The 57,391-nt window shown below is 68.3% G+C and carries 53 protein-coding genes (1 of these 53 cut by a window edge); 21 read left to right on the forward strand and 32 right to left on the reverse strand.

The annotated features are described in order from the left end of the window. Positions 1-124: 124 nt before the first annotated feature. Positions 125-1,669: a glycosyltransferase family 39 protein gene (locus ACQP1O_RS25870; protein ID WP_433567791.1), complete on the reverse strand. Its 1,545-nt coding sequence runs from the start codon at positions 1,667-1,669 to the stop codon at positions 125-127. A 153-nt stretch (positions 1,670-1,822) separates the two neighbouring features. Between ACQP1O_RS25870 and ACQP1O_RS25875 the strand changes: the two genes are divergently transcribed. Next, positions 1,823-2,326 carry a nitroreductase family deazaflavin-dependent oxidoreductase gene (locus ACQP1O_RS25875; RefSeq protein WP_433561051.1) on the forward strand — a complete coding sequence of 168 codons (504 nt, stop codon included), beginning with the start codon at positions 1,823-1,825 and terminating at the stop codon, positions 2,324-2,326. 37 nt (positions 2,327-2,363) lie between these two features. On the opposite strand, the gene ACQP1O_RS25880 is transcribed toward ACQP1O_RS25875, so the two are convergent. After that, entirely contained in the window at positions 2,364-2,744 is a 381-nt protein-coding gene (locus ACQP1O_RS25880; protein ID WP_433561052.1) for a nitroreductase family deazaflavin-dependent oxidoreductase, read from the reverse strand. Positions 2,745-2,875: 131 nt separating this feature from the next. On the opposite strand from ACQP1O_RS25880, the gene ACQP1O_RS25885 reads away from it, so the two are divergent. Then, positions 2,876-3,394, forward strand: coding sequence for an NUDIX hydrolase (locus ACQP1O_RS25885; RefSeq protein WP_433561053.1), 519 nt, complete (start codon positions 2,876-2,878; stop codon positions 3,392-3,394). A gap of 353 nt (positions 3,395-3,747) precedes the next feature. Here ACQP1O_RS25885 and ACQP1O_RS25890 read toward each other — a convergent pair whose 3' ends face one another. The 7 genes from ACQP1O_RS25890 to ACQP1O_RS25920 are packed head-to-tail and all read right to left on the reverse strand — an operon-like array spanning position 3,748 to position 10,827. Next, positions 3,748-4,893, reverse strand: a complete 1,146-nt coding sequence (locus ACQP1O_RS25890) for an ABC transporter substrate-binding protein (protein ID WP_433561054.1) — start codon at positions 4,891-4,893, stop codon at positions 3,748-3,750. Continuing rightward, positions 4,890-5,654 carry an ABC transporter permease gene (locus ACQP1O_RS25895; protein WP_433561055.1) on the reverse strand — a complete coding sequence of 255 codons (765 nt, stop codon included), beginning with the start codon at positions 5,652-5,654 and terminating at the stop codon, positions 4,890-4,892. The genes ACQP1O_RS25890 and ACQP1O_RS25895 overlap by 4 nt, the downstream gene beginning before the upstream one ends. A 5-nt stretch (positions 5,655-5,659) precedes the next feature. Continuing rightward, positions 5,660-6,517 carry an ABC transporter ATP-binding protein gene (locus ACQP1O_RS25900; RefSeq protein WP_433561056.1) on the reverse strand — a complete coding sequence of 286 codons (858 nt, stop codon included), beginning with the start codon at positions 6,515-6,517 and terminating at the stop codon, positions 5,660-5,662. A gap of 37 nt (positions 6,518-6,554) precedes the next feature. Beyond that, the gene (locus tag ACQP1O_RS25905; protein WP_433561057.1) at positions 6,555-7,508 is read right to left on the reverse strand and encodes an ABC transporter permease; all 954 of its coding nucleotides are present in this window, start codon (positions 7,506-7,508) and stop codon (positions 6,555-6,557) included. Further along, the gene (locus ACQP1O_RS25910; protein WP_433561058.1) at positions 7,505-8,542 is read right to left on the reverse strand and encodes a TIGR03842 family LLM class F420-dependent oxidoreductase; all 1,038 of its coding nucleotides are present in this window, start codon (positions 8,540-8,542) and stop codon (positions 7,505-7,507) included. Before ACQP1O_RS25910 ends, ACQP1O_RS25905 begins: the two co-directional genes overlap by 4 nt. Before the next feature lie 30 nt (positions 8,543-8,572). Next, on the reverse strand, positions 8,573-9,994 hold the full coding sequence (gene hydA / locus ACQP1O_RS25915) for a dihydropyrimidinase (protein WP_433561059.1): 1,422 nt from the start codon (positions 9,992-9,994) through the stop codon (positions 8,573-8,575). After that, positions 9,991-10,827: a nitrilase-related carbon-nitrogen hydrolase gene (locus ACQP1O_RS25920; protein WP_433561060.1), complete on the reverse strand. Its 837-nt coding sequence runs from the start codon at positions 10,825-10,827 to the stop codon at positions 9,991-9,993. The genes hydA and ACQP1O_RS25920 overlap by 4 nt, the downstream gene beginning before the upstream one ends. Positions 10,828-10,951: 124 nt before the next feature. Here ACQP1O_RS25920 and ACQP1O_RS25925 point away from each other — a divergent pair, with 124 nt between their 5' ends. From ACQP1O_RS25925 to ACQP1O_RS25935, 3 genes are all read left to right on the forward strand, one after another. After that, positions 10,952-12,364 carry a PLP-dependent aminotransferase family protein gene (locus ACQP1O_RS25925; protein WP_433561061.1) on the forward strand — a complete coding sequence of 471 codons (1,413 nt, stop codon included), beginning with the start codon at positions 10,952-10,954 and terminating at the stop codon, positions 12,362-12,364. A gap of 90 nt (positions 12,365-12,454) precedes the next feature. Then, positions 12,455-12,895, forward strand: coding sequence for a nuclear transport factor 2 family protein (locus tag ACQP1O_RS25930; RefSeq protein ID WP_433561062.1), 441 nt, complete (start codon positions 12,455-12,457; stop codon positions 12,893-12,895). 118 nt (positions 12,896-13,013) lie between these two features. Beyond that, positions 13,014-13,424, forward strand: a complete 411-nt coding sequence (locus ACQP1O_RS25935; protein WP_433561063.1) for a hypothetical protein — start codon at positions 13,014-13,016, stop codon at positions 13,422-13,424. 69 nt (positions 13,425-13,493) lie between these two features. Here the strand turns inward: ACQP1O_RS25935 and arc are convergent, their stop codons facing one another. Continuing rightward, entirely contained in the window at positions 13,494-15,254 is a 1,761-nt protein-coding gene (gene arc / locus ACQP1O_RS25940) for a proteasome ATPase (protein ID WP_433561064.1), read from the reverse strand. A gap of 243 nt (positions 15,255-15,497) precedes the next feature. Between arc and ACQP1O_RS25945 the strand changes: the two genes are divergently transcribed. After that, on the forward strand, positions 15,498-15,944 hold the full coding sequence (locus tag ACQP1O_RS25945; protein ID WP_433561065.1) for a hypothetical protein: 447 nt from the start codon (positions 15,498-15,500) through the stop codon (positions 15,942-15,944). A 35-nt stretch (positions 15,945-15,979) separates the two neighbouring features. Continuing rightward, on the forward strand, positions 15,980-16,405 hold the full coding sequence (locus ACQP1O_RS25950; RefSeq protein ID WP_433561066.1) for a hypothetical protein: 426 nt from the start codon (positions 15,980-15,982) through the stop codon (positions 16,403-16,405). Between the two features lie 128 nt (positions 16,406-16,533). On the opposite strand, the gene ACQP1O_RS25955 is transcribed toward ACQP1O_RS25950, so the two are convergent. Beyond that, positions 16,534-17,367 (reverse strand): tRNA (adenine-N1)-methyltransferase, encoded by an 834-nt coding sequence (locus ACQP1O_RS25955; RefSeq protein WP_354832098.1) that lies wholly within the window; start codon positions 17,365-17,367, stop codon positions 16,534-16,536. Between the two features lie 103 nt (positions 17,368-17,470). On the opposite strand from ACQP1O_RS25955, the gene ACQP1O_RS25960 reads away from it, so the two are divergent. Continuing rightward, on the forward strand, positions 17,471-18,328 hold the full coding sequence (locus ACQP1O_RS25960; RefSeq protein ID WP_433561067.1) for a RecB family exonuclease: 858 nt from the start codon (positions 17,471-17,473) through the stop codon (positions 18,326-18,328). A gap of 11 nt (positions 18,329-18,339) precedes the next feature. Here ACQP1O_RS25960 and hisG read toward each other — a convergent pair whose 3' ends face one another. From hisG to ACQP1O_RS25990, 6 genes are all read right to left on the reverse strand, one after another. Continuing rightward, entirely contained in the window at positions 18,340-19,191 is an 852-nt protein-coding gene (gene hisG / locus ACQP1O_RS25965) for an ATP phosphoribosyltransferase (RefSeq protein WP_433561068.1), read from the reverse strand. Between the two features lie 107 nt (positions 19,192-19,298). Continuing rightward, a complete protein-coding gene (locus tag ACQP1O_RS25970) occupies positions 19,299-19,562 on the reverse strand; it encodes a phosphoribosyl-ATP diphosphatase (protein WP_033085388.1) in 264 nt (87 codons plus the stop codon). Between the two features lie 43 nt (positions 19,563-19,605). Further along, on the reverse strand, positions 19,606-21,408 hold the full coding sequence (locus ACQP1O_RS25975; RefSeq protein WP_433561069.1) for a choline/carnitine O-acyltransferase: 1,803 nt from the start codon (positions 21,406-21,408) through the stop codon (positions 19,606-19,608). A gap of 190 nt (positions 21,409-21,598) precedes the next feature. After that, complete coding sequence (locus ACQP1O_RS25980; protein WP_433561070.1) at positions 21,599-22,960, reverse strand: NAD(P)/FAD-dependent oxidoreductase; 1,362 nt, start codon at positions 22,958-22,960, stop codon at positions 21,599-21,601. Positions 22,961-23,028: 68 nt separating this feature from the next. Beyond that, positions 23,029-23,859, reverse strand: coding sequence for a class I SAM-dependent methyltransferase (locus ACQP1O_RS25985; protein ID WP_433561071.1), 831 nt, complete (start codon positions 23,857-23,859; stop codon positions 23,029-23,031). A 14-nt stretch (positions 23,860-23,873) separates the two neighbouring features. Then, positions 23,874-24,773 carry a HalD/BesD family halogenase gene (locus ACQP1O_RS25990; protein ID WP_433561072.1) on the reverse strand — a complete coding sequence of 300 codons (900 nt, stop codon included), beginning with the start codon at positions 24,771-24,773 and terminating at the stop codon, positions 23,874-23,876. A gap of 303 nt (positions 24,774-25,076) precedes the next feature. Here ACQP1O_RS25990 and ACQP1O_RS25995 point away from each other — a divergent pair, with 303 nt between their 5' ends. Further along, entirely contained in the window at positions 25,077-25,991 is a 915-nt protein-coding gene (locus ACQP1O_RS25995) for a toprim domain-containing protein (RefSeq protein ID WP_433561073.1), read from the forward strand. On the opposite strand, the gene ACQP1O_RS26000 is transcribed toward ACQP1O_RS25995, so the two are convergent. Then, a complete protein-coding gene (locus ACQP1O_RS26000; protein WP_433561074.1) occupies positions 25,976-26,968 on the reverse strand; it encodes a helix-turn-helix transcriptional regulator in 993 nt (330 codons plus the stop codon). The genes ACQP1O_RS25995 and ACQP1O_RS26000 overlap by 16 nt on opposite strands. A 117-nt stretch (positions 26,969-27,085) precedes the next feature. On the opposite strand from ACQP1O_RS26000, the gene ACQP1O_RS26005 reads away from it, so the two are divergent. Continuing rightward, the gene (locus ACQP1O_RS26005; RefSeq protein ID WP_433561075.1) at positions 27,086-28,210 is read left to right on the forward strand and encodes an epoxide hydrolase family protein; all 1,125 of its coding nucleotides are present in this window, start codon (positions 27,086-27,088) and stop codon (positions 28,208-28,210) included. A 47-nt stretch (positions 28,211-28,257) separates the two neighbouring features. On the opposite strand, the gene ACQP1O_RS26010 is transcribed toward ACQP1O_RS26005, so the two are convergent. From ACQP1O_RS26010 to metH, 4 genes are all read right to left on the reverse strand, one after another. Further along, entirely contained in the window at positions 28,258-28,629 is a 372-nt protein-coding gene (locus tag ACQP1O_RS26010) for an MmcQ/YjbR family DNA-binding protein (RefSeq protein WP_433561076.1), read from the reverse strand. Positions 28,630-28,703: 74 nt separating this feature from the next. Then, on the reverse strand, positions 28,704-29,399 hold the full coding sequence (locus ACQP1O_RS26015; RefSeq protein ID WP_433561077.1) for an HAD family hydrolase: 696 nt from the start codon (positions 29,397-29,399) through the stop codon (positions 28,704-28,706). Between the two features lie 57 nt (positions 29,400-29,456). Then, positions 29,457-31,166 carry a serine/threonine-protein kinase gene (locus tag ACQP1O_RS26020; protein ID WP_433561078.1) on the reverse strand — a complete coding sequence of 570 codons (1,710 nt, stop codon included), beginning with the start codon at positions 31,164-31,166 and terminating at the stop codon, positions 29,457-29,459. An 80-nt stretch (positions 31,167-31,246) separates the two neighbouring features. Beyond that, a complete protein-coding gene (gene metH / locus ACQP1O_RS26025) occupies positions 31,247-34,825 on the reverse strand; it encodes a methionine synthase (RefSeq protein ID WP_433561079.1) in 3,579 nt (1,192 codons plus the stop codon). 116 nt (positions 34,826-34,941) lie between these two features. Between metH and ACQP1O_RS26030 the strand changes: the two genes are divergently transcribed. Next, positions 34,942-35,835, forward strand: coding sequence for a PAC2 family protein (locus tag ACQP1O_RS26030; RefSeq protein ID WP_433561080.1), 894 nt, complete (start codon positions 34,942-34,944; stop codon positions 35,833-35,835). 57 nt (positions 35,836-35,892) lie between these two features. On the opposite strand, the gene ACQP1O_RS26035 is transcribed toward ACQP1O_RS26030, so the two are convergent. Next, entirely contained in the window at positions 35,893-36,198 is a 306-nt protein-coding gene (locus ACQP1O_RS26035; protein ID WP_379385993.1) for a hypothetical protein, read from the reverse strand. Between the two features lie 245 nt (positions 36,199-36,443). Here ACQP1O_RS26035 and ACQP1O_RS26040 point away from each other — a divergent pair, with 245 nt between their 5' ends. After that, positions 36,444-37,583: an XRE family transcriptional regulator gene (locus ACQP1O_RS26040; RefSeq protein ID WP_433561081.1), complete on the forward strand. Its 1,140-nt coding sequence runs from the start codon at positions 36,444-36,446 to the stop codon at positions 37,581-37,583. A gap of 62 nt (positions 37,584-37,645) precedes the next feature. Then, complete coding sequence (locus ACQP1O_RS26045) at positions 37,646-38,446, forward strand: DUF2127 domain-containing protein (RefSeq protein ID WP_433561082.1); 801 nt, start codon at positions 37,646-37,648, stop codon at positions 38,444-38,446. A 193-nt stretch (positions 38,447-38,639) separates the two neighbouring features. Here ACQP1O_RS26045 and ACQP1O_RS26050 read toward each other — a convergent pair whose 3' ends face one another. Beyond that, complete coding sequence (locus ACQP1O_RS26050) at positions 38,640-40,715, reverse strand: alkyl/aryl-sulfatase (RefSeq protein ID WP_433561083.1); 2,076 nt, start codon at positions 40,713-40,715, stop codon at positions 38,640-38,642. 204 nt (positions 40,716-40,919) lie between these two features. Here ACQP1O_RS26050 and ACQP1O_RS26055 point away from each other — a divergent pair, with 204 nt between their 5' ends. Continuing rightward, the gene (locus ACQP1O_RS26055; protein WP_433561084.1) at positions 40,920-41,513 is read left to right on the forward strand and encodes a TetR/AcrR family transcriptional regulator; all 594 of its coding nucleotides are present in this window, start codon (positions 40,920-40,922) and stop codon (positions 41,511-41,513) included. 58 nt (positions 41,514-41,571) lie between these two features. On the opposite strand, the gene ACQP1O_RS26060 is transcribed toward ACQP1O_RS26055, so the two are convergent. From ACQP1O_RS26060 to ACQP1O_RS26085, 6 genes are all read right to left on the reverse strand, one after another. Beyond that, a complete protein-coding gene (locus ACQP1O_RS26060; RefSeq protein ID WP_433561085.1) occupies positions 41,572-42,354 on the reverse strand; it encodes a cyclase family protein in 783 nt (260 codons plus the stop codon). A 54-nt stretch (positions 42,355-42,408) separates the two neighbouring features. Further along, positions 42,409-43,167 carry a slipin family protein gene (locus ACQP1O_RS26065; RefSeq protein WP_433567792.1) on the reverse strand — a complete coding sequence of 253 codons (759 nt, stop codon included), beginning with the start codon at positions 43,165-43,167 and terminating at the stop codon, positions 42,409-42,411. A gap of 2 nt (positions 43,168-43,169) precedes the next feature. Then, on the reverse strand, positions 43,170-43,724 hold the full coding sequence (locus ACQP1O_RS26070) for a hypothetical protein (RefSeq protein WP_433561086.1): 555 nt from the start codon (positions 43,722-43,724) through the stop codon (positions 43,170-43,172). Positions 43,725-43,726: 2 nt separating this feature from the next. Beyond that, positions 43,727-45,955, reverse strand: coding sequence for a nitric-oxide reductase large subunit (locus ACQP1O_RS26075; RefSeq protein WP_433567793.1), 2,229 nt, complete (start codon positions 45,953-45,955; stop codon positions 43,727-43,729). 248 nt (positions 45,956-46,203) lie between these two features. Further along, positions 46,204-46,611: a DUF202 domain-containing protein gene (locus ACQP1O_RS26080; protein WP_433561087.1), complete on the reverse strand. Its 408-nt coding sequence runs from the start codon at positions 46,609-46,611 to the stop codon at positions 46,204-46,206. Then, positions 46,608-46,976 (reverse strand): YidH family protein, encoded by a 369-nt coding sequence (locus ACQP1O_RS26085; protein WP_433561088.1) that lies wholly within the window; start codon positions 46,974-46,976, stop codon positions 46,608-46,610. The genes ACQP1O_RS26080 and ACQP1O_RS26085 overlap by 4 nt, the downstream gene beginning before the upstream one ends. 332 nt (positions 46,977-47,308) lie before the next feature. Between ACQP1O_RS26085 and ACQP1O_RS26090 the strand changes: the two genes are divergently transcribed. From ACQP1O_RS26090 to ACQP1O_RS26100, 3 genes are read left to right on the forward strand one after another with little or no spacing between them, the layout of a single operon-like run. Continuing rightward, complete coding sequence (locus ACQP1O_RS26090) at positions 47,309-47,584, forward strand: hypothetical protein (RefSeq protein ID WP_433561089.1); 276 nt, start codon at positions 47,309-47,311, stop codon at positions 47,582-47,584. Next, on the forward strand, positions 47,581-48,585 hold the full coding sequence (locus ACQP1O_RS26095; protein ID WP_433561090.1) for a phosphotransferase family protein: 1,005 nt from the start codon (positions 47,581-47,583) through the stop codon (positions 48,583-48,585). The genes ACQP1O_RS26090 and ACQP1O_RS26095 overlap by 4 nt, the downstream gene beginning before the upstream one ends. A 5-nt stretch (positions 48,586-48,590) precedes the next feature. Further along, the gene (locus ACQP1O_RS26100; RefSeq protein WP_433561091.1) at positions 48,591-49,853 is read left to right on the forward strand and encodes an acyl-CoA dehydrogenase family protein; all 1,263 of its coding nucleotides are present in this window, start codon (positions 48,591-48,593) and stop codon (positions 49,851-49,853) included. A gap of 1 nt (position 49,854) precedes the next feature. Here ACQP1O_RS26100 and ACQP1O_RS26105 read toward each other — a convergent pair whose 3' ends face one another. Further along, a complete protein-coding gene (locus ACQP1O_RS26105; RefSeq protein ID WP_433561092.1) occupies positions 49,855-50,496 on the reverse strand; it encodes a response regulator in 642 nt (213 codons plus the stop codon). Continuing rightward, positions 50,493-51,668, reverse strand: coding sequence for a sensor histidine kinase (locus tag ACQP1O_RS26110; protein ID WP_433561093.1), 1,176 nt, complete (start codon positions 51,666-51,668; stop codon positions 50,493-50,495). Before ACQP1O_RS26110 ends, ACQP1O_RS26105 begins: the two co-directional genes overlap by 4 nt. A 213-nt stretch (positions 51,669-51,881) precedes the next feature. Between ACQP1O_RS26110 and ACQP1O_RS26115 the strand changes: the two genes are divergently transcribed. The 4 genes from ACQP1O_RS26115 to ACQP1O_RS26130 form a co-directional block, all read left to right on the forward strand. Next, positions 51,882-52,448, forward strand: a complete 567-nt coding sequence (locus ACQP1O_RS26115) for a GlcG/HbpS family heme-binding protein (protein ID WP_433561094.1) — start codon at positions 51,882-51,884, stop codon at positions 52,446-52,448. 179 nt (positions 52,449-52,627) lie between these two features. Beyond that, complete coding sequence (locus tag ACQP1O_RS26120; RefSeq protein WP_433567794.1) at positions 52,628-54,178, forward strand: TIGR02677 family protein; 1,551 nt, start codon at positions 52,628-52,630, stop codon at positions 54,176-54,178. Then, the gene (locus ACQP1O_RS26125) at positions 54,178-55,596 is read left to right on the forward strand and encodes a TIGR02678 family protein (protein ID WP_433561095.1); all 1,419 of its coding nucleotides are present in this window, start codon (positions 54,178-54,180) and stop codon (positions 55,594-55,596) included. The genes ACQP1O_RS26120 and ACQP1O_RS26125 overlap by 1 nt, the downstream gene beginning before the upstream one ends. Then, positions 55,596-57,391: the beginning of an SbcC/MukB-like Walker B domain-containing protein gene (locus tag ACQP1O_RS26130; protein WP_433561096.1), read on the forward strand. The gene runs 2,602 nt beyond the window's last position; 1,796 of the gene's 4,398 nt are visible here — the first part of the coding sequence; it begins with the start codon at positions 55,596-55,598; the stop codon falls past the right edge of the window. Before ACQP1O_RS26125 ends, ACQP1O_RS26130 begins: the two co-directional genes overlap by 1 nt.

A 57,391-nucleotide genomic window follows, 5' to 3' on the forward strand; every position in this document is an offset into this window, starting at 1 on the left:
CCCGTGACACGCTGACGGACTCGAGGTTCCGGAGGTCCGCCACCGCTACCGGAATCGGCGGCCGCGGTGGCGCGCTTCCAGCTCGGCGAGGGGCCCGCGCCCACGGTCGTCCCGCTGCGCGCCGCTACAGATGCATCCAGTTCGGCCACACCCGTGACCACGGCTGCTTCGGGCCCGAGCACTTCCAGATGGTGACGTCCTGGGTATTGCCCTTGAAGCCCAGCCGGGTGTCCACCTTGCCGACGGGTTCGACGTGCTCGAACTGGCTGCGCAGCACCGCCTCGGAGCTGCCGACGGCCAGCACCGCGGTGGCGTTGTCGGGCGGGGCGCCGAAGTAGCCGAAGCCGCGGCTGGGGCTGTACAGCGGCGGTAGCCGGTCGCGGCCGAGCTCGTCGAGAGCGCTCGCCTGCCAGTAGGTATCGGTGATGATGACCGCGTGCGCGCGCTCGGCCGGGGTGAGCGCCCGGTAGGCGCGGATTACCTCCTCGGTGAGCTCGTGCCAGCCGAAGGAGCCGTATACGCCGACACTGATGGCGGCCTCGGCGTCGTCACGGGGCGGGTGCACCTGATCGGCGGGCCGCCACGGGGTCGAATACAGGGTGAAAACCGTTGCGCCCAGCGCGAGTACGGCCACACCCGCGATGAGCGCCCGCCGCCCCACCGGCCCGATCCGCTCGGCCGTGCCGACCACGCCGACCGCGCCCGCCGCGATCAGTACCGCATACATGCCCGCCGCATAGTAGATCCGTCCGCCGGTGATCAGGAACGCCGCGTACAACAGCAGCAGGGTGACACCCAGAAATCGGTAGGGCCGCAGCACATCCCAGCGCAGCAGCACCCACAGTCCCCACACCAGCAGCAGGGCGCCCAGATATCCCGCCAGGCTCACCGACATCGGCACGAACAGCAGCCGCCCGCCCAGGATCCCCTGCTCGGATCCGATCACCCCGCCCATCCTCAGCTGCGGCCAGGAGTGCCGTGCCTGCCAGATCAGCTCGGGCACCGTCGCGGCCACCACGATCGCCCCGCCCACCCACAGCAGCGGTCGCCGCACCAGCTCGCGCGGCCCGCACAGCAGGCTGCTCGCCGCGACCGCGATCCAGAAGAACGGGATCAGCCACTTCACCTGCATATCCAGCGCGGTGACCAGGGCGGCGGCCAGCAGCAGCCGATCGTCGCGGGTCCGCACCCAGCGCACCACCAGCCAGGTGATGATCACCCACAGCGCGGTGTCGACGGCATTGGTGGTGAGCATGGTGCCCTGCAACAGCAGGAACGGCGAGCTGGCATACCCGATCGCGGCGAGCAGCTGCGCCCAGCGGCCGCCGTCGAACTCCCGCGCGAGCATGGCACAGAGCACGATCGCGGTCACCGTCAATGCGACCGACGGCAGCCGCAGCACGAAGAACGATCCGGGCGCGCGGCTATCCGTCAGCCACGCCAGCAGCGGCAGCACCGGGCCCTGATCGGCGTACCCGAACGCCGGCCGCCGGCCCGCGGCCAGGAAGTACAGCTCGTCCCCGAAATACCCGTACCGGCTCGCCGACAGCAGCAGCACCACCGCCGCCGGCACCGCGACCGCCGCGGCGGTCCACCACACCCTGGGCGGGCGTTCCTCGGCCTTGGCGTGCCGTCCGGCACCGTGCGGCCGGGCTGGGCGATTCATCACATCGGTCAACGCGCACTCCTCGCCGACGGGTCATGCTGCGAACACTCCGGAATCTACAGCTTCTTTCCAGCAAATTCCGGACACGGCGCCGCGAGATCTATACTCGATGCCGGTGTGACTGCCGCACAACGCGTTTCAGCGAAGGAGGCCGGCATGACCGACCAAACCCCCGAGACCAATCCCTACGGGACCCCGACCACCACCGGCCCGGAGGCGATCCCGTCCTATCAGAACCTGCTCAATATCTTCATTCGCGGCCTGCTGCGGGTGCCGGTGCTGTCTGCCCGGGTCGGCAAGCGGCTGTGCGTGCTCCACGTGGTGGGCCGCAAATCGGGCAGGCACTACGACGTACCCGTCGCCTACACCCGCCACGACGGCGACGTTCTGATCGGCACCGCCAAGCGTCCGTGGGTCAGCAATATCCGCAAGGGCGTGCCCGTCGAGGTGTCCTTCGGCGGGCCCAGGCACACCGCCGACGCCGAGGTGGTCACCGATGCCGAATCGGTGGTGCGGCTGTCGGAGGCCATCGCTCGCGACAACAAGCAGTGGGCCAAGTTCAACGGCATGGGCGTCGATGCGGCGGGCAATCCCAACCTGGCCGATGCCTATCAGAGCTGGCAGCAGGGCTGTGTGATCATCCGGCTGACCGTGCGCTGATCCTCCGGCTCACGCGTGCTGAGCCGCCCGCCGGGCGTCAGTCGGCGCGCCGGGCCTGGACGTAGTCCTCGGCGTCCAGGCTCACCAGCACCTGACGCACCAGGGGCGGCGCCCACGAGGCGGAGGCGTCGTGGCCGACGACCGGATCGGTGAGGGCCACCGTGTGCCCGCGGGTCTCGAACTCGAAGGTCCCCGCCGCCCGAATGTTCTTCAGCCAGTCCACGTCCCGCCCGTAGGTCAGGGCGATGCGGTAGCCGCCGTCGCGCTCGAAGACCATGACCGGGGACCGGTAGACACGCCCGGACCTACGACCGCGGTGGATCACGATCCCGAAGTACGGCGTCACCCGGGCCCCGAGCCCCAGCACCGGGTTGCTGACCCGCCGATTGATCCTCGCGAGTAGCTTCGGCAGCGGCATGATCTCGTCCTCCCTGACGAAAACGGTTGCGCCCCTGAGGCTACGCCGGGAGCCGGGAGCCCGCGCGGCATCGCTACTGTGCACAGCAGGGCGCCGGGTCCCGCGGCGCGGCAGGAAGGAGAGCCCGGCCCATGCCGGAGATGATCGCGGTGTACGACGCCGCCGGTCGTGAGATCGGCGCGCAGGAGCGCGCGGTGGTGTACGCGGAGGGCCTGTGGCACGCCAGTGCGGGCGTACTCGTCCGCTCGCGCGACGGATCGAAGGTATACGTGCACAAGCGGACCGATACCAAGGCCGTTTTCGCCGGCATGCACGACTGCCTGGCGGGCGGGGTGCTGGATCCGGGCGAGGAACCGGCCGCGGCGGCGGTCCGGGAGCTGGGCGAGGAACTGGGCATCGAACTGGGCCCGCACGACGATCGGCCGTTGCCGCTGGCGAGTGCGTCCTGGGACGGCGAGTGGGCGGGGCGGCCGATGCGCTGCCATCTGTTCGCCTACGAGCTGCGCTACGACGGGCCGATCCGGCATCAGCCCGAGGAGATCGCGGACGGCTGGTGGTGGTCCGACGAGGAGCTGCGGTCGCATCTGGAGAACCCGGCGTGGCCGTTCGTGCCCGACACCCGGGTGCTCATCCCGGACCTGCTGCGCTGAGCCCACCAACGCCGACGGCCCATCGAATCCCGCGCGATTCGATGGGCCGTCGTGCTACTACGGTTTCAGGCGGTCGGCGTGGTGCCGCCGGCACTGCCGCTGAACAGACCCTGGATGGTCTTGATCAGAACCGCAGCAAAGAAATCCGAAGCGGATCCGGACACGAGGTACTCCTCATCTTTCAAATGACATGTCGGGCATGTGAATCATGCACGGTTCACATTCGAGGGGAAGCCATTTCCCGGGGAAACTTTTTCCGAACCCGACGAGGGCTACACGGTAGAACGCGTTCCACCAGGGTTTATATCGGTTTGATAAAATTGTGACTTACATCACGCAATGGCCGGAATGTACTACTTCCCGCCCTCGGCGAGGGTGACCGGCTGTGCGGCGTAGGAACTCCCGGTGACATCGACGCCCTGGGACTTCAAGCGGTCCAGGGCCTTCGTGACGTATTCGACGCTGTACGCGGCGGCGTCGGGATCCTTGGTGAGGACGGTCTTACCCTCCTGGTTGCGGGTGGTCTTCGCGATCGAGACGGTGCGGTCCCACGCCGCCTGGTCGATCATCCCGATTCCGCTCGGCGACGGCCAGATCAGCTTGTTCACCTCGGTGATCTGCCACTGCTGATGACTCGCGCCCAGGGTCGACCCGGCGGCCACGGTGAGATCGCGGCACTTGTCCACATTGTCGCGGCAGAAGGCCCAGCCCTTCAGCGAGGCGGCGATGAACTTCACCGTCTGATCTGCGTACTTGGCGTCCTTCAGCTTGTCGGTGTTGGCCCAGATGGCGTCCTGGAGCATGGCCACACCCTGATCGTTCCAGTCGATGGTGGCGAAATCGTCTGCCGTGTACAGCTTTCCGGTGGCGGGGTTCTTCACCTCGAGCAGCTGCGCGTACTCGTTGTAGGACATGGCCTGGGCGGCGTCGATGTCGTGGGCGAGGAAGGCGTTCATATCGAACTGCTGCTGGACCAGGGTGACGTCCTTGGCGGGGTCCAGGCCCGCCTTGGTCATGCCGGCGAAGAGTTCGAATTCGTTGCCGTAGCCCCAGTTTCCGACCTTCTTGCCCTTCAGGTCGGCGGGGCCGTTGATGCCCGCGCTCTTGAACGACACCTGTTTGGTGCCGGAGCGCTGGAAGATCTGGGCGACATCGGTGATGCCCGCACCGGCCTCCCGGGAGGCGAGGGCCTTGGGCACCCAGGCGATGGCGTAGTCGGCCTGTCCCTGGGCCAGAACGGTCTGGGGCACGATATCGGTGCCGCCGTCGAGGATCTGGACGTCGAGGCCCTGCTCCTTGTAGTAGCCCTGGGACTGCGCGGCCAGGTATCCCGCGAACTGGCCCTGCTTGAACCATTGCAGTTGCAGCTTGACCTTGGCGAGCCCGTCGGCGGTGGTCGAGGAATTGTCGGTGGTGCTGCATCCGGACAGTGCCGCCACCGCGAGGGTGGCGGCGGCCAGCACGGCCCGGATGCGGAATCTGCGGGTGGCACTTCTCATTTCGATCTCCCAGGGATGGTGCGGGGTCTGCGGGTGAGCTGTTCGAGCAGCAGCACGGCGGCCAGGAACACCAGGCCGAGGATCATGGCGGCGACCACGTAGGCCCAGGCGCGCGGATAGGCGGTATTGGCCGCCGCGGAGGTGATGCGGCTGCCCAGACCGTGCTGGAGACCGCCGAAGTATTCGGCGATGATCGCCGCGATCACCGCACCGGGCGCCGCGATGCGCAGACCGGTGAACAGGTACGGCAGGGCGGCGGGCAGGCGCACGGTGCGGGTGATCTGCCAGCCGGTGGCGGCATAGGCCGTCATGAGGTCGTCGTGCACCCGCGGGACCTGACGCAATCCCCGTGTGGTGCTGACGAAGACGGGAAAGAACACGACTATGGTGGCCACCAGTCGGCGCGGCAGATCCGTGGTGGTGGAGTACATGGAGTTCAGCAGCGGAGCCAGCGCCACGATGGGCACCGCCGCCGCGCCGGCCGCCAGCGCTCCGAGCACCCCGTCGACCACCCGGAAGCGCACGGCCACCGTGGCGGCGGCCATGCCGAGCAGCGCGCCGGCGAGCAGGCCGGCCAGCGCGTTCCTACCGGTGGCCAGGGCGGCCTCCAGGATGGCGTGGTGGTTGTCGGCGAACGCCTGTCCGATGGCGCTGGGCGCGGGCAGCAGGAACGACGGGACACCCGCCGCGACGGTCAGCACCTGCCACAGCACCAGCAGGGCGACGCCGAAAAGCACTGGCGGCAACCAGGATCGGAGCATGCGGATCATCGCATGTCCCGTCCGGCGGCGCTTTTCGGCGTGCCTGCGCCGCCGTGCCCCTCATGCAGGGCGGCGCGGACCGCGGCCACGGCGGTGAAGAATTCCTCGCTGGATCGGACCTCGTCATCGCTGTGGCGGTCCCGGCCGCCGGTGGACAGCACCTCGGTGATGCGCCCGGGGCGGGGGGTCATGACCACCACGCGGTCGGAGAGGAAGACCGCCTCCGGGATCGAGTGCGTCACGAAAACCGCTGCGGCGCCGGTCTCTTCGGCGATGCGCAGCAGTTCTCCCTGCATGCGCTCGCGGGTCATCTCGTCGAGCGCTCCGAACGGCTCGTCCATGAGCAGCAGCGGTGGTTTGCGGGCCAGCGCGCGGGCGATGGCGACGCGCTGCTGCATACCGCCGGACAGTTCGGCCGGGAAGCGCCGCGCGAATTCGGTCAGGCCGGTGATCTCGAGCAGTTCGGCACTGCGGGAGCGCCTTTCGGGCTTGCGCACTCCGTGCAGCTGCAGCGGCAGTTCGATGTTCTCCTGCACGGTCCGCCAATCCAGCAGTCCGGCCTGCTGGAAGGCGATGCCGTACTCCTGATCGAGCCGGGCCTGCCCGGCGGTCTTCCCGTGCACCACAACGGTTCCCGAGCTCGGCTGCTCCAGGTCGGCCACGATGCGCAGCAGCGTCGACTTGCCGCACCCGGACGGGCCGATCAGGGAGACGAATTCACCGGCCGCGACGCGCAGGCTCACGTCCTCGAGCGCGGTCACCGCGCCGGCGGCGAATATCTTGCCGACGCCGCGCAACTCGACGGCGGGTATGGCCGCGGCCACCGCCGGTTCCGGTGCGGCCGCGGATGTCTCGACGGTCACGGGGTACCTCCGAACGAACGAACCTGTAGAGCGATGGTCACCGGGCCGCTCCCGCGGTGTGGCCGGGCCGGGCATAGCGGCGCAGCAGCACCTCGGCGAGCGAGACCAATCCGGTGAGCACCACACCCAGCAGGGCCGCGGCGATCACCGCGGCGTACAACCGTGCCGCATTGCCGGTCGACTGCTGGGAGAAGACGATGATCTGGCGGCCGATCCCGCCCGCGGTGCCGGTCGAGATCTCGGCCACCACGCAGCCGATCACCGCGGCGGCGGCGCCCAGCCGCAGGGCGGGCAGGATGTGCGGCACGGCCGCCGGCAACCGCAGATGTATCAGGGTGGCCCACCATCCCGCCGCACAGCTGTGCAGCAGCTCCACCGAAGCCCGTGCCGGAGACTGCAATCCGCGCAGCGTGCCGATGGCGACCGGGAAGAAGACCAGGTAGGACGCGATCACCACGATGCTCATCCACGGCTGCCACGGCCGGCCCGCGATGACGATCTTGCCGCCCCACCCCGCCACCAGCGGGGCCAGCGCGATCAACGGAACGGTCTGCGAGACGATCACATACGGCAGCAGCCCGCGCTCGACCCAGGTGAACCGCTGCATGAGCACCGCCAGCGCGACACCGACCACCGTGCCCAGGGCCAGCGCCAGCAGCGCGAGTTCGAGCGTGAATCCCGCCGTGCGCAGCAGGGTCGCGCCGACGGCGGTCTTCCCGTCCCGCTCCCCCAGCACGGTCAGCACCGCCCAGGAATGCGGGAGCGCGCCGTCGGAGGTGCGGGGCAGGACGCGCTGGTTTCCGATGCTCACGCCATTGGCCGGAACCAGCGCCTTCACCAGCTCCCAGATCGCGATGAGCAGGGCGAAGGCGACGATCGGATACAGCAGCCGCCATCCGCGCCGGCGGCCTGCGAGGGCGGTGCGGGCGAACGAGAATTCCTGCGGCTCGGTACTGGTCGGGGACGGTGGGTCGGTCGTCGTCACGCTCACGATCCGGTCACCGTGGCCTCGATCGGATGCGCCAGGCGCGGCAGCACGGATTCGCCGTAGGCCTCGAGGGTGGAGGTCTTGGCGTCGTGTTGCAGGTAGACCGCGAACTGATCGACGCCCATGGCCTCGAGCTCGCGCAACCGGGTCAGGTGCTCGTCCGGGGTGCCGAGAATGCAGAAGCGGTCCACGATGTCGTCGGGAACGAACTCGGCGTGCACGTTTCCCGCCCGGCCGTGCTCGTTGTAGTCGTAGCCGCGCCGCCCGGCGATGTAGTCGGTCAGCGCCTTGGGCACCTCGGAGTCGGAACCGTAGCGGGCGACGATGTCCGCGACGTGGTTGCCGACCATGCCGCCGAACCAACGGCATTGCTCGCGTGCGTGTTTCAGCGATCCGACGGTGCCGTCGGTGATGTAGGCGGGCGCGGCCACACAGATGGTCACCTCCCCCGGGTCACGGCCCGCGCGTTCGGCGGCGGCCCGGACGCGGGCGATGGTCCAGGCGGTGATGTCGGGGTCGGCGAGCTGGAGAATGAACCCGTCGGCCACCTCACCGGTGAGATCCAGCGCGCGCGGACCGTATCCGGCGACCCACACCGGTAGCCGGGACGCCTGCGCCCAGGGGAGGCGAACGGTGGTATCGCCGATGTGCGCGCTGCGGCCGTTGCCCAATTCCCTGATGACGTGGATGGATTCACGCAGGGTCGCCAGGGTGGCGGGCCGCCCGCCCAGGGTGCGGACCGCCGAATCGCCGCGGCCGATACCGCAGATGGTGCGGTTGCCGAACATGTCGTTGAGGGTGGCGAAGGTGGAGGCGGTCACGGTCCAGTCGCGGGTGGACGGGTTGGTCACCATCGGGCCCACCACGACCTTGCGGGTCGCGGCGAGGATCTGGCTGTAGATGACGTAGGGCTCCTGCCACAGCAGGTGCGAATCGAAGGTCCACACGTGCGAGAACCCGTGTGTCTCCGCGATTCTCGCCAGCTCCACCACCCGCGACGCGGGCGGCGTGCACTGCAGCACCACACCGATGTCCATGCGGCACTCTCCCCTCGTAGCTCGGGTTCGTCAGATGAGGTTCTGGGACAGGCCGCGTTTGACGTACCGCCCGTGGCCGGCGCTGCCCAGGTACTGCCCGGCGTCGACGATCACCCGGCCGCGCGAGAGCACGGTGTCCACGTGACCGTCGATCTCGAAGCCCTCGTAGGCCGAATGGTCCATGTTCATGTGGTGGGTCTTGCCCAGGCCGATACTGGTGTGCCCGTGGGGGTCGTAGATCACCACGTCCGCGTCCGCGCCGGGGCTGATGATGCCCTTGCGCGGGTAGAGCCCGAACATGCGGGCCGGGGCGGTACAGCACACCTCCACCCATTTCTCGAGGGAGATGCGGCCGTCCCCGACGCCCTGGAACATCAGATCCATGCGGTGCTCGACGCCGCCGATCCCGTTGGGAATCTTGCTGAAATCGCCGAGGCCGAGTTCCTTCTGGTCCTTCATGCAGAAGGGGCAGTGATCGGTGGCCACGGTGCTGACATCGCCGGTGCGGATGTAGCGCCACAGCTCGTCCTGATGACCTTCGGCGCGGGCGCGCAGCGGTGTCGAGCACACCCATTTCGCGCCCTCGAAACCCGGTGCGCCCAGGTTCTCCTCGAGCGAGAGGTACAGGTACTGCGGGCACGTCTCGCCGAAGACGTTCTGGCCCTTGCCCCTTGCCTCCGCGATCTGTTCCAGGGCCTGCTTGGCGGAGACGTGGACGACATAGAGCGGGGCGCCCGTCAACTGCGCCAGCATGATAGCGCGGTGGGTGGCCTCCTCCTCCATCTGCCACGGGCGCGTGACGCCGTGGTAGTACGGCGCGGTCTCGCCCCGCGAAAGCGCCTGTTCCACCAGCACATCGATGGCGATCCCGTTCTCGGCGTGCATCATGAGCAGGGCGCCGAGATCGCCCGCGGTCTGCATGGCGCGCAGGATCTGGCCGTCGTCGGAGTAGAAGACGCCCGGGTAGGCCATGAACAGCTTGAAACTGGTGACGCCCTCGGACACCAATTCGCTCATGCCCTTGAGGGATTCGGCGTCCACCGAGCCGACGATCTGATGGAACCCGTAGTCGACGGCGCAGTTTCCGGCCGCCTTCTCGTGCCACAGCGCCAGGCTGTGCTGGACTCGCTCGCCCGGCTTCTGCACCGCGAAGTCGATGATGGTGGTGGTGCCGCCCCACGCCGCGGCGCGGGTGCCGGTCTCGAAGGTGTCCGACGCCTCGGTGCCGCCGAAGGGCAGCTGCATGTGAGTGTGCCCGTCGACGCCGCCGGGGATCACGTACTTGCCGGTCGCGTCGATGACGGTGTCAGCGGTGGCGGCCAGGTCGGCGCCGAGTGCGGTGGATCCCGGCTGCACCACCGCGGCGATGGTCTCGCCGTCGATGAGAACATCGAGGGGCTGGGATCCGGTGGCGGACACCACGGTTCCACCGTGGATGAAGGTCGTGCTCACGGCTCCACCAGCTTTCCGTAGGCATCCGGACGCCGGTCCCGGTAGAAGGCCCAGCGGTCGCGCACCACGTTGATCAGGTCCATGTCCAGGTCACGGACCACCAGCTCGGGGGCGGTGTCGGAGGCGACCTCACCCACGAACTGCCCCTCGGGGTCGACGAAGTAGCTGGTGCCGTAGAAGTCGTCGTCGCCGTACTCCTCGATGCCCACCCGGTTGATGGCCCCGATGAAGTACTCGTTGGCCACCGCGGAGGCGGGCTGCTCCAGCTTCCACAGGTAGCTCGACAGTCCGCGCGAGGTGGCGGAGGGGTTGAAGACGATCTCCGCCCCGGCCAGGCCCAGCGCCCGCCAGCCCTCGGGGAAGTGCCGGTCGTAGCAGATGTAGACCCCGACTCTGCCGACGGCGGTATCGAAGACCGGCCAACCCAGATTGCCGGGACGGAAGTAGAACTTCTCCCAGAAGCCGTTGACCTGCGGAATGTGGTGTTTGCGGTACTTACCGAGGTAGGTCCCGTCGGCATCGACGACCGCCGCCGTGTTGTACAGCAGGCCCGGCTGTTCCTGCTCGTAGACGGGCAGCACCATCACCAGGCCGAGCTCGCGGGCCAGCGCCGCGAACCGCTCCACGGTGGGGCCCGGCACCGATTCGGCGTAGTCGTAGAACTTGGTGTCCTGGACCTGGCAGAAGTACGGCCCGTAGAACAGCTCCTGGAAGCAGATCACCTTTGCTCCCGCCGCGGCGGCCTGCCGCGCGTAGTCCTCGTGCGCTTTGATCATTGACTCTTTGTCGCCGGTCCAGCTCGTCTGCACCAGCGCCGCTCGAACAATCGCCATAGTTTGTGATACTGCACCTGAAACGAATTCGCTTGTGTTACAAGATGAAGGAAACGATTTCGTGACCGTAAAACCTCCGGCGCACCCGTCGGAGCCACCTCCGTCCCCCTCGCACACTGAGTCTGTGACCGCCGAATCCGCCGCCGACCTGGCCGCCGCCGCACACGACCGCACCGCGGCCGGGATCGCGGCCGGAATCGGGCAGCGGATCCGGTCCGGCGCGCTGGCACCGGGCACCCGGCTGCCCACCGTGCGCGAGGTGGCCCGGGAGCTGAAGGTCTCCCCCGTGACGGTGAACCAGGCGTGGCGGGCGCTGGCCGCCGCCGGGGCGATCGTGGCGCGCGGCCGGGCGGGCACCTTCGTCCAGGACGAGCCGCACTCCCCCCGCACGCCCGCCGCCGGACGCTATCAACGCCTCCACCCCCACTCCGACAGCGTCTTCCGCATCGACCTCTCACGCGGCACCCCCGATCCGGTGCTGCTACCCGACCTCACCGCCGCATTGCGCGGTCTCGGCGACGACGGCCGCATCGACGACCTGTCGGCCACCTACCTCGGTGAGGCCGTGCTCCCCGAGCTCGAGGCCGCCATTCGCGCGGACTGGCCGGCCCGCGCCGAACGGTTCACCATCCTCGACGGCGCGCTCGACGCCGTCGACCGCCTGCTCGCCGCCCACGTCCGGCTGGGTGACGCGGTGGCGGTCGAAAACCCGTGCTTCCCGCCGTTTCTGGACCTGCTGGCCCGGCTCGGGGCGCGTCCGGTTCCCATCGATCTCGACGAATCCGGTATGCGTCCGGATCGGCTGGCCGCCGCCCTGGCGGCCCGCTCCCCGGTCCTCGTGTTGCTCCAGCCGCGCGCTCAGAACCCCACCGGCGCCTCACTGTCGGCCCGGCGAGTGCGCGAACTGGCCGACGTGCTGGCCGATGCCGCGGTCGTCGCGGGCGGCACGCCGGTCGTTGTCGAGGACGACCACAGTTCGGGCATCACCCACGCGCCCCTGCGCTCCCTGGCGGCCCGCCTGCCGACCCGCACCGTGCACATTCGCTCCTACTCCAAATCCCACGGCGCGGACCTGCGCCTGGCCGCCGTCGGCGGCCCCGCCGACCTGCTCGACCCGCTCCTCGAACGGCGCATGCTGGGACCGGGCTGGACCAGCCGGCTGCTCCAGCGGGTGCTGCTGCACATGCTCACCGACGACGCCGCCCGCACCACCGTCACCACGGCCCGCGGCATCTATCGCGCACGCGCCGACGCCCTGCGAAAATCCCTGTCCCACCACGACATCCGCCTCCCCCGCGGCGACGGGATCAACCTCTGGTTCCCCGTCGCGGACGAGAACGCCGCCATGATCTCCCTGGCTGCCGCCGGGATCAAAGCGGCCCCGGGCGGCCCCTTCGAGGTGACCGACCACCCCCACACCGACCACCTGCGCCTCACCGTCGCCGCCCTCGCCGACTCCGAAATCCCCGAGGTGGCACGGCATCTCGCCACCGCCGCGGTGGCCGTGCCGACCTACCGCCGGGTCCGGCGGGCCTGACACCGCATCCCACCCAGCGGGCAGATCACGGGTCACGCCTGCCCCGGCGCAGTAGGAACGATCTCGACCCCGTCCTATCGAGGAGACCCCATGGACCAGCCGGAAACCCGACTCGCGCTGCGCGAACTGACCGAACGCTACGCCTCCCACGCCGACCGCCGCCGCGACGCGGCGATCGCCGAACTCTTCACCGAGGACGGGACATTGGTCATCGAGTGGGGTGGCGAGCAGCCCACGACGACGGTGTGCGGCCGCGCCGAGATCGAGGCGGCCATGCGGCCTCTCGACCGCTACCGCGTCACCCGGCACGTGATCGCCAACCAGCTGCTCGACTTCTCCGGTGACGCGGTGCGGGGCGAAACCTATTGCACCGCTTCCCATGTCTACGACGATGCCGACGGCTCCCGGGTCTTCGTCATGCACATCCGCTACGACGACACCTTCGCCCGCGACGGCGATGCGTGGCGGTTCCGGCGGCGCCGGCTCATCGTCGACTGGACCGAGGATCGGCGGCTGCGCAGCACCCGGTGATGCTCGGTCCCGGTGTGTGATTGCCCCCACCGGGACCATGCCGTCCGTTACAGTCCCCCGGCACGAACCGATGCTCTCATCGATGCGCACTGTCAATCGACGTTCCATGGAGGGGTACATGAACACGATCACCCGTAGCGTCACCGGCCTGGCCGCCGCGGCCGCCCTCACCGGTGCCGCCCTCGTCCTCGGCACGGGCCCCGCGGCCGCCGACGAGTGGCCGGTCCAGCAGGACCGCAGCCCCATCTACGTTTTCGAAACCCACGACTTCCTCACCCCCGGCGACCCCGACTTCTGGAACCCGCTGGTCAACCGTGCCCGCCTGACCTCGCCGTACGGCACCTCGACCCGCATCGCCTGCTCCGGCTTCCACGGTGTCACCACCAACTGCGTCCAGGCCGACGCCGACGGCAACCCGCACGCGCTGAAGCGGCTGCCGTTCAACTTCCCGAACGTGAGCGGCTCCGGAGCTCCCGGTGGCGGTGTCTCGCACTGGGTCTACCCCGGCTTCATCCCCGGGATCAGCTGACCGGCACCGGCAGCCACGCACGCGAAAGGGCTCGCATCCGAAAGGATGCGAGCCCTCTGCTTTTCCGGCTTACAGGTACTGGCCGGTGTTCGACTCGGTGTCGATGGCGCGGCTGGCGCTGGCGTTCTTCCCCGTCACCAAGGTGCGGATGTAGACGATGCGCTCGCCCTTCTTACCCGAGATGCGGGCCCAGTCATCGGGATTCGTGGTGTTGGGCAGGTCCTCGTTCTCGGAGAACTCGTCCACGATCGAATCGTAGAGATGCTGGATGCGCAGACCCGGATTGCCGGTTTCCAGGACGGACTTGATGGCGTACTTCTTGGCCCGGTCCACGATGTTCTGGATCATGGCGCCGGAGTTGAAGTCCTTGAAGTACAGGACCTCCTTGTCACCGTTGGCGTAGGTGACCTCCAGGAAGCGGTTGTCCTCGGACTCGGCGTACATGCGATCCACCACGCGTTCGATGGTGGCCTGCACGCACTTGCCGCGATCGCCGTCGAACTCCTGCAGATCCTCGCTGTGCAGCGGCAGCGTCTCCGTCAGGTACTTGGAGAAGATGTCCTGCGCGGCTTCGGCATCCGGGCGCTCGATCTTGATCTTGACGTCCAGGCGGCCGGGCCGCAGGATCGCGGGATCGATCATGTCCTCACGGTTGGAGGCGCCGATCACGATCACGTTCTCCAGGCCCTCGACGCCGTCGATCTCCGAGAGCAGCTGCGGCACAACGGTGGTCTCCACATCGGAGGAGACACCGGAACCGCGGGTGCGGAAGATCGAATCCATCTCGTCGAAGAACACGATCACCGGGGTGCCCTCGGACGCCTTCTCGCGGGCCCGCTGGAAGATGATCCGGATGTGGCGCTCGGTCTCACCCACGAACTTGTTGAGCAGCTCGGGGCCCTTGATGTTGAGGAAGAACGACTTGGCTTCCTTGGCATCCTCACCGCGCGCCTCGGCGATCTTCTTGGCGAGCGAGTTGGCAACGGCCTTGGCGATCAACGTCTTACCGCAACCGGGCGGACCGTAGAGCAGCACACCCTTGGGCGGGCGCAGCGCGTACTCGCGGAACAGATCCTTGTGCAGGAACGGCAATTCGACCGCGTCGCGGATCTGCTCGATCTGGCGCGAGAGACCACCGATGTCCTCGTAGCCGACATCCGGCACCTCTTCGAGCACCAGGTCCTCGACCTCGGCCTTGGGGATCCGCTCGAAGGCGAACCCGGCCTTGGTGTCGACCAGCAGCGAATCACCCGGCCGCAGTTTGCGAATCGGACGATCCGGATCCTCGAGGTCGTCCACGTCGACCAGGGCGGACAGCGGCCCGGACAACCAGACCACCCGCTCCTCGTCGGCATGCCCGACGACCAGCGCCCGGCGCCCATCGTCGAGAATCTCACGCAGCGTGCCGATCTCACCGATGGAATCGAAACCGCCCGCCTCGACCACGGTCAGCGCCTCGTTGAGACGCACGGTCTGCCCGTAGTGGAGGGTGGTGGTGTCGATATTCGGCGAACACGTCAGCCGCATCTTGCGCCCGGAAGTGAACACATCGACCGTCTGATCGTCGTACACGCCGATGAGGACGCCGTAGCCCGAGGGTGGCTGGCCGAGGCGATCCACTTCCTCACGGAGAGCGACCAGTTGCTGGCGCGCTTCCTTCAAGGTGTCCATCAGTTTGGTATTGCGAATCGTCAGCGAATCGACGCGCGCTTCCAATTCCCGTGTGCGATCCGGCGTGTCGGCGAGTTGCCTCCGGAGTGCAGCGGCCTCGGCACGTACTGCCTCGAGTTCCCTCCAGGCGGCCGAATCCGAATGTTCGATGGGGCTCATGATGCTGCTCCTCCCAGTCCCGGTCTATCAACGCTACCGGGCTCTAACCGTTCCCGCTTTCCGACATGGTTTCGTCGTGATCACATCTAGGCTGCGGCCTCCGGGCCGGACGAGCATGTTAGCCTGCCCTAACCTGTTTCCGGTGAGTTAATCGCCGGACCGAGCCGAAAGGTGCCGTTGATGCTCCTTCCCACCAGTCGTACTCCTGGTATGCGCAACGTCACGCGGACGCTTCGTGTTTCCGTGGCTACCGTCGCGGCCTTCGCGGCCGTTACGGCAACTGTGACCGGCTGCGGCTCCGACGACAAGGGTTCTTCGTCCTCGACCACCACCGTGTCGGCCACCGCCGCCGCGCCCACGCCGACCGCCGACGCCCTGCAGGGCGTGCTCACGGCCTTCGCCGACCCGGCCAAGCCGGCTGCCGACAAGGCCAAACTAGTCGTCGACGGCGACAAACGTCTCGGAAATATCGACACCATGAACCAGGGACTCGCGCATTACCAGGTCGGGTTCACCGTCGGTGAGATCAAGCAGGACGGCACCAAGGCCGACGCGAAGGTGTCGGTGACCTCGCCGCACGGCACCATGCCCGACGTCCCGATGACCTTCCAGTACAGCGACGGCGCGTGGAAGCTCTCCGACGCCGGCGCCTGCACCATCCTCGGCATGGCCCGCGCGGCCTGCCAGTAACCCACCCGCTCGAGTCCCGAAAGGCCTGTTCGTTCATGCTCGCTCGTTCCGTTCGCCTGTCCCTGGCCGTCGCCGCGGCCGCCGTCGCCCTCACCTCGGGCGCGGGCCTCGCCGGCGCCGACACCCCCGCGCCCTCCGCCGACGAATTGCAGTCGACGCTGACCCGCTTCACCGATCCGGCCGTGCCCGCCACCGACAAGGCGAACCTCATGGTCAACGGCGGTGCGCGCACCTCGAACATCGAGACGATGAACCGGGGCCTGGCCAACTACGGCAGCATCGGCTGGACGGTCTCGGGCGTGCAGGCCGGCGGCGACACCGCCAATGCCTCGGTCGCCATCGTCTCCCCGCACGGCACCATGCCCGGCGTGCCCATGAGCTGGCAGCACACCGACGCGGGCTGGCAGCTGTCGGAGAACACCGGCTGCACCATCCTGGCCATGGGCAAGGCGCCCTGCTGACGCCGCGAAACCGCTTCGCGATCGGCTGAATACTCGGCTGAATACGACGACGCGCCCCCGCCGTTCAGTGGCGGGGGCGCGTTCGTGTCGAGGCCGGATCCGGCGTCGAGAGATCTTCCCGGCGCGTGCTAGCCCTTCGACGGGCGGCGCTGGGGCTTGGGGGCGGTGACGCCGTCGGCGAGGCGGCGGGCCTTGACCAGGAAGGCGGTGTGGCCCTGCATGCGGTGTTCGGGGCGCACCGCGAGGCCGACCACGTGCCAGGGGCGGACCATGGATTCCCAGGCGGTGGGCTCGGTCCAGCAGCCCTGGCGGCGCAGGGCCTCGACCACCTCGGAGAGCTGGGTCGTGGTGGCCACGTAGGCGAGGAAGACGCCACCGGGGATGAGGGCCTTGGAGACGGCCTCGAGGGCGTCCCACGGCTTGAGCATGTCGAGGACGACGCGGTCGACCTGTTCGCCGGCGTAGTCCGCCACATCACCGAGGGTGAGTTCCCAGTTGGCGGGGCGTTCGCCGAAGAAGCGCTCGACGTTCTTGACCGCGTGCTCGGCGTGGTCGTCGCGGATCTCCCAGGAGATGACCTTGCCCTCGGGGCCGACCGCGCGCAGCAGCGAGCAGGTCAGCGCGCCCGAGCCGGCGCCGGCCTCCAGGACTTTCGCGCCGGGGAACATGTCGCCCTCGTGGACGATCTGGGCGGAGTCCTTGGGGTAGATGACCGCCGCGCCGCGCGGCATGGACAGCACGTAGTCGGTCAGCAGCGGGCGCAGGGCCAGGTAGGGGGTGCCCTTGGCGGAGTTCACCACGCAACCCTCGTCGGCGCCGATGAGGTCGTCGTGGTTGATGTGGCCGGCGTGGGTGTGGAATTCCTTGCCCGCCTCCAGGATCACCGTGAACTTGCGCCCCTTGGCGTCGGTCAGCTGTACCCGGTCACCGATCTGGAAAGGGCCGGTCCGTCTGGCCGTCATGAATCTCCGTTCTGCGTGGTTGTGGTGAAGTCGTGCGTCGCCGCGAATGTGCTGCGCCGGATTCGTGCGCACCTTGTCGGTGCCTGCGTTTAGCCTGCCAGGTATGTCGGTTGACGTGATCAGTACCCCGGAGACAGAGCGGTTCGCTCCCCGTGGCCCCGCCCTGTCCCCTTCGCGCGCAATCGATTTCAAGCAGTGCCCGTTGAAATACCGGCTGCGGGTCATCGACCAGATTCCGGAACCGCCCTCGCGGGCGGCGGTGCGCGGCACCGTGGTGCACGCCGTGCTCGAGGCGCTGTTCGGGCTGCCCGCCACCGAGCGGGATGCCGAGGCCGCGGCCGCCCTCGTCGAGCCCGCGTGGACGGGTGTGCGCGAGTCGAGGCCCGAGGTGGAGGCCCTGATTCCGGCCGAGGAGCTGCCCGGGTTCCTGGCCGAGGTGCGCAAGCTGGTGGGCGTGTACTTCCGGCTGGAGGATCCGTCCGGCTTCGATCCGGAGTCGTGCGAGACCTTCATCGAGGCCGACCTGCCCGACGGCACCCCGTTGCGCGGCATCGTGGACCGCATCGACCGCTCGGCCGACGGGGAACTGCACGTCATCGACTACAAGACCGGCCGGGCCCCGGGCCTCACCTACGAGACCCGGGCCCTGTTCCAGCTGAAGTTCTACGCCCTGGTCCTGCTGCGCACCCAGGGCCGGGCCCCGGCGGAACTGCGGCTGATGTACCTCGCCGACGGTGTCACCCTCACCTATGCGCCGGACCCGGAGGAACTGCTGCGCTTCGAGCGGATCCTGTCGGCGCTGTGGGCCGCCATCGTGACCGCCGCCGAAACCGGGGAGTTCCCGCCCAGCCCGAGCTGGCTGTGCGAGTACTGCGATTTCAAGCGACTATGCCCCGAATTCGGCGGCACCCCACCGCCTTTCCCGTCCGGCGAGGACGAGCCGGAGTCCGGCCCGTCCTGACCCGACCGGAATCAGAAGGCGCGGCAGGACCGGATGTCGGTGGCCAGGATCGCCTTGGCGCCCAGGTCCGCGAGCTGGTCCATGAGCTCGTTGCCGTTCTTGCGCGGCACCAGCGCGCGCACCGCGACCCACTCGGGATCGGTGAGCGGCGACACGGTCGGCGACTCCAGCCCGGGGGTGATCTTGACGGCCTCCTCGAGCAGCGCCTTGGGGCAGTCGTAGTCCAGCATCAGGTACTGCTGGGCGAAGACCACGCCCTGGATGCGGGCGACGAGCTGGTTGCGGGCCTTGTCGTTCTGGTCGGCGCCCTTGGCCTCGATGAGCACGCCCTCCGAGGAGCATAGCGATTCGCCGAAGGCGACCAGGTTGTGCTGGCGCAGGGTGCGGCCGGAGCCGACCACGTCGGCGATGGCGTCGGCGACACCGAGCTGGATGGAGATCTCGACCGCACCGTCGAGGCGGATCACCTCGGCCTCGATGCCGTGCTTGGCGAGGTCCGTCAGCACCAGGTTCGGGTAGGAGGTGGCGATGCGCTTGTCGTAGAGGTCCTCGACCTTCCATTCACGCCCGGCCGGGGCGGCATAGCGGAAGGTGGAGCGGCCGAAGCCGAGGGCGAGCCGTTCCTGCACGGGCGCACCGGAATCCAGGGCCAGGTCGCGGCCGGTGATGCCGAGGTCGAGCTCGCCGGAGCCGACGTAGATGGCGATGTCCTTGGGCCGCAGGAAGTAGAACTCGACCTGGTTGACCGGGTCCAGCACGCTCAGCTCACGGGAGTCGGTGCGCTTGCGGTAGCCCGCCTCGGACAGGATGGCGAGGGCGGATTCGGAGAGTGCGCCCTTGTTGGGGACGGCGACGCGAAGCATGGGAGGTCCTTTCGGAACGGGGAGGGAAGACGTGTCGACAGGGGGCTGAGCGAACGGTGCGCCGCATCCAGCCCTTGAACGGGCACAGCGTGCGGCACACCGGCGCGTCACAGATGTCGGTACACGTCCTCGAGCCGCAGCCCGCGGCCCACCATCAGCACCTGCACCCAGTAGAGCAGCTGCGAGATCTCCTCGGAGAGTTCCTCATCGCTCTGGTACTCGGCCGCGATCCAGACCTCGCCGGCTTCCTCGAGCACCTTCTTGCCCTGCGCATGCACGCCGGCGTCCAGGGCGGCGACGGTGCCCGACCCCTCGGGGCGGTTGGCGGCACGATCCTGCAGCTCGGCGAACAGGGCTTCGAAAGATTTCACGGGGAGTGATTCTTTCAGACGGGCGCACACTCCCCGCAATCGGTTATACGGTGAGCAGTTCGGCGAGTTCGGTGACGGCCCCGCGCAGCTGCTCGGCGAAGTCGTGCATCTGCTGGGCGACGTGCTTGGGCGTGGCCAGGTAGAGGTTCCAGCGGTCGGGCAGCAGCACGTAGGCGATGCCGATGCACTTGGGACTGGTGGAGCCGAACCCGAAGTACTGGATGTTCACCGACGGCGCGGAGCTGGTGCTCAGGTAGTCGTCGCGGGTGATGGTCCAGCCGGGACTGTCGTAGAAGGCCATCGGGGCCGTCGCGCCGAGCTGTTCGCCGCGGCGGCGCTGGATCCACTGCAGTTCCCACAGATGCTGTTCGGGGGCCTCGCCGCGCTGGCATTCCTGGGCGCGGCGCACGTGTGCCTCGGCGGCGGTGCGCAGGGCCACCAGTTTGCGGTCCCGGTCCACGGCCGGATCCTCCATGGCGGCAACGAAATCCAGCATCTCCGGGGTGATCACGCGCATGGCCTCGGTGCGGCCGTTGCGGAACTGGCGGGTGGCGATGGATTCGTAGGTAGCGCCGGTGAGGCCCTTGCTGCGGCGGTGCGCGAGCTGATAGCTCAGCTGTGCGAAGGCGTCCGGGGAGATGCCCAGCCGCTTGGCACGGTTGGTGCCGAAGTCGAACGACACCGTGGTGGTGGCGTTGTCGGCGGCGTACTGCGCGAAAGACGCGGCGGCGGAGGCGATCTCGGTCTTGGACTCCGGGCCGAGGACGAACTCGACGGGTTCGATGGCGGGCAGGCCCTGCGCCTGCGCACCCGACCGTTCGGCATGGTCGCCCACCGGCGCCTCGAGCAGGGTGTCGACGAAGGACAGGATGGTGGTGCCGTCCAGGCCGCAGTGCTCGACATTGATGCCGGCCTCGCCGTCGGCGAAGACGATGAACGACACCGACTTGTCGAACCAGCGGTTGCCGCTGTCGCCGTGCAGCAGCTGGTCGCAGGCGTGCAGGGTGTCACGGGGCGCGAAGTCCTCGAGACAGACGCAGAACAGCGCGGTCTCGATGGTGTCGAAGGCGGCGGCATTGGCCGGCCGCAGGGCCGCGTAGACCGGCGCCCAGTCGGCGCGGGCGAGGGTGGTGAGGTGCCCGGGCGAGGTGTTGGTGGCGGCGCGGCGCGCACCGGCCTTCATGACGGCGCGCAGGCCGTCGGTGAGGTCCTCGGGGGTGTAGGCGACGCCGCCGGGGCCGATGACGTCCATACGGAACATGGTGCCGCGGTAGAAGACCACGATGTGGCGGGCGTCCGAGGGTCCGGGCCAGTCGTCGCTGTAGGGCACCCGCACGGTGTCCTGCGGCGCGTCCGGTATGCGCGTCTCGGAGAACAGGAACTTGTTCTGCGCCATATTGAGTCGCGTGCCGCGCTGAGTGGCGGGCGGGATCTCCTCCTTGTCCAGGCGCAGCTTGTAGCCGACGGCCGCGGCGATGAGGGCGGCGGCGCGCTCGCTCTGGTCGGCGCTGGTCGAGGAGGCGAGGGCGGTGTCGTCGCGGAACAGGAAGAAGAAGTTCGCATTCAACGCGATCCGGTCGCGGCGGCCCAGGTAGCGGGAGGGCCAGAACTCGTCGAGCCAGCTGCCCACGCCCGGGGTCTCGTCGAACCGCTGCAGATCGGCGTGCAGGGTGCGGGCGGGGCTGTCGGGGCGCAGCAGATCCTCGACGGCGGCCGCGGTTGCGGCGTACTCGTCGGAGGTCAGCAGGGGCGCGCACCAGCGCAGGAAGCGGGTGCAGCTCTCCTCCAGGGTGGGCAGCGGGACGCGGGGCAGCTGCTCGTCGAAGGCGAAGGTGCTGTCGCTCAAGGGGTGTCCTCGTGGGGTCGTCGGATAGGGGCAACCTGGCTTTGCACACGCGTGACCGTCCCCCTGGCGGTCACAGCACCCATTCTTGTCATCGAAACCGTCCGAGCGCCAGGCTTTCGCCCGAAACCACACACGGTCCGGGCGGGATATTGATTTACTGCGCCACAATAGTTTTCATGCGAGTCCGGAGTCACTCGGGATCGCCGAGCCCCTTCAGCACCCGCGGCACCTCGTCGGCCTGCAGGTAGCAGCCGGACTGCTCGAATCCGCCGATGGTGTGGGTCTTGTAGTCGCCGTAGCCGATGCGCAGGAAGTCGTCGCCGCTGAGGCCGTGCACGGTCCAGTCGAAGGCCACGCGGGCGCGGGCGACCACCGTGCGCAGCGCCATCAGGTGGTAGCTGCGCGCAACGAATTGCGCTGGGACACCCCGCAATCCGATGCCGAGCGGCCGGGCCAGCGCGTCGCGGCCGCCGAGGTCGACGACCATGCCCAGATCCGGATGCCGGTAGGGCTCGGGCTGTCCGCCGCGCAGGGTGGCGAGCAGGTTCCTGGCCATGTGTTTGCCCTGGCGCATGGCGTGCTGGGCGGTGGGCGCGCACACCTTGTCGCCGCCCTCGGCCAGATCGGGCACCGCGGCAGAGTCGCCCATGGCCCACACCCCGGGCAGGCCGGGCACAGCGAGGTCGGCCTGGGCGATGATGCGCCCCTTGTCCGTTTCCGCACCGAGGTGCCCGGCCAGCGGGCTCGGGGTGACGCCGGCGGTCCACAGCACGGTGCGGGAGGGGATGAATCGCCCATTGGTGAGTTTCACCCCATTGGCCGTCACCTCCGCCGCCGACGCTCCGGAGATGAGTTCGATACCGCGTTCGGCCAGAATCCTTTTCGCCTCCGCGCCGAGGCGCTCCCCCAGCTCCGGCATGATGCGGTCGCCGTGGGTGACCAGATGCCACCGCACCATGCCCCGTTCGGGCTCGGGGAAGAACCGCTTGGCGGCGGCGTGGCAGACCTTGTTCAGGACCGCGGCGGTCTCGGTCCCGGCGTAGCCCGCACCGATGGTGACGAAGTTGAGCCGCTCCCGGTCGCCGTCCAGCCCGCCGCGCAGGGCGGCGACGTCCAGCTGCCGCAGCACATGGTCACGCAGGTACATGGCCTCCGGCAGGGTCTTCATGCCGAAGCCGTGTTCCTTGAGCCCGGGCACGTCCAGCACCCGGGTGATGGAGCCCGGGGCCAGGACGAGATGGTCGTACTCGAGGGCGGTTTCGCGGCCGGTGGATCGGCGCACCACCACCCGCCGGGTGTCGTGGTCCACCCCGACCGCCATGCCCGGCACCACCTCGGTGCGGCGCAGGATCCGGCGCAGCGACACCGAGACCGACCGAGGGTTGAGGGTGCCGGAGGCGACCTGTGGCAGCAGCGGGAGATACAGCAGTCCGGCATCGGGCGAGACGAGCTGGACGAACGCCTCGTCGGGCCGCACTCGGCGTTCCAGATATCGGGCGCACTCGACGCCCGCGAAACCACCGCCGACAATTACGATCTTCGCTGGTGCCACCGATTCACCGTAACAATCGCGGGGAGTTTTCAGGTGAATCCGGGATGTGAATTCGATGTGCGACGCGATCAATATTCGGTCGCAACGCTCACTTTCGGCCGGGACAGATACAGCTGGGCGTAGAGCCACCCGTCGGATTCGGCGCCGGCGGGGTCGATTCCGCTGCCCGCCAGGGTGTTCAGTACCCGCGCCTGCTCGTCCGCGGAGGCGAAGCGCCGCTGGCGGAACACGCCGGGTACGCGTTCGGTGCGATAGCCGAGGGTCTCGAGGTGGGCGGCGATGGGGTCGAAGGAGAACATTCGCAGCACGAAATGCGCCATCCAGGGCAGTTTTCCGCCGTGGGCGCGGGCCACCCGCAGCAGGGTGCGCTCGGAGATGTAGCCGACGCAGCCGGTGGAAATGACCAGGTCCGCGGCGGCGAGGGTGCTGCGCTGGGCCTCGGTGGGGTCGCCCGATTCCAGGTCGGCGTGCACGGCGTCCTGAAGGAAGCCGGCGGCGCCGGCGTAGTCGAGGGCGGGGCGGGAGGCGTCCATGCCGATGAAGCGGACGCCGGGGAGCTGATCCTGGGTGTGCAGCAGCTGCCGGTCACGATCGATGAGCGCGGCGGTGTCATCGGTGTCGCGGCCGCGGTACCGTGCGGCCAGGTCGGTCATGGTGATGTCCAGGCGCAGCAGGGCCGCGTTCACGCCGTAGGAGCAGCCGATGTCGAGGACGGCGGGGGTGGCGATGCCGGTGGCCGACCGATACTCCGCGAGTAATCGCTGGAAATGCGGCTTGGCCAATTCCGGTATCTGGTAATCCAATTCGGCCATGCGTGCGTAGTACTCGCGTGGATCGGGACGGTCGTAGATGTCGTCGAACGAGGCTTTTCCGGTGGAGCTGTGTAACGAAACCGGCACGCGCTGGTCCCCTCTCAATCGAGCAGTCGATCGCCGCGGACCTCACCGACGGCCAGATGATCCGGCAGTACCCGCCCGAACAGCTGCCGGGTCCGCTCGGCGGTGCCGATCAGTCCCGGGGCGTCGCTGTAGGCGAAGATCGCCGAATGCCGTTGCACCGTCCCGCCCACGGGCGCGACCCGGTGCAACGAGAATCTCCCCTGGAACAGCTGCAGATCCCCCGGCCGCAACTCCAGCCGCCGGATGAACCGCTCCCCCTCCTCGGTCAGCACGGCCCGCACATCCGCGAGGTTCTCCGCCTCCCGCGACCGGATGTTCGGGCAATACTCGAACACCCCACCGCATTCCGGCTCCTGCGTGAGCATGCTGACGGTGAACTCATTGGTATCGAAATGCCACGGATGCGACATTCCCGGCGCGACCACATTGAGACACAACCCCGCCAGCGGATCGGTGTACTCGTGCAGCTCGGCCAGCCCGAAGCAGTCCGCCACGAACCGCTGGAACCGGTGATCGGTGTACAGCCGCTGGATCAGCGCGTCCGCGGGAATGAGATCCCTTGCCACGAACGCATTCCCGCGGTGCAGCACGATCCGCCCCGGATGGTCCGGTGGGAGATCGGCATCGAGGGGAATGTTGTAGGCGTTGACGTCCTCCACGGTGTAATACGCGTGCGGAGCCAACGCCATCCCCTCGCTGCGCAAGGTGTTCAGCAGTTCGGGCCTGATGAACCCGCGCAACACGCAACATCCATCCGCGGCCAGCTCGGCCCGCGCCGCCCCCACCGCAGCCAGCCACTCCGCACTTCCCGGCGAGTCCAGCGGATACCTTCCGACATCCACCCCGGGCACCGGCTCCCCGCCCGCCGCCGCATCGGCTTCCCACGAGTCTGCCCGACCCCCGACCGCAACCATGCGGCCCATTCTTGCCGCTCGAACGCCCGACACGCCCGAGTTCCACTCCGATTGTGAATACTCACCATTCCTGCGCCCCAGCAGGTTTCATGCGGTAGGGGTCATCCGCTTCATGGCAGCCACCATCGACCGTCGCGACTCTACGCCACCCGGATCAGCCGATATCCACCGCCCGGGCGAGTCCAATCCCACACCGGCGTGACGCGGAGTTCGGGCGGTTGATTCCGGTTGCGCTACAACCGGATTCATGACAGTTGACAACGCTGCTCAACGGAGTACACCGGTAGTGAGAGGACCGGCGCGATGGGCAGTCAGGGATCGTGGGAGACCATCAACCGGGCGCTGAATCGGGTGTCCGGGCCGGGGAGGCGCGGCACCGAGTGGACTACCTATCTGTGTCCGGTTCACGAGGCGGATGGGCGGCGGCATCGGCCTTCACTGGGGGTCGTGTACAACCGGCAGCGGCAGCGGACGGTCGTCCGGTGTTTCGCCGGGTGTTCGGACGAGGAGGTGCTGGAGCGGCTCGGGCTGCGGGTGCGGGACCTTTTCGATGCGCCGGCGGAGCGGCGGGAGTCGCTGACGCGGGGGACGGTGGAGACGGGGCTGGTGGATCGGGCGATATTGGCTGCGGGGCTGGCACTTTCGGTGCACAAGCATGACTTCGGTCCGCCGATCGGACGGTCGCGGCGGGTGGCAGCGTATATCTACCGGTGGCCGGATGGCAGTCCGGCGGGGTGCGTGTTCCGGGTTCGGACGCTGCATCGGCGGGGGTATGTGAAGAGCTTCTATCAGCAGCGTCGGACCGAAACCGGTTGGGAGTACGGCGGATTCGAGCGTCTTCCGTTCCACTTGCCGGAGGTGATCGACGCCGTGGAGGACGGCCGTGACATCGTCGTCTGCGAGGGCGAGGCGGATGTTCTCACTGCCACGCGTGCCGGGTTGACCGCCACCTGCAATGCGGGCGGGGCGAACGCGTGGCATCGGGAGCATGCCGAATGGCTACGCGGTGCGCATCGGGTGTGGGTGGTCGCCGATCGGGATGCGCCCGGGTATCGGCATGCGGCGAAAGTGGCCGAGTCACTGGTCGATTGCGTGGATGAGCTGCGGGTGGTGCAGGCGCGGGACGGGAAGGATCTCACCGATCACTGCAACGCGGGGCATCAGGTGTCGGAACTGGATCCGGTGCCCGTGCTGGACGAGCACTATCGCGAGCGGTGAGCACGGTCGCGGGCGGTCACTCGGCCGGTGGTGACGGCACGCTGGTAGCGGTCGATCAGGGTGCGGAGAGCGGCGACCAGTTCGGGGGAATCGACGATGTCGAAGTCGGCGTCGAGCAGACCCAGGTAGAGGGCGAGCATTTCCGGGTGGTCGGAGCCGGGCTCGAAGGCGCAGCGGTTGTCGCCGAGTTCCTCGATGTCGATGGGGATGGGGATGCGGGCGCGGACATGGGCGGCGGGGGCGTGCACGATCACGCGGGCACGGAAATGCCACGTCGCCGAGCCGATTCCGCGTTCGACGTAGGACGCGATCTCCGAGTCGGGTGGCAGGGGGCGCGGAGTGAAGCGCGGTCCGGCCGGTGTGCGCGGGTCCATGCGGTCGACACGGAAGGTGCGCCAGTCGCCGCGGTCGAGATCCCAGGCCAGCAGGTACCAGCGCTGGCGGTGGTTGACGAGACGGTACGGCTCGACCGCGCGCCGGGAGGATGTGCCCGCGTGGGTCCGATAGTCGAACCGCAGGCGTTCGTGGTCGCGGCATGCGGCGGCAATGGCGGTCAGCGTGTCGGCGCCGACCCGGGGCCCGCGCATCGGAACAGGCAGCGCGTGCTGGAAGGCACTGACCCGATGCCGCAGCCGCGACGGCAGGATCTGCTGCAGTTTCGTCAGCGCGCGCAGCGATGTCTCCTCGATGCCGAGGACCGAACCGCTTGCGGCGGTGCGTAATCCGACGGCCACGGCGACGGCCTCGTCATCGTCGAGCAGCAGCGGCGGCAACGCGCCACCGGTGCCGAGCCGGTATCCCCCGTCCACTCCGGGCCGCGCTTCCACCGGATAGCCGAGCTCACGCAGCCGATCCATGTCCTTGCGGATCGTGCGCGGGGTGACCTCGAGCCGTGCGGCGAGTTCGGCCCCGGTCCAGTCGCGCCGGGATTGCAGCAGCGACAGCAGCCGCAGCAGGCGGGCGGAGGTCTCCAACATTGCTCGATGGTATCCGCGCATTGCGGAACGAACTGTTTCGCAATGATCCATACCGTGGTGTCGAGCGGAAGATGAAGAGCCTCCGGCGAGGTTCTCCCGAGTGAACGGAACAGCCTGATGAGCACCGAGATTCGCCCCTTCACCCTCGAGGTCCCCCAGTCCGACCTGGACTATCTGCACGACCGCCTGGACCGCGCGCGCTGGGCCGCCCAGCTGCCCGGCACCGGCTGGGAGCGCGGCATTCCCGAAACCGCCCTGCACGAGCTGGCCGACTATTGGCGCACCGAATTCGATTGGCGCGCACAGGAAGCCAAGCTCAATGCCTTCCCCCAGTTCACCACCGAGATCGACGGCCAGCGCATCCACTTCCTGCATGTCCGCTCCGAGCGCCCCGACGCCCGGCCGCTGCTGATCACCCACGGATTCCCCAGCTCGATCGCCGAGTTCATGGGACTCATCGGCCTGCTCACCGACCCGGCCGAGGGCCCGGCCTTCCACGTGATCGCCCCATCCCTGCCCGGCTATACCCTGTCCACGCCGCTGAGCGCCATCGGCTGGACCATGGCCCGCGCCGCCCGCGCGTGGATCGAGCTCATGGCCCGCCTGGGATACGGCCGCTACGGCGTGCACGGCGGCGATGTCGGCGGCGGCGTCTCGGGTCTGGTCGCGGCCCTGGACCCCGAGCACGTCACCGGCGTCCATGTGGTCACCGACCCGCTCACCGCCGCCAATGTCGCGACCTTCCTGCCCGGTATGGCCGACGGCCTGGACCCCGACGACCCGATCGACAAGGTCATCCTGGACCGGATGGACGCCTTCCGCCGCGAGGGTTCCGGCTACCTGGCCATCCAGAATTCCCGCCCGCAGACCATCGGCTACGGTCTGGTCGACTCCCCCCTGCTCCAATTGGCCTGGATCGCCGAGAAATTCGAGGCGTGGACCGACCTCCCCATCGACCGCGACCAACTCCTCACCACCGTCAGCCTCTACTGGTTCACCGGCTCCGGCGCCTCCGCCGCCCACACCCTCTACGAGCAGTCCCACTCCACCGAATGGGGCGCGCCCCCGTCGGTCCCCCAGGGCTTCGCGATCTTCGGCGCGGACGAGACCGTCCGCCGCGTCGTCCCCGCCCCCGCCGACGCCCACTGGACCGAATTCGAACGCGGCCTGCACTTCCCGGCCATGGAGGCCCCCGCCAACCTGGCCCGCGACCTGCAGACCTTCTTCGGCCCTCTGCGCTGACCCCTAAAACGTGAACCGGCCCGGCGATGCCGCCGGGCCGGTTCTTGTCACTCCGACGCCATCCGCCGATCCAGCTCCGCCACCAGCCGTTTCGCCGCCACCACCCGATAGGCGTCCTCGACGATCTCCCCGATCTCGTCCCACTCCACGGCCGTGTCCAGATACACGCCCAGCCACCCGCGGTGGCCCACATACGGCGGCCGGAAGAACCGCTCCGGCTCGACGGCCACCAGCTCCTCCTGTACCCCCGCCGGTGCCGCACACCAGAATCCGACCCGCTCGTCATGATGATGATCCGCGAACATCACGAACATCTTCTTCCCACCCGCGAACCAGCACGGCTCCCCGTGACTGACCCGCTCGGTCACCTCGGGCAGCCCGGTGCACACACTCCGCAGCAAGGCCAGCACGCTCTCCATATCCGCAGGCTAGGCGACGAACGACCCGCAGCCTTGGACGAATGGGAACCCCGGCGGCTCTATCGGGTCCGGAGTCAGGCGATTCCGGCGGGGACGAGATCTCCGAGGTCGGTCATGGTCAGCCCGACCAGGCTCTCGCGGAAGGTCCGGCCCGGGGCGTCCGGGACCGCGACCTCGCACGGCACCACCAGCAGCGCACAGCCGGCGGCCTGGGCGGCGATCGAGCCGGTGGGCGAATCCTCGATGGCGACCGCGTTTTCCGGCGCGACGCCGAGAAGTTCGGCGGCTCGGAGATAGACGTCCGGGGCGGGCTTGCCGTGGGGCACCTCGTCGGCGCAGACGGTGGCGCCGAAGAACTCGCGGCCGATGGTGTTCAGGCCGTACTCCGTCAGCGACCGCTTGGTGTTGGTGACCAGGGCCATCGGAATGCCTGCGGCCTGCACCATTTCCAGCGCTTCACGCGCGCCGGGACGCCAGGGCACCGGGCCGTGGAACAGCTCGGTGACCCGTCGCTCCATCCAGTCCGAGGCCGTGGCGACGGCCTCGATGGTGTGCTCGATACCCAAGCCCTCGAACAGAATCCGGAAGGCGTTCGGGCCGGACGCGCCGATCAGTGCGTGCCGGACCGTGTCGGTCAGCTCTCTCCCGTACTCGCCGGCCAGTTCGCGCAATGCCATGTCCCAGAGCTTTTCCGAGTCCAGCAGCGTTCCGTCCATGTCCCACAACACCGCGTCCAACCGCGCCACCGACTCGAACTCCTTCCACACCACCTGAACCAAAATCGGCTCCGCCACGGGGCGGAGCCGGTTCAGCCTATCGGGGATCGATCACAGACCCGAGGCCGCGATCATCAGGTGCCCGGTCGAGGAGTCGACCTGGATCCACCGGTTCTCGGTGGACACCTGCCCGTTCTTGGACACGTAGGTCAGCGCCACCACCGCCCGGTTGTCGCCGTTGGGTGTGACCGCGCCCACGCTCACCGACGAGATGCCGCCCCAGAACTGCGCGTACGCGTTGTAGCCGCCCGTGGAGGCCTGGTAGCCGGGCGACAGCATCGACCACGCACCGCTGACATTGCCGGGGAGCATGCCGTAGTAGCCCTGGATGAACGAGGCCATCGAGGCCGCGGACGGCGGGCCGAACGGTGTCGTCGAGGAGGGCGGCACTGTGGTCGTACTCGGCCGGCCCGAGGAGGTGGGCGCCACCGACGATGTCGGCGCGGGCGTGGTGGTCGGGGCGTGGGTGGCCGCACCCGCCTCGCCGCTGCGCGCGGGCTGCTGGGTGCCGCCGTCGGCCTGGCCCATATTGTCCGGAGAGGTGGCCGGAATCGGCGAGGCCGCCGAGGTGGCCGAGCCGCCGTTGTTCGCCAGCGGCTGGTTGCCGCCACCGCTGTTGTGGCTGACCGACACGGCGATCACGACGGCCACGACGAGCGCGGCCACCGCGCCGGCCGCCACCAGCACCAGCCGGCGCGGATTCCGGTCCGCGCCACCGGTTTTCGCTCCCCCGGTCGCGCCCGGCGGCGGCGTGCCCGGCACCGTCCCGCGCGGCGGCGACACATCCCTGGCCATGTCGACGTGCACGGTGGCGTCGGTGGCATTGCTGGGCGCGCCGCTGTGCGAGGTCGACATCACCGTCGTGGCGGCCGAACCGTCCACGGCGGCAGCGGCACTCATCGCGGGCAGCACCTTGGTCTGCTGGATCGGCGCGGCCGGGGCCCGCCCCTCCGCCACCGCCTGCAGCCGTTCCGCCGCCTGCACCATGGTCGGCCGGTCCGCGCCCTCGGCCGCGAGCAGGTCCATCAGCACCGGCGCGAGGGCCGCGGCATGGGTCGGCGGCGGCACCTGGGCGCGCGCCACCGAGTGCAGCACCGCCAGGGGGTTGTCGCCCTCACCGAAGGGCGGTTTCCCCTCGACCGCCGCGTAAAGCGTTGAGCCCAGCGCGAACACATCGGAGGTCGGCTCCGGGTTCTCGCCCCGCGCCACCTCCGGCGACAGGTAGGCGGGCGTGCCCGCCAGGAACCCCGTGGAGGTGACAGTCACGTCCCCGGTGGCCCGCGAGATGCCGAAGTCGGTGATCTTCACCGTCCCGTCGTCGGCCACCAGGATGTTGGCGGGCTTGACATCCCGGTGCACGATCCCGGCCTTGTGGGCTGCGGCCAGCGCATCGGCCACCTTGGCCCCGATCCGCGCCACCTCGACCGGCTCGAGTCGCCCCTTCTCCCGCATGAGCGCCGCCAGGCTGACGGCGTCCACGTATTCCATGACGAGCCAGGGCTGGCCGTCCTCCTCCGCCACGTCGAACACGGTGACGGCGTTGGGATGATGCAGTCGCGCCGCGATCCGTCCCTCACGCATCGCCCGCATCCTGGCCTCGACGGCCTGCGACCGGGTCAGCCCCGGTGTCAGCAGCAATTGCTTGACCGCGACCGTGCGCCGCAGCCGAACATCGGTCGCGCGCCACACGACCCCCATTGCACCGGTGCCGATCGGATCCGTTAGCCGGTACCGCCCCGCAATCAGCCGGTCTGCGCTCATGTGGTTGTGCCCCTCCTGCTGGCTTTCGCGCCGAGCACCCCTGCAACTCTGCGCGAAAGCCCGGAAATCTGGTGAGAATATTAAGCGTTGAAGTACTTGGCTTCCGGGTGCAGCAGTACGAACGCATCCGTGGACTGCTCCGGATGCAGTTGCAACTCCTCGGACAAGATCACTCCGATCCGGCCGGCGTCCAGCAGCTCCACGAGTTTGGCCCGATCCTCGAGATCCGGGCAGGCACCGTAGCCGAACGAGTACCGTGCGCCACGGTATCCGAGTTTGAAGTAATCCAACACATCGGCGGGATCCTCGTCGGCGACCGAATGTCCTTCCAGTGTGAGCTCTTCCCGAATCCGGCGGTGCCAAAACTCGGCGAGTGCCTCGGTGAGTTGCACGCCGATGCCGTGCACCTCGAGGTAGTCGCGGTAATTGTCGCCCGCGAACAGCACATTGGCGAAGTCGGCAATGGGCTTACCCATGGTGACCAGCTGGAACGGCAGCACATCCACCTGACCGGTCTGCTTCGCGTGCTCGCGCGAGCGAATGAAATCGGCGATGCAGAGGAACCGGTCGCGTTGCTGACGCGGGAATGTGAACCGGAAGCGTTCCGGCGCATCGGGATTCGGCTCGGTGAGAACAATCACATCGTCGCCCTCGGACACGGCCGGGAAATAGCCGTACACCACCGCGGCGTGCTGCAGCACACCCTCGGCGGTCAGCCGGTCCAGCCAGTACCGCAGGCGCGGACGGCCTTCGGTCTCCACCAGCTCCTCGTAGGAGGGCCCCTCGCCGCCGCGCTGGCCGCGCAGGCCCCACTGACCCAGGAACAGCGCCCGCTCGTCGAGCAGGCTCGAGTACTCGTTGACCGACAGGCCCTTCACGATGCGCGAACCCCAGAACGGCGGCGTCGGCACCGGCAGCTCCGCGGCCACATCCGAGCGCTCGGGCACCTCGACCTGCACCTCGACGGCCTTGCGCTGCTCGGCGATCCGCTTGGACCGCTCGTGGCGGGCCTTGCGCTCGGCGGCCTTCTCCCGGGCGGCGATGGCCTCCGGAGAATCCGGGTCGGCCGCGCCGCCGCGCTTGACGGTCATGATCTCGTCCATGAGCCGCAGGCCCTCGAAGGCGTCACGCGCGTAGTGCACCTCGCCGTCGTAGACCGCGGTGAGATCGTTCTCCACGTACGCGCGGGTCAGTGCCGCGCCGCCCAGGAGCACCGGGAACTGTTCCGCGACACCGCGGCTGTTGAGCTCCTCGAGGTTCTCCTTCATGACCACGGTGGACTTCACCAGCAGCCCGGACATGCCGATGACATCGGCCTTCTTGTCCACGGCGGCATCCAGGATCGTCGAAATCGGTTGCTTGATACCGAGATTCACGACCTCGTAGCCATTGTTGGACAGAATGATGTCCACCAGGTTCTTGCCGATGTCGTGCACGTCGCCCTTGACGGTGGCCAGCACGATGCGGCCCTTGCCGGAATCGTCGGTGGCCTCCATGTGCGGTTCCAGGTAGGCGACCGCGGTCTTCATGGTCTCGGCCGACTGCAGCACGAACGGCAGCTGCATCTGCCCCGAACCGAACAGCTCGCCAACGGTTTTCATGCCCGCCAGCAGCGTCTCGTTGATGATCTGCAGCGGCGGCACCTCGGCCATGGCGGCATCCAGATCGGCGTCCATGCCGGCCTTCTCGCCGTCCACGATGCGCCGCTCGAGCCGCTCGAACAGCGGCAGCGCCGCCAGTTCCTCGGCTCGCGACGCCTTCGACGAGGCCGCCGACACGCCCTCGAACAGCGCCATCAGCTTCTGCAGCGGGTCGTAGTCCTCGGTGCGCCGGTCGTAGACCAGATCCAGCGCCGTCTGCCGCTGCTCCTCCGGAATCCGCGACATGGGCAGGATCTTCGAGGCGTGCACGATGGCCGAATCCAAGCCCGCCTCGACGCATTCGTTCATGAACACCGAGTTGAGCACCTGCCGCGCGGCCGCGTTCAGGCCGAAGGAGATGTTGGAAAGCCCCAGCGTGGTCTGCACATTCGGGTGCCGCTTCTTGAGTTCACGGATGGCCTCGATGGTTTCGAGGCCGTCGCGCCGCGACTCCTCCTGGCCGGTGCCCAGGGTGAAGGTCAGCGTGTCGATGATGATGTCGGACTCGTCGAGCCCCCAGTTGCCGGTGATGTCGGCGATGAGGCGCTCGGCGATCTCCACCTTCTTCTCGGCGGTGCGCGCCTGGCCCTCCTCGTCGATGGTCAGCGCCACCACGGCCGCACCATGTTCGGCGACCAGCGCCATGGTCTGCTGGAACCGCGAATCCGGCCCGGCGCCGTCCTCGTAGTTCACCGAGTTGATGGCGCAGCGCCCGCCCAGGTGTTCCAAACCGGCCTTCAGCACCGGGGTCTCGGTGGAGTCCAGCATGATCGGCAGGGTGGACGCGGTCGCCAGCCGGGAGGCCAGCTCGGTCATGTCGGCGGTGCCGTCGCGGCCCACGTAGTCCACGCACAGGTCCAGCATGTGGGCGCCGTCGCGGGTCTGATCCTTGGCGATGTCCAGGCACTTCTGCCAGTCGCCGGCCAGCATGGCGTCCCGGAAAGCCTTGGAGCCGTTGGCATTCGTGCGCTCACCGATCATCAGGACCGAGGCGTCCTGCTCGAACGGCACCGAGCTGTAGATCGACGAGACGCTCGGCTCGTGCACCGGATCCCGCTTGGCCTGCTGGACCTCGCGCACCGCCTCGGCCACCTGCCGGATGTGCTCGGGCGTGGTGCCACAGCAGCCACCGACCAGCGACAACCCGAACTCGGACACGAACTGGCTCAGCGCGACCGCCAGCTCCTCCGGCGTGAGCGGGTATTCCGCGCCGTTCGCACCCAGGATCGGCAGACCGGCGTTCGGCATGACCGACACCGGCAGCTGCGCGTGCTTGGACAGATGCCGCAGATGCTCGCTCATCTCGTCCGGACCGGTGGCGCAGTTCAGCCCGATCATGTCGATGCCGAGCTTCTCGAGTGCGGTCAGCGCCGCACCGATCTCGGAGCCGACCAGCATGGTGCCGGTGGTCTCCATGGTCACGTGCGTGATGATCGGGATCCGGCGCCCGGCCTGGTCCATGGCCCGGTGACTGCCGGTGACCGCGGCCTTGACCTGCAGCAGGTCCTGGCAGGTCTCGATCAGGATGGCGTCGGCGCCGCCGTCGAGCATGCCGAGCGCGGCCTCGCTGTAGGCGTCGCGCAGGGCGGCGTAGGGCGCGTGGCCCAGGGTCGGCAGCTTGGTGCCCGGGCCCATGGAACCCAGCACGTACCGGGGAGTCCCGTCGGCGGACGGCCCCATCTCGTCGGCCACCTCGCGGGCGAGGCGGGTACCGCGCTCGGACAGGTCGCGAATGCGGTCGGCGATGTCGTAATCGGCCAGGTTGGGCAGATTGCACCCGAAGGTATTGGTCTCGACGGCATCGGCGCCGGCCTCGAAGTAGGCCCGGTGGATATGGCGCAGCACGTCGGGGCGGGTGTCGTTGAGGATTTCGTTGCATCCCTCGAGGCCGCGGAAATCGTCGAGAGTGAGATCCGCGGCCTGCAGCATCGTGCCCATCGCACCGTCCCCGATCACGACACGCCGTCTGAGCGTGTCCAAGAGGGTGGTGTCGAATTCGGCGCGGCTGCGTACAGACATGTACTCAAGAGTAGTGGGAGACGCCGACAATCCCTGCGCCGGTGTGGGGTGCTACCCCAACTCCCACATTGCGCGTCGCATGCACACTGTGTCTACGCACACCGTAGGCTGACCGGGTGAACGCCAGTGAATCCCCGGTGCCACCCGAATCGGACCTGCCTACGCTGCGGGATCCGGTGCTCGTGGCCGCCTTCGAAGGCTGGAACGATGCGGCCGACGCCGCCAGTGGCGCGGTCGAGCATCTGGAACTGATCTGGGACGCGCAGCCGCTGGCCGAGCTCGACTCCGAGGACTATTACGACTATCAGGTGAACCGGCCGACGGTTCGGCAGGTGGACGGGGTGACCCGCGAGATCCAGTGGCCCTCGGCCATGCTGTCGGTCTGCTCGCCTCCGGGCAGCGATCGGGACGTCGTGCTCCTGCGGGGCGTCGAACCGAATATGCGCTGGCGCAGCTTCTGCAAGGACATCCTCGAATTCGTCGAGCAGCTCGGGGTGTCCACGGTGGTGATCCTGGGCGCGCTGCTGGCCGACACCCCGCACACCCGGCCGGTTCCGGTCACCGGGACTGCTTACAACAAGGAAGCCGCGGAGCGCTTCAACCTGGAGCAGACCCGCTACGAGGGACCGACCGGTATTACCGGAGTGCTGCAGGACGCGTGCGTGCGCGCGGGTGTCCCGGCCATCTCCTTCTGGGCGGCGGTGCCGCACTACGTCTCCCAGCCGCCCAACCCCAAGGCCATCATCGCCCTGCTACACCGGGTCGAGGACGTCCTCGATGTGGAGGTGCCGCTCGGCGGTCTGCCCGAGCAGGCCGAGGAGTGGGAGGGCGCGGTCAACGAGATGACCGCGGGCGACGAGGAGATCGCCGAATACGTGCGCTCGCTCGAGGAGCGCGGCGATGCCGAAGTCGACATCAACGACGCCATGGCCAAGATCGATGGTGACGCCATCGCGGCCGAGTTCGAGAAGTACCTGCGCCGCCGCGGGCGGGGCGGCTTCGGTCTCTGACACCGAAACCATTGCCGCACCTGCGTTCCGGCGCAGGTGCGGCGTTCGTTTCGACGGCTAGTGCTCTACGGCCCAGATCTTGACGGAGGCCTCGTGTGCCAGCTTCGCGATCAGCAGGTCGCGCGGAATGGTCTGCCCCGCAAGGTGATCGAGCGACGGCACCACCACGTGGTGGGCATCGGCACGCTTGAGTTCGGCCGTCAGCTCCGCGAACGCGGTGCCATCGCCGGGGGTCGATTCATGGAACGTGGCGGCGAAGCAGAGGCCGGCGGACTGAGCGAGCCCGCACATGGCGTTCTCCAGCTCTTCGCTGCGGCCGTCGGCCAGATCGTCACGCACGTACCCATAGATCAACGCTTCCACCCGAACCTCCGTTGGATTGGGGATCGCTGTCATGAATGTGCCCTGTTGAACAGTTTGGCGTAATCACGAATGCAATTGCAGATGTCAACCCAGTGACATCGAGATGCCCTATCCGGGTCCATCCTTCGTTAACTGGTGAGATACTACAGAGCGTGTCCGCCGGTGACGATCGACCTGTCTGGGCTGTCCGAATGCGTACCGAACGTGATGCTCGGGGGTGGTCGCAAGCCGATGCGGTCCGTGCCATGCGGGGTAAATCGAGCCACAATCTGCCAACGGACAGCACACTTCTGCGCAATTGGCGGCGCTGGGAGTCCGGGGAATCGAGGCCGGACGATTTCTACTCTCCGATCATCGCGGCGGCTTTCGATACGGTGACTGCCGCCTTCTTTCCCAAGGCGCGGCCCAATCGGGACGACGAGATGCTCTCGGCCACGGGGATGGACACGCTGGAATTCATTGGGCGGCTACGTATGTCCGATGTGTCCGCCTCTACGCTCGACGCCATTCGCATCACCGCTGATCGGCTGTGTTCGGAGTACCCGTGCGCCGATCCACACGAGTTGCATGCCGAGGGCACGGCGTGGCTGCGGCGGATCACTTCACTACTGGACGGTCGCTTGACTCTCGCGCAGCATCGGGAAGTCCTGGTGCTGGCGGGATGGGTTGCCCTCCTGGTCGGTTGCGTCGATTACGATCTCGGCTGGCGCACCGCCGCCGAGGCGACCCGCCGGGCCGCGCTCTCCCTCGGCCAGGAGGCCGAGCATCCCGAAATCATCGGCTGGGGAGCCGAAATGGCCGCCTGGTTCGCACTCACACAGGCCAACTACCGGGGCGCCATCGAGACCGCCGAGGCCGCGCACACCACCACCGACCGCCTGGGCGTCGGCGTCCAGCTGGCCGCACAGCGCGCCAAGGCGTGGGCACGGCTGGGTGACCGCGGCGAGGTGGAAAAGGCGCTCGCCCAGGGCCGTTCGATTCTGGACACCATCGAGCATCCGTCCGATCTGGACAATCACTTCGTGGTCGATCCGCAGAAGTTCGACTTCTACGCCATGGACTGCTGCCGGGTAGCCGGGGACGACCGGCTCGCGGAAAACTATGCCCGGCAGGTGATCCTGACCTCCACCCGCCCCGACGGCAGCATCCGCAAACCCATGCGGGTCGCCGAGGCGCACCTGACGCTGGCGGTGGTCGCCATCCGCGATCGCAATCTGGAGCTCGCCCTCGACGAGGGCACGCGGGCCTTCGCGGGCAAGCGCCGCTCGCTGCCCTCGCTCATATGGATCGCGGGTGAGACGGCGCGGGAGATGATCGAGCGCTTCCCCGGCGATCCGCGCACCCGGACCTATCTGGATCAGCTGCGCGCGCTGGCCGCGGGCTGACACCTCCCTCGCAGCACGCTGGGACACCCCTCGGCACGCGCCCACCGGTTACGCTCACGCGCATGGACTTCAGTCTGTGGACCTGCGCTGCCCGAGGGCACGAGACCTACGCCCCCACCGAGCCCGAGCTCGCGGCACGCCTCCACGTCCCCACCCCGGCGGGTGAATCCTGGCGCTGCCTGCGTTGCGGGGATTTCGTGCCCGGCGAGCCGCGGCGCAGCGGTCCGGCCGACGACGCGCCCGAGGTGCCGCGCGGGCATCTGCTGCGCGACCGGATCATCATGCGGCTGCTGGCGGCCGAGCGCATCGGCCGGGCCCTGGTGCTGATCCTGCTGGGCGCGGGCGTGCTGAAGCTGCGCGGTTCGCGCGAGCACTGGAAGGCCAACTGGGACAAGGATCTTCCGCTCATCCGCCAGCTGGCGGACCAGATCGGTTTCAACCCCGACCATTCCAAGATCATCAAGGGCATCGACAAGGCGTTCACCTTCTCCCCCACCGTGCTCACCTGGGTGGCGGTGGCGCTGTTCGCCTATGCCGCGATCCAGCTCACCGAGGCGGTGGGCCTCTGGCTGGTCAAGCGCTGGGGCGAGTACTTCGCGGTCATCGCGACCAGCATCTTCCTGCCGCTGGAGATCTACGAGCTCACCGAGAAGATCACCTTCCTGCGGGCGGCGGCGCTGATCGTCAACCTGGCGGCGGTGATCTGGCTGCTGTGGAGCAAATCGCTGTTCGGGCTCAACGGCGGTGCCGCCAAGTACTACGCCGAACACCACTCGGAGAGCTTGATGACGGTCGAACGTGCCGCCATGGCAGCCGAATCCGAGCGGCCGACCGAACGCATCGACACCCAACGCGCACACTGACCCGGCCGGGCCCGCGTCACTCGGGCACGCCGAGACCGTGGGCCGGGGTGGGCCAGGATTCGATCAGTTCGTCGCGGAAGACGGTCGACTCTGCCACAACCGGAACGCTGTAACCCCCATGTCTATTCATGTGTGTCGCGGCGTGACGCCCTGGTAACTCCCGTCACGCCGCGACATTCCACCGCGCGGATCACTACGGGGTGACGATGTTGAAGTTCGGGTCGGGCTTGTCCATGACGTCCTTCAACTGCTTCAGCTTGGCCGGGTCGCCGCTGACCTTGATCGCGCCGGCCTGGATCTCCTTCACGATGTCCTTGGTTCCGGTCATGGTGGCGATCAGCTCCAGCCGGGACAGCGTGAAGGTGGCGTCCGGCGCCGGACCCTTGAAGTCGGCGGGAATCACGTAGTGGATGAGCACGCCGTTGCGGAGCTCGGTACGGTAGGTCCGGCTCTGGTCGGTAATGATCCAGTCGTTGACCAGGTGCAGATCCCACGCCTTCGGGCCGTTGATCAGGAACGCCGCGGAGTCGAAGACCTGGTCCACGCTCAAGGCGCTGATCATGCCGGCGGAGTTGGCCTTGGTCGGGGTGCCGAAGGTGCCGTTGCGCAGCTCGTAGGCGCCGGAGAGGAAGAAGTTGCGCCAGGTGGCGTTCTCCGAGCCGTAGCCGAGCTGCTCGAAAGCGCTGGCCTGCAGCATCTTCGCCTTCTCGTTGTCCGGGTCGGCGAAGATCAGGTAGTTGAGAACCTGGACGCACCAGCGGTAATCGCCGTCGGAGTAGGCCTTGCGGGCCACCTTCAACGCCCCGCTCGCACCGCCCATGGCATCCACGTGCCGCTTGCCCGAGTCGACCGGCGGGTGCTCCCACAGGTGCGCCGGGTTGCCGTCGAACCAGCCCATGTAGCGCTGGTATATGGCCTTCACATCGTGGCTGACCGATCCGTAGTAGCCGTGGTTGTACCACTTGCTCTCGATGGCCGGCGGCATCTGGATCATCTCGGCGATCTCGATGCCGGTGTGGCCCTGGTTCAGCATGCGCAGGGTCTGGTCGTGCAGGTAGGCATAGGTATCCCGTTGCAGCGACAGCCATTCGGTGACCTTGTCCGCTTCCCACATGGGCCAGTGGTGCGAGGCGAAGGCGACGTCGTACTTGTCGGAGAACATGGTGATGGTCTCGGTCAGGTACTGCGACCACACGTGCGCGTCGCGAACCAGCGCGCCGCGCAGGGTTACCAGGTTGTGCAGGGTGTGGGTGGCGTTCTCCGCCATGCACATCGCACGGAAGTCGGGAAAGTAGAAGTTCATCTCCGACGGCGCCTCGGTGCCCGGGGTGATCTGGAAGACGACCTTGATCCCGTCGATGGTCTCTTCCTGGCCGGTGTGGGTGACGTCCTTGTTCGGCGGGATGAGACTCACCGTGCCGACCGAGGTGGTCATGCCCAGGCCCGCGCCGACCTGGCCCTTCGCACCACGCGGCAGCGCCGCGCCGTACATGTAGGCCGAGCGGCGGGCCATGGCGGTGCCGGCGAAGACGTTCTCCTCGACCGCGTGCTCCACGAAACCCTGCGGCGCGATCACCGGAATCCGGCCCGAGGCAGCGTCTTCCAGGCCGATGACACCCATGGCGCCGCCGAAGTGGTCGACGTGGGAGTGGGTGTAGATCATGCCGGTGACCGGCTTCTGACCGCGGTGCGCGAAGTACAGGTCCATGCCCGCCTTGGCGGTCTCGGTCGAGATCAGCGGGTCGATGACGAGGACGCCGGTCCTGCCCTCGATGATCGTCATGTTCGACAGGTCCAGACCGCGGATCTGGTAGATGCCCGGAACCACTTCGTAGAGACCCTGTTTCACCACCAGCTGCGACTGCCGCCACAGTGAGGGGTGCACCGAGTTGGGGCAGGTGCCCTGGATGAAGCCATAGGAATCGTTGTCCCACACGACTTTTCCATTGACATCCTTCACGATGTCCGGCTCGAGCCGGGCGATGAAGCCCTTGTCGGTGTCGGTGAAGTCCTGCTGGTCGGAGAAGGGCAATGAGGATTGCGCCCGATGCTGCTGGTCGACGATGTGGCCGCTCGGATCGACCGGATCCTTGCTGGTCCGCTCGGCGGCGGAACCGTTGTCACCGTTGCTGTCACACCCTGCGACCGCGGCTCCGACACCGGCGGCCATCAATGCGGCCGCACCCACCCCGAACACCCCCCGCCGCGACACCGTGAAGCCGCCCGGCTTGCGGTCGTCGCCGTTGTTCGTGAGGTCCGCGTCGGTCATCGCGCTCTCCTGTCTCCGTGCGGTCGATGTGCCGGACAGCAGGAGTAGCCGATCAATCGCTGCCATCCTGCCGTCTCCGCCACAGTACATCACTATTGCAGTACTACTGCAATATAGTGAGTGCGTGACACCACCCGTGAGCCCGCGAACCCTCTGCCGGACCTGCGTGCACACGCTCGGGCGGGATGTGATCGGATTCTCGTCATGAGCGAGGTCAAAGGCGACGGCCCACGGCGGCGGCGCAACCCGGAACAGACCCGCAGGGCGATCATCGAGGGCCTGCTGTCGGCGGTCCACGACGGCGAGTTCGACCCCACCACCCGCAGCATCGCCGAGCGCGCCGGAGTGTCGGAACGCAGTATCTTCGTGCACTTCCCGACCCGGACAGCGCTGATCACAGCGGCGGTGGATCAGCAGTCCGAGCAGGTCGAGGCGCTGCTGGGCGAGATCGACCCGGAACTGCCACTGGCCCAGCGCATCGAGGCGGTGGTGCGCCAGAGCGAAGCCATCTTCACGCTGCAGCGCGAGCCCCGGGTGCTCGGGCTCATCGAATCACTGCGCACCCCGGCGGTGGACACCCGGATGCGGTTGACCGACAAGCGGATTCGAGAGGCGCTCACCCGTGCCTTCGCACCGGAACTGGACCACGCCGAGGGCGAGCAGCTGCTCGATCTCGTCGACGCCACCGTGGGCTGGCCGTACCGCCACCACCTGATGGACCGGCGTGGCCTGTCCAAACGCGCCGCCTCCGAGGCGGTCGGCCGCGCGCTCACCGCCATGCTCACCCTCGAGCGCTGAACCGACCGAGCACCGATCGATTCTTCTCACCCGAATCGGGTGAAAGTACAGCCGATGCTCAACCCTCGCCCTCGTCGAGGATCGCCACCGCGCGAGTCCACCCGGCCGAGGCGCGATGGATCTTCACCGGGAAGCACGCCACCTGGAAGCCATGAGCAGGAACCGCTTCCAGGTTGTGCAGCTTCTCGATGTGGCAGTAGCCGATCTCCCGCCCCGCACGGTGCCCTTCCCAGATGATGGTGGGATCATGGTCGACGGCATAGCGGCGTGCGGTGTACAGAAACGGCGCATCCCAGCTCCATGCGTCGGTACCGGTCATCCGTACGCCTTGGCGCAGCAGATGCAGAGTCGCCTCGCGGCCCATGCCACACCCTTTGACCGCGTAATCGTTCTGACCGTATCGGCTGCCCGCACTGGTATTGACCATGACGATGTCCAGCGGTTGCAGCGTGTGGCCGATCCTGTCGAGTTCGTTGTCGACGTCCTCGGGAGTGACGACGTAACCGTCGTCCAAGTGCCGGAAGTCGAGCTTGACGCCACGCCCGAAACACCACTCCAGCGGAACCTCATCGATAGTGATGGCCCGCTTGCCGCCATCCATCGTCGACGCATAGTGATATGGGGCGTCGACATGGGTGCCGTTATGGGTGCTGATCCGGACCCGCTCGATAGCCCACCCCTCTCGGTCGGGCAGGTCGTCGACCTGCGCACCAGGAAAGAACGCCAGCATGTCCTCGCGTGTCTGTTGATGGTCCAGATAGTCGATCTCGGGTAGATATCCGGGCGGATCCGATGCGATACCCGCTTGCAACGGGACGGACAGGTCGATGATTCGGCGCATCAGCATGATCGAGCTCCCTCCGACGACCGGTGGATAGGGACAGCCTGACCGGGTCTATTCGAGTGTCCCGGAACCCAACACGCGTTTGAGCGGTTCGGTGAGGTCGACGGGCATGGGGAAGACGACCGTGGAACGGCCTTCGGCTCCCAGCTCCCCGAGCGCCTGCAGGTAGCGTAGTTGGAGGCCGGCCGGGGTCGCGGCCAGCAGTTGCGCTGCATCGCGGGTGTTTTCGGCGGCCTCGACTTCCCCACGGGAGTGGATGATGCGGGCACGGCGTTCGCGTTCCGCCTCCGCCTGCCGGGCGATGGCGCGCTGCATGACCTCTGGGATCTCGACATCCTTGATCTCGACCAGGGCGACCTTCACACCCCATGGTTCGGTCTGCTCGTCGATGATCTTCTGCAGGTTGGCGTTGAGCTGATCGCGCTCGGACAGCAGGGTGTCGAGGTCCTCGCGTCCGAGCACGGAACGCAGTGTGGTCTGGGCGATCTGGGAGGTGGCGACGGCGTGGTTCTCCACCTCGATGACGCTGCGTACCGGGTCGATGACGCGAAAGTATGCGACCGCGTTGACTCGGACCGGCACATTGTCCCGGCTGATGGCCTCCTGCGGTGGGATGGTGAGTGCGATGGTGCGCAGGTCGACACGCACCATGCGATCGACAAGGGGAATCAACGCCACCATGCCGGGACCACGCAGCGGGCGCAGCCGGCCCAGCCGGAACACCACGGCCCGTTCGTATTCGCGCAGAATGCGCAGGGTGGACACCGGGAGCAGCAGGGCGGCGGCCACTGCCGCGGTGACGCCGATCATGATCATCGGGAGCTCCTTTCGGCCACCGGAACTCCGGTGGGGAAGCCGGCGGGTGTGTGGCGGAAGTGGGCGGTCAGTACCCAGGCGGCGCGCACCCAGCCGAGTGTGATCGGCGCCAGGACAATCAGATCCGCCGATCTGGGATGTACGGCCGCGGCGATGATCAGGAACGCGGAGGCCAGCACGATCAGCACCAATGCGATCCCCCGATGGAAACGACCGGCCTCCGAATGCGGCCAGGGGTCGACGGCCCGGGTGATCTCCCGGCCCGCCGCGGAGTCGGTGCAGTCGCGTTTCCCCGGGCAAGCGTTGCACACCGACGGACGTGCCCGATAGCGGATCAGGCGGGCCTGGTCGTCGATGCTGTGCGGCCACAACGGCTCATTCGCCGGGCACATCCAGTAATCGTGCTCGGGAAGATACCGGAATCCGGCGTTCCGGTGCCGATCGGAACGCCGATGGATCTGCCGCGCCAACAGATCCAGGCCGAATGCGGTGGCGATGAGCAGCACCGCGTATCCGCCCATCAGCAGAGTCTCGACCGCCGGGTGCACCACGATCACTCGCCTTCGCTGCCGGTCAGCTGTACCAGTTCGTCGGCGGGCACCTGCCGGTCGCCGGCGGTGATCTTCGTGTCCTGCGGCGGCGGCGTTCCGCCCGTGCCACGGTATTTCACGGCCAGCCACATGATCCACGCCAGCGGCGCGATACCACCGACGATGAACAGGATGTCGCCCGGCATGCGTAGCCACTCCAGCACCGAATTCGCGTGGCTCTGAATGTAGTTCAGCTCGCGCGCCTCGTAGTATCCGCTGTCGACGGCCTTGTAGAGCTGCAGGATTCCGATCGGCAGCAGGGTGGCGAACACCATCCATGCCAGCCCGATGTTCAACGACCAGAAAGAGACTTTCGCCAGCTTGTCCGGCCAGTTGCGGGCCGGGATCATATAGCGCACGCAGAACAGCGCGAAGGCGCAGGCGAGCATGCCGTAGACGCCCATCATCGCCGCGTGCGAGTGGTTGGCGGTGAGCGCTGTGCCGATCTCGTAATAGGACACGATCGGCAGGTTGATCAGGAACCCGAAGATGCCCGCGCCCAAGAAGTTCCAGAATCCGACCGCGACCAGGAACATGACCGCCCACCGGTGGGGGAACTCCGCCGCGGACCGCGATTCCTGCTTCGACCCCAGTTGCAGGAAGCTCCACGCCTCCACGGTGAGGAAGGTCAGCGGGACCACCTCCAGCGCGGAGAACACCGCGCCGAGTGCCATGTGCTCCACTGGAGTTCCGTTGAAGTACAGGTGATGCATGGTGCCGATCACCCCGCCCGCGGAGTACAGGATGATGTCCAGATAGACGACGATCATGCCGACCCGCTCGCGCACCACACCGAGCAGGACGAACATATAGGCGACCATCACGGTGGTGAACAGTTCCAGGAAGTCCTCCACCCACAGGTGCACCACCCAGAACCGCCAGAACTCGGTGTGGGTGAAGTTGTCGCCCGGCCTCGCCAGCAGCCCGACCGCGTAGACCACCGGAATGGCGAGCGCGGCGAGGAAGAACAGCCACGGCATATTGCCCTTGTGCTCGTCGGCCAGTCGCCCGCGCAGCCCGCGCCACAGGATCATCACCCAGATGGCCAGGCCGGCCACCAGCAGGATCTGCCAGACGCGGGCCAGGTCGAGGAAGGTGAATTGCTGTGCGGCGAAGAAGTTCCCGTACGACACCTTGCCGTGGATGCTCAGCGCCTCACAGATCAGGCTGCCGAACACCACCACCGCCACCGCCCCGAGCAGAATGTACGACAACCGGCCCTGCCCACGCGGTTCGCGCCGGGCTATCAAGGGCGCCAGGAAGATTCCCGCGGCGAGGAACGCCGCCACCACCCAGAACAACGCCAGCTGCAGATGCCAGGTGCGGGTCAGGTTGTAGGGCAGGATCTTTGCCAGATCGAGGCCGAAGAAACTGGCCACGTCGGCGCGATAGTGTTCGGTGGCTGCGCCGAGCAGGCTTTGCGCGCCGAACAGGATCACCATGATCGCGAAATACCACCGGGTGGATCGTTGCCCGGGAGTCAGCGCCACGTCCCCGGGCGCCCGGAACGACAAGGTGGCCGCCTCCCGGCCCTTCCACCCGAGCCGGCTACCCCAGCGGCCGAAAGCGGCGAACAGCAATCCGATCCCGCCCAGCAACGCGATGAGCGAGATGACGCTCCACACCACCACATTCGCGGTAGGACTATTGCCGACCCGAGGTTCCGCCGGCCAGGAATTGGTGTAGGAGTAGTCGTGACCCGGCCGATGCGCCGCCGACATCCACGCAGTCCACGAGAAGAATGCGGTCAGGTCGTGGATCTGCGCCCGATCGGTGAGAAGCTCCGGCCGCAGCCCCAGCCCGGTTCCGGTGCGGCCGAACACGTCGGCGTAGTGGTCGACCAGATGCTGGAACGCCTGTGCCTGCTCAGCGCTGTAAACCAGCACACCGGTGTTCTCGTCGTAGCGATTGGCCTGGAAATCGGCGAGGATGTGCGCCCGCGCCCGATCGTCGTTCCCACGCTGCTCCAGCGCGAAGTCTGCGGATCGGCGCAGATAGTCAGCGGTGTAATCCGGCCCCAGCCACGCCCCGTGCCCGAGGATCGACCCGTACTGCATGAGGCCCGCCGCCAGGAAGATCTGCTGACCGTGCTTGACATCGGCGGCGGTGAACAGCGTCTGCCCGGTCGGAGACTGCACCCGTTCGGGAATCGGGGCCGAACCGGAATAGGTGCGGTATGCCAGCAGACCCATCACGAAGAACCCGAACACCGCGACCAGCACACACGCCTGGATCCATCCCTTGCCGACAAGCAATTGCCGCTTCGTGCCGCTGCTCACCCTCGATCCTCCGTTCGATGAGAACTCGCTGATCGCAGAACCTCGCGCCACGGGCGCCCCGTCGATCATGGAGGTATCGCCCCACTACACGCGGCAACTCTCCAGCGTGTCGCACAAACAGGCGATTTACCCGGTCTCGCCTGTGTCGAACGGAAGCTCTTTCAGGGCACGCTGGTTCCGCTCGGTGCTGAACCTGCCCGGTTCGGTGACCCTGCAACCGCTGGGATCTCCGACGTGGATGGGATCGAAAAGGCTTGCCGCTTACCGGGATCGGTGAGACCGATGACGAGCGTCACGCCGCACACCACCAGCACCGCGACCGTCGCGATGGCGATGACCCGAGACCCGTGCGCCCAGTGCCCGTGGTGGAGCGAGTTGTTGCGCAGGAAGCTGAGCCCCACGAGGAACATGAGCCCGACGGCCGCGAGGGCGGGCGCGATGGCCGCCGGATGCCACCCGCTGGTCGCCGCATGATTGACGAACAGCACCCCGGTCCCCATCGCGGCGATCGCGGTGCGCCGCCAGGCCAGTGCGGTGCGCTCGGCGGCATAGGTGGGCGGCGCGGTCACGGCCACACCGTCGCGATCGCCGCGAAGATGGAGACGATCGCGATGCCGCCCGCGAGAATCGGGACGAGCATCGTGTTCCCCAGCGGCTCGCCACGCACCATCCGGGCCTGGACATCACGCCAGTGCGTGTACGCGCCGGCGGCCAGCACGACCGCGAGCACGATGCAGCTGAGCGAGAGCAGCCGCCGCACCCCGGCGTGATGGAACGGCTGCACCAGTGTGTGCACCGCGACACCGGCGGCCAGCAGACCGAGCGCGGTGCGGATCCACGCGAGAAAGGTCCGTTCGTTCGCCAGGGTGAACCGGTAGTCGAGTTCCGCGTGTTCCGTATCGCCGCTGTCCTGAGGTTGGTTCTCCACTGTCACCACCTGTCCGGTGTCGCGATCGCGGTCCGACTACCGCAAATGATCAGCACGGGCGATCATTCCACGAAATCGGCGACGGGGTTCGATACTCGACACAGGACGGGCACCGCAAATGACGCATGCCCCGCGGTCCGACCGGCGGGGCCGCAGAAAGGCTCGCCCGTTTCGGGTGAAGTCTCGGCAACCACGATTCGGCAGGTTCGCCCCGGCCGCGGCCCCGACATCGACCGCAACTGCGGGCATTCGCCCGCAATTCACGGCCATCGCGCCCCGTGGTCCCGTACCATCGCGGTTTACCTGCCGAACAACGGATTTCAGGCCGGAGGCATGCCATGCAGTATCGGCCCACGGCACCGGAGTTGCTGACCGCGCTCGCGGATCTGCTGGAGACGACGCTCCTGCCCGCACTCCCACCGGAGTTGCGGCATCAGGCCCGCGTCGGCGCGCATCTGGCCCGGATGCTGCAGCGGGAAGTCACCCTCGCAGCGGATCCGACGGAGGTGCCCGAGCCGGCCGACGACGAGGCGCTGTGGGCGGTACTGGTTCCGATCGTCCGCGCCGACCTGGCCATCGCCAAACCCGGCTATGACGCCTGGGAGGGCGAATGACCGGCGACGTGACGGCCGGCCTGGCCCGATTCCTGTCCGAGGACCTCGGCCGCGCGGTGACGATCTCGGACCTGCGGCCGCTCTCGGCGGGCGCGCGACGACGCAATGTCGCCTTCGATGCCGATCTCGGTGGGTGCGTGCTGAGACTGGTCGCAACGCTCGTGCCGGGCAGTGTTCAGTTGCTCCCGGTCGATGTCGAGGCGGGCGTACGTGAACTGGCCCGCGCGCACGGGGTACCTGTCCCCCACGTGCTGGCCGTGTGCACCGATACCGGGTATGTCGGGGAGCCGTTCATGCTGTCCGAGCGCCTCGACGGCGAGACCGTGCCGCGCCGGGTCCTGCGGCTGGTGCAGCAGGCCGGTATCGGCGACCTCGTGGGCGAGCAACTCGGCCGGGCCACGGCCCTGTTACATGCGATCGACCCGGAGAAGGGCTCCCCAGAACTGCCCGGCAGCCCCGTGGGCCATCCCGCCGAATCGTTTCTGCGAGAGGCCGAATCGTCGGTTGCCCGGTTGCTCGCCGACCGCCCCGTCTTCGCCCTCGCGCTGCGCTGGCTGACCCGCCACCTTCCCGGGCCCCCGGAGCGACTCACCCTGATCCACACCGATATTCGCAACGGCAACCTCATCGTCGGTCCCGAAGGCATCGAGGCGGTGCTGGATTGGGAAGGCGTCCAGCGCTTCGGCGACCCCATGCGCGACACCGCCTGGTCCGCCTTGCGCATGTGGCGCTTCGGCGTCGACGACCGCGAGTTCGGCGGCTTCACCGACCGCGCCACTTTCGTACGCGGATATGCCTGCGCCGGTGGCGATTTCGACGCCGATCGCTTCCGCTGGTGGAAGGTGGCCTGCACCCTCGGGTGGGGCGCCATACTGGCCGCGCAAACGGCCGCGTTCCTGGACGGCACCGTCCCCAGCATTGTCATGGCCGCCAGCGGGCGGCGCATTCCCGAGATCGAATGGGATCTGCTCATGCAGATCCGCTCGACCGGATCGAGGTGACCGTCATGGATTTCGAGCTGCCCGACCAGCTGCGGAAGTATCTCGCCGAACTGGACGAGTTCATCGACCGCGACATCGTCCCGCTGGAACAGACCGGCGACAATATCCGCTTCTTCGACCACCGCCGCGAGGATGCCCGCACCGACTGGGACCGCGGCGGCCTCCCCAGCGACGACTGGGAGGACCTGCTGGCCGAAGCCCGCCGCCGCGCCGACGCGGCCGGCCACCTTCGCTACGCCTATCCCGCCGAATACGGTGGCCGCGACGGCTCCAACCTCGATATGGCCGTCATCCGCGAGCATCTGGCCCGCCGCGGCCTGGGCCTGCACTGCGACCTGCAGACCGAGCACGCCGTCGTCGCCAACAATGTCGGGCTGCTGCTCATGCACGAATACGGTTCGCCCGCACAGAAATCGGCGTGGATCACCGGCCTGGCGACCGGCGAGAAGTTCTTCGGCTTCGGCATCACCGAGCCCGATCACGGCTCCGACGCCACCTTCATGGAGACCACGGCGGTCCGCGACGGCGATTCCTGGATCATCAACGGCGAGAAGACCTTCAACACCGGCATGCATCGCGCCGATGCCGATCTGATCTTCGCCCGCACGTCCGGGAGCGCGGGAGACGGCGTCGGTATCACCGCCTTCCTCGTCCCGGTCGGCACGCCCGGTTTCCGGATCGCCGAGTTCCTGTGGACGTTCAATATGCCCACCGACCACGCCCACGTCGTCCTGAAGGACGTGCGGGTGCCGGCCGACGCGATATTCGGCAAGGAGGGACGCGGGCTGGCGGTCGTCCAGCATTTCTTCAACGAGAATCGGCTCCGGCAGGCAGCGTCCAGCCTCGGTGCGGCGCAATACTGCATCGACCGGTCGATCGCCTACGCCAAGCAGCGCAAGACCTTCGGGACGCCGCTGGCCGCCAACCAGGCGATCCAGTTTCCACTGGTGGAGCTGAGCACCCAGTGTGAGATGCTGCGGACCTTGATCCACAGGACCGCGTGGGCCATGGACCGCTACGGCCCGTTCACGCAGTCGGCCCAGGTGTCCATGTGCAACTACTGGTCCAACCGGCTGTGCTGTGAAGCCGCCGACCGCGCCATGCAGATTCACGGCGGGCTCGGCTATTCCCGTCACACGCCGTTCGAGCACATCTACCGGCATCACCGGCGGTATCGGATCACCGAGGGCAGCGAGGAGATTCAGATGCGGCGCGTGGCCGGTTACCTCTTCGGTTTCATGCAGCAGGCTGCGCCCAAGGGTCTCTGACTCAGTTCAGGAGCCGTTGCTCGTTCGCGACAGCGACTGCCGCCGCACGATTGTCGACGCCCAGCTTGTCGTAGATTCGCCCCAGGTGCGTCTTCACCGTCGCCTCGCTGACATGCAGCGCCCGGGCGATTTCCCGATTCCCCAGCCCCTGCGACAGCTGGCCGAGAATATCCAGTTCCCGGGCCGTCAATGCGGGCTGCGGGTTTCGCATGCGGTTGAGCACCCGGTCCGCGATGGGCGGGGACAGTGCCGTACGCCCTTGCGCGGCCGCGTGAATCGCCGCGAACAGCTCCTCGGGGCGTTCGGCCTTGAGGAGGTAGCCCGTCGCGCCGGCGGCGATGGCGCGGGTGATGTCGGCGTCGGTGTCGTAGGTGGTGAGCACCAATACGTGCGGGGTCACGCCACCGCCGGCAGTGATGCGGCGGGTGGCCTCGATGCCGTCCATGTCGCCGCCGAGCTGGAGGTCCATGAGCACGACGTCCGGCTGAAGTCGCTCGGCGAGGGCGACGACCTCCGGGCCGCTACCCGCTTCGCCGACGACGTCGATGTCGGGTGTGCTGCCCAGCAGGGCGCGCAGGCCGGCGCGAACGACCACGTGGTCGTCGCAGATCACCAGGCGGACAGGGATTTCGGCTTCGGTCACGACCGCTCCAGGGGGACTTCGGCGGAGACGACGGTGCCCTCTCCGGGGGCCGATTCGACAGTGAGGGTGCCGCCCAGCTGGCGCAGGCGGGCATGCATCGCGGGCAGGCCGTGGCCGCGGTCGGCGGTGGTGGCGGTCTCGGCGGGGTCGAAACCCCGTCCGTCGTCGGCGATGTCGAGGACGAGCCGGTCGCCGAGGTCGGTCAGGGTGATGGTGACCGCGGTCGCGGCGGCATGCTCGCGCGCATTCGCCAACGCCCCCTGCGCGATTCGCAGAACCGCCGCCTCCACGGCCGCGGGCAGTCCCACCGGTGCGCCCTCCACGTGGATGCGCACACCGAGCGAGTCTCCGCTCTCCCGTTCGGCCAGCGCCTCCAGCGCCGCGACCAGCGATCCACCCGCGGCCAGATCCGTGGGCGCGAGGTCGTGCACGAAGCGCCGCGCCTCGGCGAGGTTGTATTCCGCGACGGCTGCCGCGCTGCGCACGTGCTCGCGGGCCTGGTCCGGTTCGCTGTCCCAGATCCGGTCGGCCGCCTGCAGCAGCATGCGCTGACTCGAAAGTCCTTGGGCCAGGGTGTCGTGGATCTCCATGGCGAGACGCTGCCGTTCGGCGAGGGTGCCTTCACGGCGTTCGGTGGCGGCGAGTTCCCGGCGGGTGGCGCGCAGGTCGTCGATGAGTACGCCCTGCCGTTCGGTCTGACGGATCAGGCCGACGAACAGCGCGGTGCTGAGGGCGGCGACGGCGGGCGGAGCCAGCAGCAGGTTGGGGTCGGCCCAGCCGGCGAGCTTCAGCTGAGCGAAGACGACCAGCGCGGTCAGCCCGGCGACCAGCGCGAGGGCGACACGCAGCGGGAGGATCCGCAGGCCGGTGTAGAGCAGTGGGACCGCGCACCAGGCGAAACTCGGTGCGAGGACGACCAATACCGCCCACGCGGTCACCAGCAGCGCGAACAGCAGCACGCGTCGGGACGCGCGCAGTTCGCTCAGCACATAGAGCACGGCCAGTCCGAGCGAGAGTCCGATCACCCACGGCATGCGCGCGCTGTCGGGGTGGCGGAGCACGAAGCGCAGCATCGACGCGGCCAGCAGGACGTAGAAAGCGCTGTGCACGATGGTGCCCAGCAACCGGGTGTCGTCACGGGGCTGCGCGCTCACCTGGTCCGGAGACCGCATGCGGGCACCTCCTCGGCGGCAGCGACGTGGGCAAACACCCTCATTCTGCCGTGCCCCACCCGCCTCCGGGGTCATCCGATCGGTTGATACGGGGATCAGCCGGACCGCGCGCGAATTACTGGCCGCTGCGTCGATGTGCCCGGCCGACCTGGGCAGCAAGCTGGAATGCGAACACAGCGAACAGCTTTCACCCGAGAATCCGTGGAGGACATCATGACCACCCCGCAGCAGTCCAGCTCCAAGCGCCTCATCATCGGCGGCGCGGCCGCGGCGGTCGTGGCCGCCGGGGTGATCGGCGTGGTGTCGGTGAACGCGCAGGATCCGGATCCGGGCAGCAAGGCCCCGGTGGCGGCGGATGTCGCCAATGGCAACCTGCAGCAGAGCACCCATCTGACCATTGCCGCCGCCACCAAGGCCGCGCAGGCCGCGCTGGATGCCGCGGTGAAGGAGAACCAGCACGTGACGGTCGCCGTGGTGGATCGGGACGGCAATACCGTCGTCACGTTGCGCGGCGACGGTGCCGGGCCGCAGTCCTACTCGTCCGCGCAGCAGAAGGCGTTCACCGCGGTCTCCTGGAACGCGCCGACCTCGCAGCTGGCCAAGCGCCTCGACAGTGCGCCGCATCTGGCCGATATCCAGGGCACCCTGTTCCTCGCGGGCGGCGCCCCGGTGGCCGCCAAGGGTGGCGCGCCGATCGCGGGCATCGGGGTCGCGGGCGCGCCGAGCGGTGATCAGGACGAGAAGTTCGCGCAGGCGGGTGTGGCCGCGCTCGGCAACTGACCCGAGATCGCCGACCCGAAATCGGTCACCGGGGGCCCGGATCGGGCGCGCCGACACTCGGCACGATTCCGAACCGGTCGGGAGGGGGTACTAACCTTCTCCCGGTGACCGAGTCCGCTGACGGATTGCTGCCCGACCCGAGGGGGGTCGGGTCCGAGGAGATTCCGCACGCCGACCGGCTGCGTCTGTTCTCCTTCGCCACCGCCGAGAAACGGGCCGATTACCTGTGGGTGTTGCGGGCCTTCGACACCGCCCGCGCCGCCTACGTGGTGCTGTTGCACGCCTCGGACGTCGCCGACACGCTCGATCGTTGCCCGGGCGCGCCCGCGCTGACCGCCACCGAGGTGGGTCCGCTGCTGGAGCAGTTGCACCAGTGGGGTGTGCTGGAACGCAGTTACGACGGGACCCGGGCGGCGACGCTGGCCGAGTACCGGAACCGGCACTTCGTCTATCAGTTCTCGCAGGCGGGTTATCAGGCATATCGGGCGGTTTCGGATGTGCTGGAGGCGCGGCTCGACGAGGCCGCGCTCTCGCGGCTGGTGCTGCCGGAGCTGCTGGCCGATCTGCACACCCTCGCCGAGGCCAACAAGAGCGCGGACGCGCCGCGCGTCTACCGGGTGCTGAACCGGCTGGACCGGGCGCTGTCGGATCTGGCCGAGCGGGCGGCGCATTTCTATCTCACGCTCGGCGATCTGGTGCGGACCACCGAGGCCACCCCCGAAGCCTTCCTCGCGCACAAGGACGCGCTGCTGGCTCACATGCGCGAATTCTCCATGGACCTGGCACGTTTCGCGCCGCGGCTGGCCATCGCCATTCGCGAGGTGGAGAACACCGGGGTCGAGGATCTCATCGAACGCGCGGCCCGCTGCGACGAGCGGGTGCTGCTGGATACCGCTGAGCGCCAAGCGGATTGGCGGGCGCGCTGGCAGGGGCTGCGGGGCTGGTTCATCGGTGACGACGAGGGCGGGCTCACCGAATGCGAGCGGCTGCGCGAAGCGACCATGAGCGCCATCGCGGCCGTGCTCTCGCTGCTGCGACGAGTCACCGAGACCCGTAAGGGCGGAGTCAGCCGGGAATCGGCGCTGCGACACCTCGCCGGATGGTTCACCGCCGCCCCGACCACCGAGGCCGCGCACGCGCTGTACGACGCCGTCTTCGGATTGGGCCGTCCCCGCCATCTGGCCATGCAGCACCCGGACGCCGACGTGATTCCGGCCATCCGATCCTGGTGGGACGCACCACCCTTGGAGATCGCCCGCACCCTGGCCGAGACCGGGCGGCCGCCGACACCGGGTGCGCCCGCCCGGCTGCAGCGCAATGACGCGGGGATTCGCCGACTGCGCCAGGCGCAGCTCGATGCCCAGCGCGCCCGCGCCGAGGCCGCACGCTCGCTGGCCGCCGCCGACCTCTACGACCGGGAGCTGGACGAGGGCGAAACCGAGGTGCTGCTCAAACTGCTCGACGCCGCGTCCACCGCGTGGGTGCCGGTGAGCGGGCGGGTGCCGGGTACCTCCGGCTCGGACAGCGGCGTGACACTCACCGTGTCCGAGCACGAGGGGTCCACGCTCGTCCGTACGTCCAAGGGCGTGCTGCACCTCAACAACCGGCGACTCGAGGTTCGCGAGACCACTGCCGTGCGTGGTCGCAAACCCCCTGCTGCGCAGTCGAATCGGCCGGATCCGTCGGTCACGCCCGCGGGCGGGGCTGTCGGCGCCGGGGAGGTGGGCTGATGCACGCGCGAAGTATCGATTCGCTCGCGCTGGACAGTTATCAACGTGCGGCGCGGGTGATCCTGGCCAATCACCTGGTCACCCGCACGTATCCGGATCGTATTGCGCTGCCGCTGCTGCGACGGTGGGCGACGGAGCTGCGGGAGGATCTCGCCGAGCTGTTCGGGTATCGGCTGGAGGTCACCGAGACCACGGCGCGGCTGTTCCCGGTGCTGGATCGCCTCGACGCCGGGCGGCCCGCGCGGACCAGCGGTGACCGGCTGTTCGATCGCCGCCGCTACGCCTATCTCGCCTTGGCCCTGGCCGCGCTGGGCCGGGCCGGGGATCAGATCACGTTGTCGGAGTTGGCCGATCAGGTGGCCGCCTACACCGAACGGGTGGAGGGCCTGGAGCTGGCGCCGGATCGGGCCGCGGATCGGGATGCGTTCGTCGACGCGGTCGGCTGGCTGGCGGCGCGCGGCGCGGTCACCCTGGCCGACGGCGACGCCGGGGGCTGGGCGAGCGACCCGGAGGCCGGTGAGGCGCTCTACGACATCGACCGGTCGGTGGTCTTCGCGCTGTTCCGGCCACCGCGGGCGCTGCAGCATCTCCAGAGCGTCACCGGACTGCTCGGCGAGGAGGCGGGCGGATCCGATACCCGTTCCCCTGCCATGGCATTGGCGGCACGCGAGGTCCGGCGCGCCCTGGTCGAGCAGCCCGTGGTCTACGCCGACGAGCTCGACGAGCCGCAGCGCTCACTGCTGGCGCAGGAGAAGCTGGTCGCCGAGGTCGAGTCCCTCACCGGGCTACGAGCCGAGCGGCGCGCGGAAGGCGTTGCGCTGATCGACAGTTCGGGGCGGCTGTCGGATGTGCGGTTCCCGGGCACGGGCACGCTCGCGCAGGTGGCGCTGCTGCTGGCGGGTGAGATCGCGGATCTGGTGCTGGACATCGACAATCCGGTCGAACGCCGGCCGCGGCCGGACCGTCCGCTGCTGGATCTGGTGCAGCAGCTCGACACCGCCATTCCGTCGAATACCGTGTTCACACCGCTCGCGGATCCGATGGATGTCTGCGGGCCGCACGAGGATTCGGACGCGGAAGCGACCGAGCCCGAGATCGCCGACTTCCCGTTCCTCGAGTCGCCGTGGATCCGCGACACCGTGCAGATGCTGACCGACCGGTACGGCAACACCTTCGCCGCCCAGTGGCAGGCCGATGTGCCGGGCCTGACCGCCGAGGCGGTCTCGCTGCTGGCACGGCTGCGGCTGGTGGAGCCGGTCGACGGCGGCCTGCTCATCCTGCCCGCGCTGGCCCGGTACCGGGGCGCGATCGTCACCATCCGCACTCGCGCGGAAACCGAATTGTTCATCTCCCCCACACAACTCGGCGCGAATGCCGTGCCTGCGGACAGCTCGACAGAGAAGGGATCCGGGAACTGATGGCCGACCACATTCACGGTGGAGTGCGCTTCGTCCCCACCCGGGCGGGCATCATCAACCTGTGGGACTACCGCGATCAGGAGTTCTGCTTCGCCGACGGGCGGCTGGTGCTGCGCGGGCCCAACGGCTCGGGCAAGACCAAGGCCCTGGAGGTGCTGTTCCCGTTCGTGCTGGACGGGCGGATCGAGCCGCGGCGGCTCAATCCGTTCGCGGGTGAAGAACGCACCATGAAGTCGAATCTGCTGTACCGCAAGCAGGAATCGGCCTACTCGTACGTGTGGATGGAGTTCGCGCGCGGCAGCTGGACCGAGCCGGAGACGGTGACCATCGGCATCGGCATGCGCGCCACCCGCTCCAACGACAAGGTGACCCGCTGGTATTTCGTCGCCGACGGCCGGGTGGGCGTGGACTTCTCGCTGCTGGGTCCCGACGACCGGCCGCTGACCCGCAAGCAGCTGGCCGAGCAGATCGGCTCCGATGCCATCGTGGACCGGCCGGTCGAGTACCGGGCGGCCATCGACGCCCGCATGTTCGGGCTCGGACAGCAGCGCTACGACCAGCTCATCAATCTGATCCTGACACTGCGCCGCCCGCAGCTGGCCAAGAATCTGGACCCGCGTGGTCTCTCGCAGGCGCTCACCGATGGCCTGCGCCCGCTGGACGAGCAGCTCATCCTGGACGCCGCCCGCTCCTTCAGCGATATGGAGGAGGTCGGGCGCACCCTCGAGGGCCTGGTCCAGGCCGACACCGCGACCCGCGATTTCGTCAACGTCTACCGCAAATACCTAGCAGTGCAGGCGAAGACGGACATCGACCAGGTGCGGGTGCGCCTGGACGCGGTCACCCACTCCAGCACCGCCCTGCACGCGGCCGCCGCCCTGCGCAAGCGCCGCGACACCGAGCGGGCGGCCGCCGAGACCCGCGCCGAGGACGCCGACCGCGCCTACGAGCAGGCTCTCGCCGACCGTGAAACCCTCCAGCGTTCCAGCGCTTACGAGGGCAAGCAGCAGCTCGACGATCTCGCCGGCGCCGTCCGCCGGCTGGAAACCTCCGCCGCCGTGCACAACGACAAGGCCCTCAAGTCCCGTCAGACCGTGGACCAGCGGCTCGAGGAATCCGAACGCGCCCGGGCCGCGGTCACCAATGCCGCCTCCGCGCTGTCCCGCGGCGAGGACGAACTCCGTTCCGCCGCAGAGGAAGCCGGCATCGGCTGGTCGACCCTGCCCGAGTCGGCCCGCGCCGAGCACCTCACCACCACCGTCCACTCCCACGCCGAGGAGCGCGACGCCGACATCCGCGCCGTCCGCCGCGCCCTCACCCTGGTCGACCAGGCCGTCACCGAGCGCACCCGGGCCGAACGCGCCGCACAGCGCGCGGTGGAGCTGCGCGATTCCGCCGCCGCCGAACTGGCCGAGGCCGAAGCCGGAGTGGCCCTGGCCCGGTCGAACACCGCTGTGTCCCTGCGCGACTGGTGGGACACCCACCGCGAGGTCTACGCGCCGATTCGCACGGGACTGTTCGAGGCACTGGACGACGCCTTCGGGCAGGTCGGCACCGAGCATGCCCCGCGCCCGGAAAGCAGCGGCACGAAAGGCGCCAGGTCCGGCGGCGACGCATCCGACGACAGCTCCGCTCCGGCCACCCCGGCCGAAGTGCTCGCCGAACGCACCGAGCCGCTGACCGAGGAGATCCGGGCGCGGCGGCAGGAGGCGCGGACGCGAGCGGCTCAGGCGACCGCACGGGCGGGCGCACTGCGCGCCGAGCGGGAGCGGGTCGCGGCCGAACGGGACGACGC

This window comes from Nocardia sp. CA-151230 (assembly GCF_050942175.1).
Taxonomy (GTDB): domain Bacteria; phylum Actinomycetota; class Actinomycetes; order Mycobacteriales; family Mycobacteriaceae; genus Nocardia.

Coding starts and splice junctions, on each gene's coding strand:
- ACQP1O_RS25875 (WP_433561051.1), top strand. CDS start 1,823: ATGACCGACCAAACCCCCGAGACCAATCCCTACGGGACCCCGACCACC.
- ACQP1O_RS25880 (WP_433561052.1), bottom strand. CDS start 2,744: ATGCCGCTGCCGAAGCTACTCGCGAGGATCAATCGGCGGGTCAGCAAC.
- ACQP1O_RS25885 (WP_433561053.1), top strand. CDS start 2,876: ATGCCGGAGATGATCGCGGTGTACGACGCCGCCGGTCGTGAGATCGGC.
- ACQP1O_RS25890 (WP_433561054.1), bottom strand. CDS start 4,893: ATGAGAAGTGCCACCCGCAGATTCCGCATCCGGGCCGTGCTGGCCGCC.
- ACQP1O_RS25895 (WP_433561055.1), bottom strand. CDS start 5,654: ATGCTCCGATCCTGGTTGCCGCCAGTGCTTTTCGGCGTCGCCCTGCTG.
- ACQP1O_RS25910 (WP_433561058.1), bottom strand. CDS start 8,542: ATGGACATCGGTGTGGTGCTGCAGTGCACGCCGCCCGCGTCGCGGGTG.
- ACQP1O_RS25920 (WP_433561060.1), bottom strand. CDS start 10,827: ATGGCGATTGTTCGAGCGGCGCTGGTGCAGACGAGCTGGACCGGCGAC.
- ACQP1O_RS25930 (WP_433561062.1), top strand. CDS start 12,455: ATGGACCAGCCGGAAACCCGACTCGCGCTGCGCGAACTGACCGAACGC.
- ACQP1O_RS25935 (WP_433561063.1), top strand. CDS start 13,014: ATGAACACGATCACCCGTAGCGTCACCGGCCTGGCCGCCGCGGCCGCC.
- arc (WP_433561064.1), bottom strand. CDS start 15,254: ATGAGCCCCATCGAACATTCGGATTCGGCCGCCTGGAGGGAACTCGAG.
- ACQP1O_RS25950 (WP_433561066.1), top strand. CDS start 15,980: ATGCTCGCTCGTTCCGTTCGCCTGTCCCTGGCCGTCGCCGCGGCCGCC.
- ACQP1O_RS25955 (WP_354832098.1), bottom strand. CDS start 17,367: ATGACGGCCAGACGGACCGGCCCTTTCCAGATCGGTGACCGGGTACAG.
- ACQP1O_RS25960 (WP_433561067.1), top strand. CDS start 17,471: ATGTCGGTTGACGTGATCAGTACCCCGGAGACAGAGCGGTTCGCTCCC.
- hisG (WP_433561068.1), bottom strand. CDS start 19,191: ATGCTTCGCGTCGCCGTCCCCAACAAGGGCGCACTCTCCGAATCCGCC.
- ACQP1O_RS25990 (WP_433561072.1), bottom strand. CDS start 24,773: ATGGTTGCGGTCGGGGGTCGGGCAGACTCGTGGGAAGCCGATGCGGCG.
- ACQP1O_RS25995 (WP_433561073.1), top strand. CDS start 25,077: ATGGGCAGTCAGGGATCGTGGGAGACCATCAACCGGGCGCTGAATCGG.
- ACQP1O_RS26000 (WP_433561074.1), bottom strand. CDS start 26,968: ATGTTGGAGACCTCCGCCCGCCTGCTGCGGCTGCTGTCGCTGCTGCAA.
- ACQP1O_RS26005 (WP_433561075.1), top strand. CDS start 27,086: ATGAGCACCGAGATTCGCCCCTTCACCCTCGAGGTCCCCCAGTCCGAC.
- ACQP1O_RS26010 (WP_433561076.1), bottom strand. CDS start 28,629: ATGGAGAGCGTGCTGGCCTTGCTGCGGAGTGTGTGCACCGGGCTGCCC.
- ACQP1O_RS26020 (WP_433561078.1), bottom strand. CDS start 31,166: ATGAGCGCAGACCGGCTGATTGCGGGGCGGTACCGGCTAACGGATCCG.
- metH (WP_433561079.1), bottom strand. CDS start 34,825: ATGTCTGTACGCAGCCGCGCCGAATTCGACACCACCCTCTTGGACACG.
- ACQP1O_RS26040 (WP_433561081.1), top strand. CDS start 36,444: ATGCGGGGTAAATCGAGCCACAATCTGCCAACGGACAGCACACTTCTG.
- ACQP1O_RS26045 (WP_433561082.1), top strand. CDS start 37,646: ATGGACTTCAGTCTGTGGACCTGCGCTGCCCGAGGGCACGAGACCTAC.
- ACQP1O_RS26050 (WP_433561083.1), bottom strand. CDS start 40,715: ATGACCGACGCGGACCTCACGAACAACGGCGACGACCGCAAGCCGGGC.
- ACQP1O_RS26055 (WP_433561084.1), top strand. CDS start 40,920: ATGAGCGAGGTCAAAGGCGACGGCCCACGGCGGCGGCGCAACCCGGAA.
- ACQP1O_RS26060 (WP_433561085.1), bottom strand. CDS start 42,354: ATGCGCCGAATCATCGACCTGTCCGTCCCGTTGCAAGCGGGTATCGCA.
- ACQP1O_RS26065 (WP_433567792.1), bottom strand. CDS start 43,167: ATGATCGGCGTCACCGCGGCAGTGGCCGCCGCCCTGCTGCTCCCGGTG.
- ACQP1O_RS26075 (WP_433567793.1), bottom strand. CDS start 45,955: ATGGGTCTGCTGGCATACCGCACCTATTCCGGTTCGGCCCCGATTCCC.
- ACQP1O_RS26090 (WP_433561089.1), top strand. CDS start 47,309: ATGCAGTATCGGCCCACGGCACCGGAGTTGCTGACCGCGCTCGCGGAT.
- ACQP1O_RS26095 (WP_433561090.1), top strand. CDS start 47,581: ATGACCGGCGACGTGACGGCCGGCCTGGCCCGATTCCTGTCCGAGGAC.
- ACQP1O_RS26100 (WP_433561091.1), top strand. CDS start 48,591: ATGGATTTCGAGCTGCCCGACCAGCTGCGGAAGTATCTCGCCGAACTG.
- ACQP1O_RS26110 (WP_433561093.1), bottom strand. CDS start 51,668: ATGCGGTCTCCGGACCAGGTGAGCGCGCAGCCCCGTGACGACACCCGG.
- ACQP1O_RS26115 (WP_433561094.1), top strand. CDS start 51,882: ATGACCACCCCGCAGCAGTCCAGCTCCAAGCGCCTCATCATCGGCGGC.
- ACQP1O_RS26125 (WP_433561095.1), top strand. CDS start 54,178: ATGCACGCGCGAAGTATCGATTCGCTCGCGCTGGACAGTTATCAACGT.